The 53,656-nt window shown below is 64.7% G+C and carries 61 protein-coding genes and 3 tRNA genes (2 of these 64 only partly in view); 24 read left to right on the top strand and 40 right to left on the bottom strand.

Annotated elements, in window-relative coordinates:
* The 4 genes in view from AABA84_RS15360 to AABA84_RS15345 are tightly spaced (at most 23 nt apart) and all read right to left on the bottom strand, a layout consistent with a single transcriptional unit that may run on beyond the window.
* Positions 1-12, bottom strand: the start of a protein-coding gene (locus tag AABA84_RS15360) for an amino acid ABC transporter ATP-binding protein (RefSeq protein ID WP_246549972.1). The gene continues 726 nt to the left of window position 1, outside the view; only the first 12 of its 738 coding nucleotides appear in the window; its start codon is at positions 10-12; its stop codon lies off the left edge, out of view.
* Positions 13-23: 11 nt separating this feature from the next.
* Entirely contained in the window at positions 24-1,544 is a 1,521-nt protein-coding gene (locus tag AABA84_RS15355; protein ID WP_338312426.1) for an amino acid ABC transporter permease, read from the bottom strand.
* Positions 1,541-2,746: an amino acid ABC transporter permease gene (locus tag AABA84_RS15350; protein ID WP_028144714.1), complete on the bottom strand. Its 1,206-nt coding sequence runs from the start codon at positions 2,744-2,746 to the stop codon at positions 1,541-1,543. The genes AABA84_RS15355 and AABA84_RS15350 overlap by 4 nt, the downstream gene beginning before the upstream one ends.
* Positions 2,747-2,769: 23 nt before the next feature.
* Positions 2,770-3,786: an amino acid ABC transporter substrate-binding protein gene (locus AABA84_RS15345; protein ID WP_212244158.1), complete on the bottom strand. Its 1,017-nt coding sequence runs from the start codon at positions 3,784-3,786 to the stop codon at positions 2,770-2,772.
* Positions 3,787-4,178: 392 nt separating this feature from the next.
* On the opposite strand from AABA84_RS15345, the gene metC reads away from it, so the two are divergent.
* The gene (gene metC, locus AABA84_RS15340; protein WP_338312425.1) at positions 4,179-5,363 is read left to right on the top strand and encodes a cystathionine beta-lyase; all 1,185 of its coding nucleotides are present in this window, start codon (positions 4,179-4,181) and stop codon (positions 5,361-5,363) included.
* 178 nt (positions 5,364-5,541) lie between these two features.
* A complete protein-coding gene (locus AABA84_RS15335) occupies positions 5,542-7,233 on the top strand; it encodes a Na/Pi cotransporter family protein (RefSeq protein WP_212244166.1) in 1,692 nt (563 codons plus the stop codon).
* 9 nt (positions 7,234-7,242) lie between these two features.
* Here AABA84_RS15335 and AABA84_RS15330 read toward each other — a convergent pair whose 3' ends face one another.
* From AABA84_RS15330 to AABA84_RS15305, 6 genes are all read right to left on the bottom strand, one after another.
* Positions 7,243-7,581 (bottom strand): lipid-A-disaccharide synthase N-terminal domain-containing protein, encoded by a 339-nt coding sequence (locus AABA84_RS15330; RefSeq protein WP_018323154.1) that lies wholly within the window; start codon positions 7,579-7,581, stop codon positions 7,243-7,245.
* A complete protein-coding gene (locus AABA84_RS15325) occupies positions 7,578-8,345 on the bottom strand; it encodes a glycosyltransferase family 2 protein (protein ID WP_212244168.1) in 768 nt (255 codons plus the stop codon). Before AABA84_RS15325 ends, AABA84_RS15330 begins: the two co-directional genes overlap by 4 nt.
* 63 nt (positions 8,346-8,408) lie before the next feature.
* Positions 8,409-9,254 carry a phosphatase PAP2 family protein gene (locus tag AABA84_RS15320; RefSeq protein ID WP_338312424.1) on the bottom strand — a complete coding sequence of 282 codons (846 nt, stop codon included), beginning with the start codon at positions 9,252-9,254 and terminating at the stop codon, positions 8,409-8,411.
* Position 9,255: 1 nt separating this feature from the next.
* Positions 9,256-10,998: an ArnT family glycosyltransferase gene (locus AABA84_RS15315; RefSeq protein ID WP_338309262.1), complete on the bottom strand. Its 1,743-nt coding sequence runs from the start codon at positions 10,996-10,998 to the stop codon at positions 9,256-9,258.
* Between the two features lie 51 nt (positions 10,999-11,049).
* Complete coding sequence (gene pbpC, locus AABA84_RS15310) at positions 11,050-13,260, bottom strand: penicillin-binding protein 1C (RefSeq protein ID WP_338309263.1); 2,211 nt, start codon at positions 13,258-13,260, stop codon at positions 11,050-11,052.
* A 5-nt stretch (positions 13,261-13,265) separates the two neighbouring features.
* Positions 13,266-18,470, bottom strand: coding sequence for an alpha-2-macroglobulin family protein (locus AABA84_RS15305; protein WP_338312423.1), 5,205 nt, complete (start codon positions 18,468-18,470; stop codon positions 13,266-13,268).
* Positions 18,471-18,877: 407 nt separating this feature from the next.
* Here AABA84_RS15305 and AABA84_RS15300 point away from each other — a divergent pair.
* Together AABA84_RS15300 and AABA84_RS15295 are read left to right on the top strand one after the other, a co-directional pair.
* A tRNA-Arg gene (locus AABA84_RS15300) sits at positions 18,878-18,954 on the top strand.
* Between the two features lie 143 nt (positions 18,955-19,097).
* A complete protein-coding gene (locus tag AABA84_RS15295) occupies positions 19,098-19,325 on the top strand; it encodes a hypothetical protein (RefSeq protein ID WP_246549975.1) in 228 nt (75 codons plus the stop codon).
* Between the two features lie 33 nt (positions 19,326-19,358).
* Here AABA84_RS15295 and AABA84_RS15290 read toward each other — a convergent pair whose 3' ends face one another.
* A complete protein-coding gene (locus tag AABA84_RS15290) occupies positions 19,359-20,645 on the bottom strand; it encodes a hypothetical protein (RefSeq protein ID WP_212244180.1) in 1,287 nt (428 codons plus the stop codon).
* Between the two features lie 119 nt (positions 20,646-20,764).
* Here AABA84_RS15290 and AABA84_RS15285 point away from each other — a divergent pair, with 119 nt between their 5' ends.
* Positions 20,765-20,992, top strand: coding sequence for a DUF2171 domain-containing protein (locus AABA84_RS15285; protein ID WP_018323146.1), 228 nt, complete (start codon positions 20,765-20,767; stop codon positions 20,990-20,992).
* A 149-nt stretch (positions 20,993-21,141) separates the two neighbouring features.
* Here the strand turns inward: AABA84_RS15285 and AABA84_RS15280 are convergent, their stop codons facing one another.
* Together AABA84_RS15280 and AABA84_RS15275 are read right to left on the bottom strand one after the other, a co-directional pair.
* Positions 21,142-21,360, bottom strand: coding sequence for a hypothetical protein (locus tag AABA84_RS15280; RefSeq protein ID WP_028144729.1), 219 nt, complete (start codon positions 21,358-21,360; stop codon positions 21,142-21,144).
* A gap of 296 nt (positions 21,361-21,656) precedes the next feature.
* On the bottom strand, positions 21,657-21,806 hold the full coding sequence (locus tag AABA84_RS15275; RefSeq protein ID WP_212244182.1) for a hypothetical protein: 150 nt from the start codon (positions 21,804-21,806) through the stop codon (positions 21,657-21,659).
* 263 nt (positions 21,807-22,069) lie between these two features.
* Here AABA84_RS15275 and AABA84_RS15270 point away from each other — a divergent pair, with 263 nt between their 5' ends.
* On the top strand, positions 22,070-22,228 hold the full coding sequence (locus AABA84_RS15270) for a hypothetical protein (protein ID WP_212244184.1): 159 nt from the start codon (positions 22,070-22,072) through the stop codon (positions 22,226-22,228).
* Between the two features lie 353 nt (positions 22,229-22,581).
* On the opposite strand, the gene AABA84_RS15265 is transcribed toward AABA84_RS15270, so the two are convergent.
* The 3 genes from AABA84_RS15265 to AABA84_RS15255 form a co-directional block, all read right to left on the bottom strand.
* Entirely contained in the window at positions 22,582-23,355 is a 774-nt protein-coding gene (locus tag AABA84_RS15265; RefSeq protein WP_212244186.1) for a hypothetical protein, read from the bottom strand.
* Between the two features lie 187 nt (positions 23,356-23,542).
* The gene (locus AABA84_RS15260) at positions 23,543-23,809 is read right to left on the bottom strand and encodes a DUF2273 domain-containing protein (RefSeq protein ID WP_212244187.1); all 267 of its coding nucleotides are present in this window, start codon (positions 23,807-23,809) and stop codon (positions 23,543-23,545) included.
* An 87-nt stretch (positions 23,810-23,896) separates the two neighbouring features.
* Entirely contained in the window at positions 23,897-24,133 is a 237-nt protein-coding gene (locus AABA84_RS15255) for a hypothetical protein (protein WP_212244188.1), read from the bottom strand.
* A 266-nt stretch (positions 24,134-24,399) separates the two neighbouring features.
* On the opposite strand from AABA84_RS15255, the gene AABA84_RS15250 reads away from it, so the two are divergent.
* The gene (locus tag AABA84_RS15250; RefSeq protein ID WP_212244190.1) at positions 24,400-24,747 is read left to right on the top strand and encodes a DUF6481 family protein; all 348 of its coding nucleotides are present in this window, start codon (positions 24,400-24,402) and stop codon (positions 24,745-24,747) included.
* Positions 24,748-24,857: 110 nt separating this feature from the next.
* Here the strand turns inward: AABA84_RS15250 and AABA84_RS15245 are convergent, their stop codons facing one another.
* Positions 24,858-25,103 carry a pentapeptide MXKDX repeat protein gene (locus AABA84_RS15245; RefSeq protein ID WP_018323138.1) on the bottom strand — a complete coding sequence of 82 codons (246 nt, stop codon included), beginning with the start codon at positions 25,101-25,103 and terminating at the stop codon, positions 24,858-24,860.
* A gap of 333 nt (positions 25,104-25,436) precedes the next feature.
* Here AABA84_RS15245 and AABA84_RS15240 point away from each other — a divergent pair, with 333 nt between their 5' ends.
* The 3 genes from AABA84_RS15240 to AABA84_RS15230 are packed head-to-tail and all read left to right on the top strand — an operon-like array spanning position 25,437 to position 28,365.
* On the top strand, positions 25,437-26,459 hold the full coding sequence (locus AABA84_RS15240; protein ID WP_212244191.1) for a TRAP transporter substrate-binding protein: 1,023 nt from the start codon (positions 25,437-25,439) through the stop codon (positions 26,457-26,459).
* On the top strand, positions 26,456-27,010 hold the full coding sequence (locus AABA84_RS15235) for a TRAP transporter small permease (protein ID WP_212244192.1): 555 nt from the start codon (positions 26,456-26,458) through the stop codon (positions 27,008-27,010). The genes AABA84_RS15240 and AABA84_RS15235 overlap by 4 nt, the downstream gene beginning before the upstream one ends.
* Positions 27,007-28,365: a TRAP transporter large permease gene (locus tag AABA84_RS15230; RefSeq protein WP_212244193.1), complete on the top strand. Its 1,359-nt coding sequence runs from the start codon at positions 27,007-27,009 to the stop codon at positions 28,363-28,365. Before AABA84_RS15235 ends, AABA84_RS15230 begins: the two co-directional genes overlap by 4 nt.
* Positions 28,366-28,392: 27 nt before the next feature.
* Here the strand turns inward: AABA84_RS15230 and AABA84_RS15225 are convergent, their stop codons facing one another.
* Genes AABA84_RS15225 through AABA84_RS15210 form a run of 4 tightly spaced genes read right to left on the bottom strand, consistent with a single transcriptional unit; the run spans position 28,393 to position 34,115 of the window.
* Positions 28,393-29,304, bottom strand: coding sequence for a hydroxymethylglutaryl-CoA lyase (locus AABA84_RS15225; protein ID WP_212244201.1), 912 nt, complete (start codon positions 29,302-29,304; stop codon positions 28,393-28,395).
* Position 29,305: 1 nt separating this feature from the next.
* Positions 29,306-31,309 (bottom strand): acetyl/propionyl/methylcrotonyl-CoA carboxylase subunit alpha, encoded by a 2,004-nt coding sequence (locus AABA84_RS15220; RefSeq protein ID WP_212244203.1) that lies wholly within the window; start codon positions 31,307-31,309, stop codon positions 29,306-29,308.
* A 4-nt stretch (positions 31,310-31,313) separates the two neighbouring features.
* Complete coding sequence (locus AABA84_RS15215) at positions 31,314-32,918, bottom strand: carboxyl transferase domain-containing protein (protein ID WP_212244205.1); 1,605 nt, start codon at positions 32,916-32,918, stop codon at positions 31,314-31,316.
* 24 nt (positions 32,919-32,942) lie between these two features.
* On the bottom strand, positions 32,943-34,115 hold the full coding sequence (locus tag AABA84_RS15210; protein ID WP_338309288.1) for an isovaleryl-CoA dehydrogenase: 1,173 nt from the start codon (positions 34,113-34,115) through the stop codon (positions 32,943-32,945).
* A 123-nt stretch (positions 34,116-34,238) separates the two neighbouring features.
* Between AABA84_RS15210 and AABA84_RS15205 the strand changes: the two genes are divergently transcribed.
* Positions 34,239-35,267: an AraC family transcriptional regulator gene (locus AABA84_RS15205; protein WP_212244209.1), complete on the top strand. Its 1,029-nt coding sequence runs from the start codon at positions 34,239-34,241 to the stop codon at positions 35,265-35,267.
* A gap of 145 nt (positions 35,268-35,412) precedes the next feature.
* Here AABA84_RS15205 and AABA84_RS15200 read toward each other — a convergent pair whose 3' ends face one another.
* The 3 genes from AABA84_RS15200 to AABA84_RS15190 form a co-directional block, all read right to left on the bottom strand.
* A complete protein-coding gene (locus AABA84_RS15200) occupies positions 35,413-35,709 on the bottom strand; it encodes a DUF3551 domain-containing protein (protein ID WP_212244211.1) in 297 nt (98 codons plus the stop codon).
* Positions 35,710-35,958: 249 nt separating this feature from the next.
* A complete protein-coding gene (locus AABA84_RS15195) occupies positions 35,959-36,450 on the bottom strand; it encodes an Lrp/AsnC family transcriptional regulator (protein WP_212244213.1) in 492 nt (163 codons plus the stop codon).
* Positions 36,451-36,724: 274 nt separating this feature from the next.
* Positions 36,725-37,030, bottom strand: coding sequence for an ETC complex I subunit (locus AABA84_RS15190; protein WP_212244215.1), 306 nt, complete (start codon positions 37,028-37,030; stop codon positions 36,725-36,727).
* Positions 37,031-37,283: 253 nt separating this feature from the next.
* Between AABA84_RS15190 and AABA84_RS15185 the strand changes: the two genes are divergently transcribed.
* Both AABA84_RS15185 and AABA84_RS15180 read left to right on the top strand, forming a co-directional pair.
* On the top strand, positions 37,284-38,459 hold the full coding sequence (locus AABA84_RS15185; protein WP_338312422.1) for an OpgC domain-containing protein: 1,176 nt from the start codon (positions 37,284-37,286) through the stop codon (positions 38,457-38,459).
* A gap of 151 nt (positions 38,460-38,610) precedes the next feature.
* A complete protein-coding gene (locus AABA84_RS15180; RefSeq protein WP_338312421.1) occupies positions 38,611-39,009 on the top strand; it encodes a translational machinery protein in 399 nt (132 codons plus the stop codon).
* An 88-nt stretch (positions 39,010-39,097) separates the two neighbouring features.
* Here AABA84_RS15180 and AABA84_RS15175 read toward each other — a convergent pair whose 3' ends face one another.
* From AABA84_RS15175 to AABA84_RS15155, 5 genes are all read right to left on the bottom strand, one after another.
* Positions 39,098-39,292: a hypothetical protein gene (locus AABA84_RS15175; protein WP_338312420.1), complete on the bottom strand. Its 195-nt coding sequence runs from the start codon at positions 39,290-39,292 to the stop codon at positions 39,098-39,100.
* 762 nt (positions 39,293-40,054) lie between these two features.
* Positions 40,055-40,131: transfer RNA gene (locus AABA84_RS15170), tRNA-Pro, on the bottom strand.
* 139 nt (positions 40,132-40,270) lie between these two features.
* Complete coding sequence (locus tag AABA84_RS15165; protein WP_338312419.1) at positions 40,271-40,756, bottom strand: DUF192 domain-containing protein; 486 nt, start codon at positions 40,754-40,756, stop codon at positions 40,271-40,273.
* Between the two features lie 237 nt (positions 40,757-40,993).
* A complete protein-coding gene (locus tag AABA84_RS15160; RefSeq protein ID WP_212244225.1) occupies positions 40,994-41,656 on the bottom strand; it encodes a cold-shock protein in 663 nt (220 codons plus the stop codon).
* Between the two features lie 197 nt (positions 41,657-41,853).
* Positions 41,854-42,615, bottom strand: coding sequence for an SIR2 family NAD-dependent protein deacylase (locus tag AABA84_RS15155; protein ID WP_338312418.1), 762 nt, complete (start codon positions 42,613-42,615; stop codon positions 41,854-41,856).
* A 243-nt stretch (positions 42,616-42,858) separates the two neighbouring features.
* On the opposite strand from AABA84_RS15155, the gene AABA84_RS15150 reads away from it, so the two are divergent.
* On the top strand, positions 42,859-43,023 hold the full coding sequence (locus AABA84_RS15150) for a hypothetical protein (RefSeq protein WP_162832225.1): 165 nt from the start codon (positions 42,859-42,861) through the stop codon (positions 43,021-43,023).
* A 68-nt stretch (positions 43,024-43,091) separates the two neighbouring features.
* On the opposite strand, the gene AABA84_RS15145 is transcribed toward AABA84_RS15150, so the two are convergent.
* On the bottom strand, positions 43,092-43,382 hold the full coding sequence (locus AABA84_RS15145) for a hypothetical protein (RefSeq protein ID WP_212244229.1): 291 nt from the start codon (positions 43,380-43,382) through the stop codon (positions 43,092-43,094).
* A gap of 281 nt (positions 43,383-43,663) precedes the next feature.
* On the opposite strand from AABA84_RS15145, the gene AABA84_RS15140 reads away from it, so the two are divergent.
* Both AABA84_RS15140 and AABA84_RS15135 read left to right on the top strand, forming a co-directional pair.
* A complete protein-coding gene (locus AABA84_RS15140) occupies positions 43,664-43,894 on the top strand; it encodes a hypothetical protein (protein ID WP_028144755.1) in 231 nt (76 codons plus the stop codon).
* Positions 43,895-43,995: 101 nt separating this feature from the next.
* Positions 43,996-44,121 carry a hypothetical protein gene (locus tag AABA84_RS15135; RefSeq protein ID WP_338312417.1) on the top strand — a complete coding sequence of 42 codons (126 nt, stop codon included), beginning with the start codon at positions 43,996-43,998 and terminating at the stop codon, positions 44,119-44,121.
* A 15-nt stretch (positions 44,122-44,136) separates the two neighbouring features.
* Here the strand turns inward: AABA84_RS15135 and AABA84_RS15130 are convergent, their stop codons facing one another.
* From AABA84_RS15130 to AABA84_RS15110, 5 genes are all read right to left on the bottom strand, one after another.
* Positions 44,137-44,334 (bottom strand): hypothetical protein, encoded by a 198-nt coding sequence (locus tag AABA84_RS15130; RefSeq protein ID WP_338309296.1) that lies wholly within the window; start codon positions 44,332-44,334, stop codon positions 44,137-44,139.
* A 337-nt stretch (positions 44,335-44,671) separates the two neighbouring features.
* Positions 44,672-44,818: a hypothetical protein gene (locus AABA84_RS15125; protein ID WP_212244233.1), complete on the bottom strand. Its 147-nt coding sequence runs from the start codon at positions 44,816-44,818 to the stop codon at positions 44,672-44,674.
* A gap of 597 nt (positions 44,819-45,415) precedes the next feature.
* Complete coding sequence (locus AABA84_RS15120; RefSeq protein WP_162832227.1) at positions 45,416-45,553, bottom strand: hypothetical protein; 138 nt, start codon at positions 45,551-45,553, stop codon at positions 45,416-45,418.
* A 429-nt stretch (positions 45,554-45,982) separates the two neighbouring features.
* A complete protein-coding gene (locus tag AABA84_RS15115) occupies positions 45,983-46,171 on the bottom strand; it encodes a hypothetical protein (protein ID WP_338312416.1) in 189 nt (62 codons plus the stop codon).
* Between the two features lie 44 nt (positions 46,172-46,215).
* A complete protein-coding gene (locus AABA84_RS15110) occupies positions 46,216-46,512 on the bottom strand; it encodes an HU family DNA-binding protein (protein WP_007591377.1) in 297 nt (98 codons plus the stop codon).
* A 364-nt stretch (positions 46,513-46,876) separates the two neighbouring features.
* On the opposite strand from AABA84_RS15110, the gene AABA84_RS15105 reads away from it, so the two are divergent.
* Together AABA84_RS15105 and AABA84_RS15100 are read left to right on the top strand one after the other, a co-directional pair.
* The gene (locus AABA84_RS15105) at positions 46,877-47,368 is read left to right on the top strand and encodes a hypothetical protein (protein WP_338312415.1); all 492 of its coding nucleotides are present in this window, start codon (positions 46,877-46,879) and stop codon (positions 47,366-47,368) included.
* A 112-nt stretch (positions 47,369-47,480) separates the two neighbouring features.
* Complete coding sequence (locus tag AABA84_RS15100; RefSeq protein WP_028144758.1) at positions 47,481-47,783, top strand: hypothetical protein; 303 nt, start codon at positions 47,481-47,483, stop codon at positions 47,781-47,783.
* A 108-nt stretch (positions 47,784-47,891) separates the two neighbouring features.
* Here AABA84_RS15100 and AABA84_RS15095 read toward each other — a convergent pair whose 3' ends face one another.
* The gene (locus tag AABA84_RS15095) at positions 47,892-48,272 is read right to left on the bottom strand and encodes a hypothetical protein (protein WP_212244241.1); all 381 of its coding nucleotides are present in this window, start codon (positions 48,270-48,272) and stop codon (positions 47,892-47,894) included.
* A 12-nt stretch (positions 48,273-48,284) separates the two neighbouring features.
* Positions 48,285-48,449, bottom strand: a complete 165-nt coding sequence (locus AABA84_RS15090) for a hypothetical protein (RefSeq protein ID WP_212244243.1) — start codon at positions 48,447-48,449, stop codon at positions 48,285-48,287.
* Between the two features lie 279 nt (positions 48,450-48,728).
* Between AABA84_RS15090 and AABA84_RS15085 the strand changes: the two genes are divergently transcribed.
* On the top strand, positions 48,729-49,181 hold the full coding sequence (locus AABA84_RS15085) for a VOC family protein (RefSeq protein WP_018323103.1): 453 nt from the start codon (positions 48,729-48,731) through the stop codon (positions 49,179-49,181).
* Positions 49,182-49,484: 303 nt separating this feature from the next.
* Entirely contained in the window at positions 49,485-50,123 is a 639-nt protein-coding gene (locus tag AABA84_RS15080) for a glutathione S-transferase family protein (protein ID WP_338312414.1), read from the top strand.
* A gap of 126 nt (positions 50,124-50,249) precedes the next feature.
* Here the strand turns inward: AABA84_RS15080 and AABA84_RS15075 are convergent, their stop codons facing one another.
* From AABA84_RS15075 to AABA84_RS15065, 3 genes are read right to left on the bottom strand one after another with little or no spacing between them, the layout of a single operon-like run.
* The gene (locus AABA84_RS15075) at positions 50,250-50,417 is read right to left on the bottom strand and encodes a hypothetical protein (RefSeq protein ID WP_212244246.1); all 168 of its coding nucleotides are present in this window, start codon (positions 50,415-50,417) and stop codon (positions 50,250-50,252) included.
* Between the two features lie 6 nt (positions 50,418-50,423).
* Entirely contained in the window at positions 50,424-50,669 is a 246-nt protein-coding gene (locus AABA84_RS15070; protein WP_212244250.1) for a hypothetical protein, read from the bottom strand.
* Positions 50,670-50,725: 56 nt separating this feature from the next.
* Positions 50,726-50,980 carry a PilZ domain-containing protein gene (locus tag AABA84_RS15065; protein ID WP_018323099.1) on the bottom strand — a complete coding sequence of 85 codons (255 nt, stop codon included), beginning with the start codon at positions 50,978-50,980 and terminating at the stop codon, positions 50,726-50,728.
* A gap of 225 nt (positions 50,981-51,205) precedes the next feature.
* Here AABA84_RS15065 and AABA84_RS15060 point away from each other — a divergent pair.
* The 4 genes from AABA84_RS15060 to AABA84_RS15045 all read left to right on the top strand — a co-directional run.
* Positions 51,206-51,280 (top strand) — tRNA-Glu (locus tag AABA84_RS15060).
* A gap of 115 nt (positions 51,281-51,395) precedes the next feature.
* Entirely contained in the window at positions 51,396-52,082 is a 687-nt protein-coding gene (locus tag AABA84_RS15055) for a hypothetical protein (RefSeq protein ID WP_338312413.1), read from the top strand.
* A 215-nt stretch (positions 52,083-52,297) separates the two neighbouring features.
* The gene (locus AABA84_RS15050) at positions 52,298-52,924 is read left to right on the top strand and encodes a PilZ domain-containing protein (protein WP_212244252.1); all 627 of its coding nucleotides are present in this window, start codon (positions 52,298-52,300) and stop codon (positions 52,922-52,924) included.
* Between the two features lie 122 nt (positions 52,925-53,046).
* A protein-coding gene (locus tag AABA84_RS15045; protein WP_212244254.1) for an acyl-CoA desaturase crosses the window boundary here: on the top strand, positions 53,047-53,656 show its 5' portion. Its footprint extends 398 nt past the window's final position; 610 of the gene's 1,008 nt are visible here — the first part of the coding sequence; the start codon lies at positions 53,047-53,049; its stop codon lies beyond the right edge, outside the window.

Raw genomic sequence — 53,656 nt, 5'->3', positions numbered from 1 at the left:
GGGGTCGGACATGGTGACCTCGATCAGTTGCGACGGTGGGCGTTGAGGCGGTGCTCGACGAACAGCGAGTAGCGCGACATTCCAAAGCAGAAGATGAAGTAGATGATCCCGGCGAAGGCGAAGCCGGTGAACGCGGTCGAGGGCGTCGACCATTTTGGATCCGAGAACGAGGCCCGCAGCGAGCCCAGCAGGTCGAACAGCGCCACGATCGAGACCAGCGAAGTGTCCTTGAACAGCGAGATGAAGCTGTTGACGAGGTTCGGAATGACGTGACGCAGCGCCTGCGGCAGCACGATCAGCGAGGTCGTCTTCCACCAGGACAGGCCGAGGGCTGCGGCGGCCTCGCCCTGCCCGCGCGGGATCGCGGCAAGCCCGCCGCGGACGTTCTCGGCCTGATAGGCGCCCGTGAACAGCGCGATGCCGATCAGCGCGCGGACGAGGCCGTCGACGGTGAAATTACCCGGCAGGAACAGCGGCAGCATGTAGGTGGCGAAGAACAGCACGGTGATCAGCGGCACGCCGCGCCAGAACTCGATGAAGGCGATCGAGAAGATCCGGATCAACGGAATGGTGGAGCGGCGCCCGAGCGCCAGCGCGATGCCGATCGGCAGCGAGGTGACGATGCCGGTGACGGAGACCACCAGCGTGACCAGAAGGCCGCCCCACAAATTCGTCGTCACGACCGGCAGTCCACCGCGATCGAGCCCCATCAGCTTGATCACGATAGCGATGGCGCCGAAGGCAACGATGCTCGAGGCCAGAGCGCGCGAGCCGGTGCGCAAGCCGCCGCCGAGACCGAAGGCGATCAACGACACGACCGCGGTGGTGACGGCGAAATCGGCCCAGATCGACTGACCCGCGCCCTGGATCTGATCGCGCAGCCAAGTCAGCGGAAGGATCAGCCAGGAGATCGCCGTGCCGACCAGCACGATAAAACTCCCGACCGCCCACAGCAGCGGCGCGACGGCGGATGTCTTGCTGAGACCGAGCACGGCCTGCCCGGCGCCGATGATGCTGTCGTCGAACAATTCCAGCAGGCCGGCGGTCCAGCTGAGGCCAAAGCCCTTGATGCCGCCACCGTGCAGCAGAAAGAATGCGACCACAGGAAATGCGAAGAAGAACAGACTGGCGTTGAGCCCCTTCGCCGGCAGACGCGGCACGAGCAGCGGCACCAGCAGGGCCGCCGCAAGGACGAAGGTGAGGTTGACCCGCCAGCGCTCGGCCTCGGGATAGAAACCGTAGATCAATTGCGGCAGCTTGGCCTGGATGTAGGGCCAGCAGGCGCCGACCGCAAAGCCGGCGTTCTCCGCGAGGCATGCCGTGCGGTCCTTGCCGCTCCAGACCGCATCGACCATCAGGAACCTGACCGAGGGAACGATGGTGAACCACAGCAGCAAGGCGCCCACGATCGTGAGCAGGATGTTGGTCGGCGAGTTGAACAGGCGCGTGCGCACCAGCCCGACAAAGCCCGTGGTCTTCACCGGCGCGGGACGTTCGGTGAGCAGGTCCCGGCGAACGAAGCTGCTCGAGGCGATGTCGCTCATGCGCCCAGACTCCGGCTGACGCGCCAACCGTAGACGCTCATGATCGCGCTGGTGAGCAGCGAGATCAGGAGATAGATCCCCATCGTCATCGCGATGATCTCGATCGCCTGCCCGGTCTGACTCAGCGACGTGCCGGCGAACACCGAGACGAGGTCAGGATAGCCGATCGCGACCGCCAGCGACGAGTTCTTGGTGAGATTGAGGTACTGGTTGGTCAGCGGCGGCACGATGACGCGCATGGCCTGCGGCACGACGACCAGCCGGAGCGTGGTGCCGCGGCTGAGGCCGAGCGAGGCCCCCGCCTCCATCTGCCCCTTGTGGACCGACAGGATTCCGGCGCGCACGATCTCGGCGATGAAGGCGGCGGTATAGGTCGACAGCGCCAGCGTCAGCGCCACGAACTCCGGAATGATCCGCGATCCGCCGGCGAAATTGAAGCCCTTCAGCTGCGGCAGCTCGAAAGTGAAGGGCAGACCGAACACCAATATCGTGGCGAGCGGCAGCCCGAACAGCAGGCCCAGCACGGTGGGCCAGATCCGGATCATCCGCCCTTCCTGAAACAGCGCGCGCCGCGCATAGAAGCGCAAGGCCAGTGACGCGACGATACCGAGCGCCAGCATCGCCAGGAACGGCTCCAGGCCGCTCCCGCCGACCGGGCTTGGAATGACGAGGCCGCGATTGCTGATGAAGGCAACGCCGAGCAGCGAGATGCTCTGCCGCGGATTGGGCAAGGCAGCGAGCACCGCGAGGTACCAGAACAGGATCTGGAACAGCAGCGGCAGGTTGCGGATGAGCTCGACATAGATCTCGCCGACGCGGGACAGCAGCCAATTGGGTGACAGCCGGCACAGCGCGACGATGAAGCCGATCAAGGTGGCGAAGACGATGCCCACCACCGAGACCACGAGTGTGTTCAGGAGCCCGACCACGAACACGCGCAGGAAGGTGTCCGAGCCGGTATAGGAGATCAGGGTCTGGTTGACGTCGAAGCCGGCATTATTCCTGAGGAAGCCGAAGCCGGCGGCGATGTGCTGGTTTTCGAGGTTGGCACGGGCATTGGAGACGATCTCATAGCCGATCCAGCCCAGGATCGCCGCGAAGGCAAACTGGACGGCAACGCCGTTCCAGCCTGCCTTGCCACCCAGAACGCGCCTGATCTTCAGCGCGATCTGGGGTGGCGGTTTTCGGGCCTCGGTGCTCATGCCGCTGCCAGCGGATCAGATGATCAGCGGATCGGCGGCGCGTACTGAAGACCGCCCTTGTTCCAGAGATTGTTGAGACCGCGGTTGATGGCGAGCGGCGAGCCGGCGCCGACATTGCGATCGAACACTTCGCCGTAATTGCCGACTGCCTTCACGACCCGCACCACCCAGTCCTTGGTCAGGCCGAGCTGTTCGCCGAAATTGCCGTCGGTGCCGAGGACGCGCTTCAACTCGGGATTTTCCAGCTTCGCTTTCTCGTCGACGTTCTTCGAGGTCACGCCGAGCTCTTCGGCGGTGACCATCGCGAACAGCGTCCATTTCACGATGTCGAACCACTGATCGTCGCCGTGGCGCACCATCGGGCCGAGCGGCTCCTTCGAGATGATCTCGGGAAGCACCATGTGGTCGTTGGGATTGGCAAGCTTCAGGCGATTGGCGTACAGGCCCGACTGGTCGGTGGTGAAGACGTCGCAGCGTCCCGCCTCATACGCCTTGACCGTTTCGTCGTTGGTGCCGAACGCGATCACCTCGTACTTCATGTTGTTGGCCTTGAAGTAGTCGGCCAGATTCTGCTCGGTGGTGGTGCCGGTCTGCACGCAGACCGAGGCGCTGTTGAGCTCGAGCGCCGAATTCACCTTGAGCGACTTCTTCACCATGAAGCCCTGCCCGTCATAATAGGTCACGCCGGTAAAATTGGCGCCGAGCGAGGTATCACGCGAGATGGTCCAGGTGGTGTTGCGCGAGAGCACGTCGATTTCGCCGGACTGCAGCGCGGTGAAGCGGTCCTTGGCGGACAGTGGCACATACTTGACCTTGGTCGCATCGTTGAAGATCGCCCCGGCGATCGCCTTGCAGACGTCGACGTCGAGGCCAGTCCAGTTGCCCTTGTCGTCGGGCGACGAGAATCCCGGCAGGCCCTGGCTGACGCCGCAGGACAGCATGCCCCGGTCCTTGACCGTCTTGAGCGTTTGCGCATCGGCGGCCTGGGCGGAGAGGCCGGCGGCGATAGCAAGGGTGAGAGCCAGGGTTACGCGTTTCATGGGCTTTGGGCCTTTCAAAGTCGTCTCAAGGAACGTTGTCTCAGGATCATCGCTGCCAGGGCCAGGCGTATCAAGGCCAGCCCCTGCAAGAGTCATGCTGGGAAACCTTGCCGAACACTCGCCGATCCCGGGAGGCCATACCTTAATCCCTGCCGCTCGCGCCCGCCATTTTTTTGGCTGTGGCGCAAGGTCCGGTCGGACGATGGATCGAAGGTCGCGGCTGCCCCTCAACATGCGGCGACTGAATAGCACCTGCGCATCACAGAACGACTGGCCTGCCGGGTCAAGGGGTTGACGGGACTCTTCTGTGTTCTGTTATTAACGACAGCGGCCTTTTGGCCAGCCCATCGGGCGCCAAGCCCGAGCGGAAACGCGGTTTTGAAAGCAGACGCATGGATTCCTCGCACCCCTTCCAGCAGCATGCCGAGACCCGGCTGGTTACCTCCGGCCGCGACACCAAGGCGCAGAAGGGGTTCGTCAATCCGCCGGTCTTTCACGGCTCGACCGTGCTCTACCCGACCGCCGAGGACCTGCACGCCCATCGCGGCGAGTTCACCTACGGCCGCCACGGTTCCCCCACCACCAAGGCGTTCCAGGAGACGCTGATGGCGCTGGAGGGACCGCAATGCGCCGGCATCGGCATCGTGCCGTCGGGGCTGTCGGCGATCTCGACCACCCTGCTCGCGGTGCTCAAGGCCGGCGACCATCTCCTGGTCTGCGACAACGTCTATCGGCCCTCGCGCAATTTCTGCAACGGCATGCTCACCCGCTTTGGCGTCGAGACGACCTATTTCGATCCGCTGATCGGCGCCGGCATCGACAAGCTGTTCAAGCCCAACACCCGCGCAGTGCTGGTGGAGGCGCCGGGCTCGCAGTCGTTCGAGATGCCGGACATTCGCGCCATCGCCGAGGTCGCGCATGGGCGCGGCGCACTCGTCATCGACGACAACACCTGGGCGACGCCGCTGTATCACCGCTCGCTCGACCAGGGCGTCGACATCAGCATGCAGGCCGCCACCAAATATATCGGCGGCCATTCCGACATCATGTTCGGCACCATCTCGGCCAACGCCAAGGCCTGGCCGCAGATTGCGGAAGGCATCCGCCTGCTCGGCGTCTGCGCCGGTCCCGACGACGTCTTCCTCGCATTGCGCGGCCTGCGCACGCTGTCGGTGCGGCTGGCGCAGCATCACCGCTCCGGGCTCGACATGGCGCGCTGGCTCGCGGCTAGACCCGAGGTCGCGCGCGTGCTGCATCCGGGGCTCGAGACCGATCCCGGCCACGCGATCTGGAAGCGTGACTTCACCGGCGCCTCAGGCCTGTTCAGCATCGTGCTGAAGCCAGCACCGCAGAAGGCCGTCGACACCATGCTCAACACGCTCAAGCTGTTCGGCATGGGTTTTTCCTGGGGTGGCTTCGAGAGCCTCGCGATTCCCTTCGATTGCGACGCCTATCGCACCGCGACCAAGTGGGCCCCGGGCGGCCCGACGCTGCGTCTCCACATCGGCCTCGAGAGCGTCGACGACCTCAAGGCCGACCTCGACCGCGGCTTCGCTGCCCTCAAGGCGGCAATGTGAGCCTGTTCACAAGGCATCTCGACTGCGGACGCGCCAACGCGCGCCGCGGCGGACGCGCACCACGCGCCGTGGGAACGTGCAGCTGGCGTAAACGTTAACGACGACGCGCCAACAAAGGGTTTGAACCTCAAGCATTTGGCGCTAGCCTCACCAATCGACTCCAATCCGGACACGGAGCATGGGAACGTTGGTTCTGCTCGATCTGATGGGCGGCGTTGCGCTGTTGCTGTGGGGCCTGCACATGGTCCACAGCGGGATCTTGCGCGCCTTCGGTCCTGACCTCAGGCGGCTGCTGGGCAAGGCGCTGAGCAACCGCGCCAGCGCCTTTGCTGCCGGCCTCGGCCTCACCGCGCTGCTCCAGAGCAGCACCGCGACCGCCTTGATCACGAGCTCGTTCGCGGCCGAAGGGCTCGTCAGCCTCGCCGCTGCGCTCGCCATCATGCTCGGGGCCAATGTCGGCACGACGCTGATCGTGCAGGTGCTGTCATTCAACATCGCAGCCGTCGCACCGGTGCTGTTCGTGCTCGGCCTCGTCGCCTTCCGCTCCGGCCCGCGATCGCGGATCAAGGACATCGGCCGCGTCTGCATCGGCCTCGGCCTGATGCTGCTCTCGCTGCACATCCTGCTCGACACGCTGGCGCCAGCTGAGAACGCACCGGGCGTCCGCATCGTGATGTCGGCCATCACGGGCGATCCAATATTGTGCATCGTCATTGCCGCCCTCGTCACCTGGGCAGTGCATTCGAGCGTCGCCAGCGTGCTGCTGATCATGTCGCTGGCCTATTCGCAGTTCATCACGCCTGACGCGGCGCTGGCGCTGGTGCTCGGGGCCAATCTCGGCAGTGCCGTCAATCCCGTGTTCGAAGGCGCCAGGCGTGACGATCCCGCGAGCTACCGCCTGCCGGTCGGCAATCTCGTCAACCGCGTGATCGGGATTGCCCTCGTGCTGCCCTTCCTGGGCGCGATCGCCGAGCACATGCACGCCTGGCAGCCCGATCTCGCCAGGATGACGGCGGCTTTCCACATCGCCTTCAATGTCGGCACCGCCGTCGTCTTCATCGGCCTGCTCGACGCCATGTCGCGCCTGTTGACACGCCTCCTGCCCGATCGCGTGCAAGAGGCCGATCCGGCCCGCCCGCGCTATCTCGACGAGACCGCGCTGGAGACGCCGTCACTGGCGCTTGCAGACGCCGCGCGCGAGACGTTGCGGATGGGCGATCTCGTCGAGGTCATGCTGCGCAAGGTGATGGCCGCGATGATGACAGGCGACCGTGCGCTGGTCGACCAGGTCTCCAAGATGGACAATTTCGTCGACGGTCTCGACGAGGCCATCAAGCTCTACGTGACCAAGCTGATGCGGGGCAGCCTCGACGAGAGCGAAGGGCGGCGCGCGATGGAGATCATCTCCTTCGCCATCAACCTCGAGCATATCGGCGACATCATCGACAAGAGCCTGAGCGAGCTCGCCACCAAGAAGATCAAGCGCCGCTTCCAGTTCTCGGCCGAGGGGGCCGAGGAGCTCGCCGCCTTCCACAAGCGCACGATGGACTCGCTGCGGATCGCCTTCGGCGTCTTCATGTCCGGCGACGCCAATGAGGCGCGCAAGCTGCTGGTGGAGAAAACTGCACTGCGCAACACGGAGCTTGCCGCAGTCGAGCGCCACCTCGACCGCCTGCGCGAGGGCCGCCCCGAAACCATCGAGACGACCTCGCTGCATCTGGACGTGCTGCGCGACCTCAGGCGTATCCACTCGCACATCTGCTCGGTCGCCTATCCCGTGCTCGACGCAGCCGGCGTGCCTTATCGCAGGACCGAGGCGGAGACAGCGGCTCTGCCAGCCTCAGGCGCGGCATCGGCGTTGCCGCGCTAAAACCTGGGCTCAGCGATCGAGCGTCTTCGAGGCGCGGCCGCGGTTCTTGATGATCAGCATGATGTTGCGGATATAGATGATGGTCGCCAGCGACTGTCCGAGGATGATCACCGGCTCGCGCTTCACGACGCCGTAGACCAGCGTCATCAGGCCGCCGCCCATCGAGCAGAACCAGAACGCCATCGGCACCACGCTGTTGCCGGCGCGCTCGCTGGCGATCCACTGCACCAGGAATCGCGCCGTGAAGAACAGCTGCGCGACGAGGCCGAACGCCAGCCAGAAATCGAACTTGGCGACGAAGACGTCGTAGAGATAGTTGCTCAGCGCCTGACCGTATTGAATGATCATGCGTTCACCTCAGTCACATCTGGTGTCGGCTTCTTGCGGCGGATCAGCCACCACACGCCGGCGAGATCCATGATGCCGATCCACAGCCGATCGAAGAAGCCGTAATTGGACACGCCGGAATGGCGCGGCCGGTCGATCACGTCGACATAGGCGATATCGTAGCCTTCGCGGCGGACCAGCGCCGGCAGGAAGCGATGCAGCCCGTCGAAATAAGGCATCATCAGGAAGACCTCGCGCCGGAATGCCTTCAGCCCGCAGCCGGTATCCCGCGTGCCGTCCTTCAGGATGGAGTTGCGGACACCGTTGGCCACGCGCGACTGGAATTTCTTGAAGCCGGTATCCTTGCGTCCGACACGCTGCCCCGCGGCGAGGCCGACGCGCCCTGCTCCCTTCTCGACCGCCGAGATCAGGTCGGGCAGGAAGGCCGGATTGTTCTGGCCGTCGCCATCGAGCGTCGCCACGATCGCCCCGCGCGCCGCACGCACGCCGCTGCGCACGGCCGCGGATTGGCCGCCTGATCTGGCGTGGCGAAGCTGGCGCAGATTGCTCCGCTGCGCCATGATCGCTGCGAGGCGTTCGCCGGTCGCATCGGTCGAGCCGTCGTTGACGTAGATGATCTCATAGGCCCAGCGGCCATCGAGCGCCGCGCCGATCTCCGCGATCAGCGGCGCGATGTTGTCGGCTTCGTTGCGCACGGGAACGACGATGGAAACCGAGGGCTGGGAAACCCAAGGCTGGGAAACCGAAGGCTGGGACGACGACAAATCGAGGCTCGTGGTTGGAATGGGCCTTCCCGGGGAACCGGCGGCCCCGACAGGCAGCCGCTTTTATGGGGCGGATGCCCCGCGGGCAACCCCTTTGAGATGGCCCGAAACCGCCCCTGCAAGCGGCACAATGGTGCCATCGGCGCAGATGGCGAAGCCCAGCCGCCTGGCCGCGAACCAATAGCGGACCGCCATGGCGCCGACCGTGCCGACCAGGGCGCCGGCCACGACGTCGCTCGGGTGATGCGCGACCAGCACCAGACGCGTCAACAGGATCACGATTGCGTAAGTGAACATGAACACGCGCAGACGCGGCCACAATGCCGACACGGCAAACGCCAGGGCGAACGCTGCCACGGCATGGCCCGACGGCAGACTGGCATAAGCCCCCGTCCCCTCGAACGGCATGAAGTTGAACGGATTGGCCTTGCCGCCGACAAACGGACGTCCGCGGCCGATGATATATTTCAGGATCTCGGCAACGAAGGCCGAGACGGCAATCGACAGAAACACAAACTGCAGCCGTGTGCCGAGACCGAGGAGCAGCGCGCGCCGTCTCCCGTGAAGTCCCGCCGCAACGAGCGCCAGCAGGACCAGCACGCCCCCGAGCACCGAGAGCAGATACTCGTCCTTGCCGAAATCGGTGAGGATGCGGATCGGCCACAGGCTCGGCGTGCCGCGCGCCGGCATCAGCTGGATCTCGGTTCGGTCGAACGCGAGCATCAGCGCAATGACCAGGGCCGCGCCCGCCGCACTGAGCCACAGCGAATGCCGCGCCAGTTTTCGCGCGGCCTCTGCGCGGCGCGAATGCGAGGGCGTGCGAACGAGCTGCGCAAGCGCGCGGCCCGACACGGCGAGCAATTGCGCGGGATAGCCCGGGCGCGGCGCGGGGCTGGTCGAGGCCGGCATCCTATTCGGTGCCTTCCGAGCGGAAGATCGAGATCGAGATCGCGCGTCCTTGCGAGAAATTATAGCCGTCGATGCGGGTGCCGACCTTATAGCGCAGCCCGATCGCCTCGGCACGCTGCACGAAGCTCCGCTCCGAACGCTGCTCGATCAGCGCAAAGCGGCAGCTGCCCTGCCTCAGGAAGTCGGCCGCGCCCGACCCGTCCGTGAGCACGGTCTGCGTGCCCGTCAGGAAGACGAGGCTCGGCTCGTGATAGCCGGCCGCGGCCGCCTTCGGCCCGACGCAGGTGACGTTGCGCAAGGCGCGCGCGACCTCGATGCTCGGAAACAGCGGCGTCAGCGACGGCAGCACGATGCCATACACCACCACCGCCAGCATCAGGGCCGCGACCAGCGCGTTGAGCAGCGAGCGCTCGGCGCGGTTGTTGTCGTAGAGCCACCAGGCGAACAGGCCGAAGATCAGCGATGCCGCGATGAACGGCCAGGCCACAAAAGCCGGCTGCCGCGTCAGCATCACCGCGCCGACCACCGCGATGATCGAGGCGGCCGCGGGGATCGCGAACCACCAGGCCGAACCGCGCATCAGCCAGGAGCGCGACAGCACGCGCCGCTCCACCGCACCGGCGGTGAGAATGGCGATCGCCGGATACAGCGGCAGCACGTAATGCGGCAGCTTGGTCAGCACCGCCTCGAACACGATCCAGGACGGGATCAGCCAGGCCAGCAGAAATTGCGCGCCGGGCTCCCGCCGCGCCCGCCACACCGCGGGCGCCGCCATCGCCGCTAGCGGCGCGCCCGGCCAGAACGTGATCCAGAACAGCGCCAGATACATGCCGGGCGGCGCGCCGTGGGATTCCTGGGCGCCGATCTTGCTCAGCATGTCGCCGCCGACGGAATCGGCGAAGAAGGCATCGCCCGCGCGCCAGAAGATCGCGACGAACCAGGGCAGCACCAGCACCAGCATCCACATCAGGCCCCAGACCGGACGCAGCTTCCACAGCCAGGAGGCATCGCGGTCCTGGATCGCGAGCGCGACGATGGTCAGCCCGGCGAACATCAGGATCAGCGGCCCCTTGATCAGGATGCCCACCGCAAGCGCGGTCCAGAAGATCGCGGGCCAGCTCCAGGGCGGATGCGTCTCGTCCTCGGCGCGCTGCCAGGAGAGGTAAGCCCGCGCCATCGCCCCCATCGCGGCGGTCACGCAGAACAGCAGCATCGCGTCGGTCTTGGCGAGCCGCGCCTCGACGCCGAGCAGCACGGAGGCGCACATCATCAGCGCCGCCAGCACCGCGGCGCGCCGCGTGACGAAGCCGAGCGCGGCCCAATAGGTCATGAGCACGGCGCCGATCGCTCCGAACAGCGACGGCAGCCGGTACACCCAGATCCGCAATTCGGCCTTCGGCAGCTTCAGCGCCGAGGCGGCTTCGACCGCAACCGATTGCAACCAGTAGATGCCGACCGGCTTCTTGTAGCGGACGTCCTCCTGGAAGCGGATGTCGACATAGTCGCCGCTCTCGACCATCTGCTTGGTGGCCTGGGCGAAGCGCGCCTCGTCGCGATCAACAGGCGGAATCGTGAAGAAGCCCGGCAGGAACAACAGCAGCGCGCACAGCAGCAGGAAGGCGACGGCACGGGCTTGGCTGGCCGTGGCGATGTCGAGCATGAGCACGAGCCGGCTGCCCGGATTCACGGGCGATTTCGGCTCGCGGGGCGCTCCAAAACGGGGGCTGGGAAAGGTCTCGGCCATTGGTTCCGCTTACGCTGAAACCGCCATTCCGACAACCGGTTAAGGCCAGGGTCATTGAATTCGAATGACGACTGTGTCCGCGGCGCCCGTGGCGTCGATCACGGTGAGCCGCGCAAAGCCCGGACCGGGCGGATCGATCAGGCGCTGGCGGCGTCCGTCAATCTCGCCGAGCGCCGTACCGTTAACCATGACGGTCATGGGCAGCACCCCGCCGGCGACCTTGACCGGCATCGCGGCGCTGTCCTGCCCCCCGGAGCGATCGACATCGATCCGCGAGCCGTTCAGCGGAAACTGGATGTGCAACGCCTGCTCGCGGCCGGTCCGAACCAGCTCCCCGACTGGACGGAACCGCTTCAGCGGCAACGGCAGCTTGGCATTGCCAGCAACCAGGGTTCCCTTAGGCGGCTTCGGCAATGCGGCCAGCGTCTTGCCGCTGCGGGCGAAGGCGTCGAACAGGATTGGCGCGGCGGCGACGCGCCCGATCAGGCCGGGAACCGGCGCACCGTCGGGCCGGCCGACCCAGACGCCGATGGTCATCCGGCCGTCGAACCCGACCGACCAGGCATCGCGATAGCCGTACGAGGTGCCGGTCTTGAAGGCGATGCGGTTGTGAGCGGCATTCTCCGGCGGCGGCGTTCCCAGCAGCACGTTGCCGACCTGCCAGGCCGCGACGGGGTCCAGCAGCCGGAGCGGCTCGCGGTCGTCCTTGTCAGCCATCACCTCGCGCAGCGGCCTCGTGGTGCCGAGACGGGCGAAGCCGGTGTAGAGTTGGGCGAGATCCTGCAGCGTCACGCCGACGCCGCCGAGCCCCATGGCGAGCCCCGGCGCTTCGTCCTTGGGCAGAACCAGATTGCCGCCGGCCTGCCGCAGTCGCGACGCCAGCCGGCTCGATCCGACGCGATCGAGCAACACGATCGCCGGCACGTTCAGCGAGAGTTGCAGCGCCTTCTTCACGGGCACCGTGCCCTGGAAGGTCATGTCGAAATTTTCCGGCGCGTAGGAGCCGAAGCGGACGGGACGATCGTCGATCAGGCTTTCCGGATGAACGAAGCCGTCCTCGAAGGCGAGCCCGTAGATGAAGGGTTTCAGCGTCGAGCCCGGCGAGCGGATCGCGCGGGTCATGTCGACCTGCCCTGCCCGGCTCTCGTCGAAATAATCGGCCGACCCGACGCGGGCGAGCACGTCCCCGCTCTCATTGTCGACCACGATGATGCCGACCGAGATGTTAGGTCCGAGCGCAATGGCGCGGTCGCGCGCCAGCGGCTCCAGCACCTTCTGCAGATTTGCGTCCAGCGTCAGCTTGATGACCGGCGTATCCTTGACTGTCGACAGCGCGGTGTCGGACGCATGCGGCGCCAGGATCGGCATCGGCTTGCGCAGCTTTGGCACGGGCACGGCCTTGGCCTGCCTTGCGTCGTCGGCGCTGACCACCTGCTCCTCGACCATGCGGTCGAGCACGCGGTCGCGCGCCTTGCGCGCGGCCTCGGGATGGCGATCGAGCCGGCGCGTCTCCGGCGACTGCGGCAGCGCGACCAGCAGCGCGGCTTCGGCCAGCGACAGGCGTCTCGGCTCCTTGCCGAGATAGCCGATGGAGGCGGCGCGGATGCCTTCGAGATTGCCGCCATAAGGCGCGAGCGCAAGATAGAGGTCGAGGATCTGCTCCTTGCTCATGCTGCGCTCGATCTCGATCGCGCGCACCATCTGCCGCAGTTTTGCGTAGAGCGAGCGCTGCCGCCGTGGCTCCATCAGCCGGGCCAGCTGCATGCTGATGGTCGAGCCGCCCGAGACGATGTGGCCGCGCGTTACGAGCTGCAAGGCGGCGCGGCCGAGCGCCAGCGGGTCGAGACCGTTGTGTCCGTAGAAGCGCTGGTCCTCATAGGCGAGCAGCAGCTTGAGATAGGTCGGATCGACATTGGATTTGGCATCGACCGGCAGCCGCCAGCGGCCGTCTGCCATGGCGTAGGCGCGCAGCAGCTTGCCGTTGCGGTCGACGATGGTGGTGGAGACGTGCCGGGCTTCGTCGAGCGGGAGAGGCCCGAGGGAGTAGACCCAACCGACGAAGCCGACGATGGCGATGATGAAAGCGAGTGCGAAGGCTGAGAGGATGCGAAGGGCCCTGCCCCTGGCCCAACGGCCGTCATTCCGGGATGGCCCGAAGGACCAGACCCGGAATCTCGAGATTCTCAGGCGCGCAATTGCGCGCCGTAGTTCGGTGCTGCGCACCGCCCCGGAATGACGAGAGACTTCGTTGGGTTCGCTCATCTCACTCACTTCGCCGCCCGCACCTCGACCGTCCCGGTGCCCGTCCGGCCATAGCGCGAGGGATTGTACATGTCCTCGACATAGGCCTGCGGCAGCACGTATTTGCCGGGCGAAACCACGCGCACGACATAGGCGACGGTGAAGACCGACTTCGAATCCGAGGCCCGGTCGACCGCCGCCGTGAAGCGGTCGTCGCGGAACTCGGTGTTTTCAGGCTCCTCGCCGTCCTCGATCCAGTCCAGCGTGCCGCTGTCGCCCGACGAGACCAGCTTCGGATTGTCGATCTCGAGGCCCGCCGGCAGATAGTCGGACACCATGATGTGGCCGTACTCGGGCTTCGCCTCGGTGATCTTCAGCACCACCGCAAAGCGCTGGTTCTGCTTGACCTTGCTGATGTCGGCCGGCTTGCCGTCGAGCGTGAAGTAGTTGCGCTCGATCTTGAAGCCGTTCGACGCCGCTGGCTCCGGCGTCACCGGCGAGCCCGACACCGAGACCACGGCCTGCACCGGTGCATCGCCGGTGTTGGTGATCTTCAGCGGCTTGCCCTCCAGCGTCGCGGCCTTGTAGCTGCGATAAAGCGCGGTCTTGACCGGTTGGCCGTCCACTTCCATGGACAGGTTCTCCTTGGCCAGCGCGCGCGCCGCCAGCACCAGCCATGCATTCTCCTGCGTGGAGGTGTAGGGCGTCAGCCCGCGCGCGGTCTCGACCCGCGACACTGCCTGCGTCAGCGTCGCCTTCGGCGCGTTGCCTTCGCTGGCCAGCGACACCAAAGCTGCGGCATCGCGAAGCTGCGAGCCGTAGTCGGTACGGCCGAACTCCAGCACGGGCTTTGGCGCGAGGCTGTCGAGCGCGGCGCCATAGACCCGTTCGGCGCGGTTGCGGTCGCCGACGAGAGCGAGCGCCGCCGCGAGCTGCGACTTCGCGATCGGGGTTGCGAGGTTGTTCAGCTTGGTGTCGGCAAGATAGCGCAGATCGCCGATCGGCGCTGCGCCGTTACGTGCGAGCACGTAGAGGCCGTAAGCGAGATCGCGCCCGCCGTCCTTCTCCGGCTCGTTGCCGTTGACGACGGAGTTTCTGACACGGTCGAGCGCGTTCTTGAACAGCACGTCCGGCACCGCAAAACCCTTTTCGCGGGCGCGGGTCAGGAAGTCCGTCACGTAGGCGTCGAGCCAGGCGTCGTCGCCGCCGGCCGACCACAGGCCGAACGAGCCGTTGGAGCCCTGACGCGCCAAGAGCCGCTCGATCGCGTCGCGGATGCGCTGGTCGACCTCGGTGTCCATGGCGAGATGCGCACCGGCCGCGAGATCGTTGACATAGAGCAGCGGCATGGCGCGGCTCGTGATCTGTTCTGAGCAGCCATAGGGATAGCGATCGAGCGCTTTCAGGATCGTCGCCGCGTCGAGCGCGGTCGACAGGCTCGCCGAAACCGAGACGCTGCCGGTGCCCGGCACGAGGTCGGAGAACATGTCCGATGTCAGCGTCAGGCTCTCGCCTTTCGCCAGCGTTCGGATCGAACGCCGTGCCAGCACCTGCGTCGCCGCCTTGACGTCGAACGCGTAATGGCGCGCCAGCGTCAGCCCGTTCGGACCCCTGATGTCGACGTCCAGCGTCGCCTGCCCCGCCGCGGTCGCGTCGAGCGCAAGCGAGAACGAATTGCGCTGCTTGGCGGCGAGCTTGACCGTGGTCGCGGGATTGCCCGTCATCTTCACGGGGCCGCCGGTCTTCACATTGATGACGTAGTCGCCGGCCTGTCCCTCGACATTGTCGATCTCGAGGTTCACCGTGCCGTGGTCGCCATTGAGCAGGAAGCGCGGCAGGGTCGTGGTGAGCACGACGGGGTCGCGGATCACGACATCGGTGTTGGCGCGGCCAAGCTTGGTCGCGGTCCACGCCACCGCCATCACGCGCGCGGTGCCGGCGAACTCCGGAATGTCGAAGCTGACTTCCGCGCTGCCGTCGGGGCCAACCGTGACGATGCCGGAATAGAGCGCCAGCGGCTTTTGCGCGGGCGGCGAGCCCTGAAGCTCGGCAGCTCCAGCGTCACCGCCGGACTTGATCTGGCCGCGCGTGCCGGACATGCCGTCGATGAGCTGCCCATAGAGATCGCGGATCTCGGCGCTCAGGCGGCGCTGGCCGAGATAGTAATCGTCCGGCGCCGGCGGCTTGTAATTGGTGAGGTTAAGGATGCCGACGTCGACTGCGGCGATGACGATCTTGGCGTCCTCGCCCGGATTGAGCCCGTCGAGCTTGACCGGGATCTTCAAGGTCGCGTTCGGCCGGATCAGCGCCGGCGGCGACAGCTTCACCTGCAAGGTGCGGGTCTGCTTGTCGATGCCGAACCATTTCAGGCCGATCGCCCGGCCCGGCATGCGCTGGGCGGCTGCATCGAGCGGACGGCGCAGCGTCGCCACCACGTAAGCGCCGGTGCCCCAGTCCTTGCCGACCGGAAGCTTCACCTGGGCAGTGCCTTCCTTGACGTCGATGGTCTGCGTCGTCAGCAGGCGGTCGCCGAGCACGTTGATGGTGAGCTTGCCGGCGCTGCGGACGTTGACCGACACCGTCATGGTGTCACCGGAGGCGTATTGCGGCTTGTCGATCGAGGTCTCCAACAGGTCCGGCGTGTCGGCGCTGCCGTCGGAATACCAGCCGACGTCGAACTGCACCGAGGTCACGGGGCCATCGGCGTCGTTCGACTTCACATCGAGCCGGTAGCGGCCGGGTTGAGGACTGAGCGAAATCCGCGCCGGCTTGTCGGCGGCAACGGTCACATCACCGTCGGCGACGCGCGAGGTCGATTTGACCGGCTCGTACTCCCAGTAATTGTTCTGGCGATACCACTGGTAGCGCGACTCCATCTTCAGGAGCTCGTAGCGCAGGCCGTCGCGGCGCAGCCTCTCGCCCTCGGGCGAGACGAACAGGACGTCGAACTCGGCCTTGTCCCCCTCGGCGACGTTCTTGTCTGCGAATAGCGGCTTGACGCCGATCTGCGCCGCGGTGGGCGCGACCGGCAGCACGAGCTTGCGCTCAACGGCGCGGCCGCCGGTCTCGACCATGCGGACGAAGATCTGCGCCTCCTGCGGACGGGTCGAGGCTGGCTGCTTGTCCAGCGTGACCGGGAAGGTCGCAACGCCGTTGGCGTCGGCTTCGGGCAGGTTCTCCAGCGGCGTGCGTTCGTTCGAATTGGTCTCCTCGTCGGCAACACCGAACTGGTAGCCGGCAAATCCTGGGCGTTCGCTCGCGGGCGCGACCAGCATGTCGCCTTCGAGCTGCAGGCCGGACGCGGGCGCGCCATAGAGGAAATGGCCGTCCGCCTTAAGCTCCACTGGAGCGTTAGCTTTGATCAGCTTGTCCTTGGCGGACAAGTCGAATTCGATCCGATCAGGGACGTAGTCCTCGACCATGAAGGTGGTCTCGCCGACCGAGGAGCCCTTCGGGTCGGTGAAGGCGCGCGCCCGCCACGTCCCGGTCGGCACGGCCGAGTTGAGCGGCACGGACAGCGTACGGCCGCCGGCGCCCTGGTCGGCGAGCACCGCGCGTCGGTATTCGACGCCATCAGGGCGCTCGATCACGATCGTGAGCGGCCCGCCGCTGACGGCATTGCCCTGCCCGTCCCGGAGCAGCGCGGTGAGATAGACGGTCTCGCTGGAACGATAGACGCCGCGCTCGGCATAGACGAAGGCGTCGGCGCCTGCAGGCACCACGCGGCCTGAGACGCCGCGATCGGACAGATCGAAGGCGGAGGACTTCAGGCTGAGGAAGGCATAATCGGCCTTCTCGCCCGTGACCGTCAGCATCGCCGGCGACAGGCCGCCCTCGCCGCGCGCAAGGCCCGCCTCGAACAGCACATGACCGCTGTCGTCGGTCTTGCGGGTCGCCAGGATCTCGTTGTTGCGGGCAACGAGCCGCACCTCGGCCTTGCCGACCGGATCGGTCGAGGCCAGCGAGTTCACGAAGACGTGGATACCGTCATTGCCGGAATAGGCGGAAACGCCGAGATCGGAGACGATGAACCATTGGGTGGCGAGCTGGTAATCGTCGTCCGAACCCGGGCCCTTGGCGGCCGCCGTCATCACATACACGCCCGGCTGGAGCTCGCCGAGCGCCTGGTCGACCGGAAATGCCGTGGTGACGTCCTGGTTCAGCGTCATCGCGGTCGCGAGCTCGCCGGTCCAGACCTTCACGCCGCGCTCGTCGCCGAGATCGGAGAGCTGGTATTTCGACAGCGTCTTCTGGAAGTCGCTGTCGACCACCGTGTTGATCAGGTTGCGGTCGCCGATCCGGAAGACGTTGATGTTGACCGCGGGCGTGTTGACGCTGACCACGGGAATGCCGCGCTGGCCGGTTCGGGGCAGCACATAGGCCCGGCTGGTGAAGCGCACGAACGGCTTGCGGTCGCGCACATAGACGTTGAACTCGGCCGATTTCGGCAGCCCCTCCTTCACGGTGGACGGCAGGCCGGCGCGCAAATTGATGTTGTAGCGCTCGCCGTGCTTCAGCCCGTCCACGCAGAGCTGCTTGCCTTCGGCCGACAGCGCCGGCTTGTCCTGGCCCGCCAGCGCCAGGAACGGCGCGAAGTCGGTGCGTTTTGCCAATTCCTCGGAGAACTGGAAGCAGGCGCGCGGGCTCGCCGAATCCGAGTCCACGGTATAGTCGAGCAGCCGGAAGCCGTGCTCGTCGCGCATCTTCTCATATTGGCCGCGGACGTCGGCGACCTCGCGCATGTCGAGCGACAGCCGCAGCGAATCCAGGGCCGGCCGCCACAGCTTGCGTTCCGACAGCGACTTGCCGAGCACGGCGAGGGCGTCGGCCTCCTCGCCGGGATTGCCGGCGCGCTGGTAGGCGATGTAGGCCGCGGTCGAGGCGCGCTCCAGCAGGAAGGTCTGCTCGCTCGAGCTCTTCGGCGAGATCTGGAAGATGACCTTGGCGAGCCGCAGCCAGTTGCCGGCGTCCTCTGGCGTGGTCGCCGCGATCTGGCCGAGCACCGACAGGCCGGTGCGATAATCATTGCGCCGGAAGGCGGCGTCCGCGTCGGTGCGCAGCGTCGCGTTGGACTTGGCGACCGGCCCCGCCTCGCTCTTGATCTGGGCGTCCAGCTTGATCGCGGAATCGGCGAGGTCGTCGCGCTTGAACGCCTTGTCCGCGGCATGCGCGGCGGTGAGGCCGAGCGCCAGCGTGGCGCAGAGTGTGACGGCGCGAACAAGACCGATCATGATGGACTCCCGGAAATCGCGGACAGCCGCCCGCAGGCGGCATGAAATGCGCGGAAAGGTGACGGACTCAAGGCGATGGAACCAAAGGTGCAAATCGTCGCATTCGCCATGGAAAGGCAAGCCCAGAGGAGACCGATCAAGATACCGCCGCGCACGCCGTCCTGATGGCGCAGCACTACCTGACCCGTCGACCGGCGGCCACATCCCGGAAGCTGGCCAGCGTTCCCGGCGATGTGATCCATCGTCCAGTCCGCCGCCGCTCAACCCGGCACCCTGACATGCCACCGTCTCGCTTTGTCGCGGCTCTGAGGAAAACGGTTCGGTTCAGACTTGGCGAAAGACGATATTTTTCATATTTGGCATGGTAGATGAACAGCCGGCCTCGAAACGGAGGCTGGCGCAGCGACGGTCCCATAGCTCAACTGGATAGAGTAGCGGATTTCTACTCCGCGGGTTGCAGGTTCGAGTCCTGCTGGGATCGCCAGTCTCATTTCTAAATCCACCGCCCTTCACGAACGCGTGGGTAACCATACGCCGGCCTTTGAACCGTGCCGAACAGCCCTATGTATGCGCCGGGCGAATTGCGCCCGGTTAAGGACTTCGATGCTTCCAGCCGAATGGACGAGAATGGCCATCGCATCTGCGGTGGCAATCGTCGCGATGTCGTATTTGGCCATTGACGCGGGCGTGGTGAACACCAGTGTGGTCACGAGGCCCATCAAGATGGCTCAAGCATCGATCATTGGCGGCGCTATGGGCCAGCGTCACCTTTCCTTCGCCGTTCAGGAGTGGGCGCGTCCCAGCCGCGACAACAACGAAAAGCCGCCCCTGGAGCATTGCCTGGCGATCGACTGATCGAGGCGCTTTCTTCCGCGCAAGCGACCATATTCATCCTCCGCCACCTGTCGACTGACGAACCTGCCACCAGCGCGCAATGGCCGCGGTGAGATCGTCCCACACCTGCGTCGGCAAATCCGAGACCGCCACCCGCACGCTGTACTGGTCCGTGGCGGCGTCGTGAAACCACTCGGTCGCGGCGAAGTCGAAACCGAAGCTGCCGGCATGGCGAATCGGGAGGCCCCCGGCGCGCAGTTCGTTGCTCATGTCCTCAGCGGCCTGCCGCGCGCCCGCCTCGTCGAGAGGGCGCCTGCCCCGCAAGGTGACATAGAGACCATGGGCGAAATGGAGTTCGGCCGATAGTGCCGGGAGCTTCGCAGCAAAATAGCGAGCCATGCTCCGGCCGTTGCGCAAGATCGCCGCGACACGCCGCTTCGTGAGGGCCCAATAGGCCGCGCTGCCCACGAAGGGCGGAAAGTGCGCCGGCAACGCCGCGCCGCCGAGCAATCGCACCGCGTTGCGGGTTTCGGCCGCGAGACGTGTCCATTCAGGCCGCCCTGCCCGCTGCTGGTCATCATTCCCCTGCACGAAAACCGCCGAGCCCAGGCGGCCATATTCCGCCCCGAGCGAATCGAGCTTGTTGTGGCTTCGCACCAGCACCAGTGGAATTCCGTATCGCCGGGCCCAACTCAGGACGCGCCGGATCCGGCCCGAGCTGCCCGCGAAGCATGTCGTATCGAAAATCACGAGATCGAGACCCGAGCCGTCGCTTCGGATCGCCGCCTCAAAAGCGCCGGCGCGGGAGCAGGAATCCAATAAGAGGATTCGCGGTGAATTCGCCGAAGCAAAATTATCGCCGAACGGCGGCTTCAAAGCCACGAGCCGCAGATGAGGAATAAGGCCCCGGATCAGCTCCAGCGTCTCGCCATAGGAGCCGGGAAGCACCAGCAAATCAGCTTTCTCGACGATTTGCGCGGAGGCCAGCAGCACGGCGGAGATCGCAGCCATGCCCGAGGCAGTATAGATCGCCGCGCTCATGCAGCCGCATTCGAACTCATAGAAGGAAGGACCGCGCACCGTAAGATCGGCCCGCTGGTAATCGTAACTGAACTTGAAGGGCCCGCTGACGGGATCAGCGCTGTGCGACCACGCTGTTTCCGTTGCCTTCCACTCGTGCAACTCGTGCTCTGCCCTGAGCGCCGCAGTGATCTGGAATTTGGACCTGACGACCTCGTCGACCGATCGCGGACGCGTCAGATCGAGCCGACATCTCAGGCAGTCGTTCAACAGCCTGAGTTCCCCGTGCTTTCGTTCGAGATAGGCTTCAATGGTCTCCATTGCGCGTCTTGGCAAATCCGATCGGACGTCAAACGCGCGGAAAGCACGTTGGGTCCTATCTGCGTCCGCCTGCAACGAAGGTCGATGTTCGCTGTTGAGACCAGGCAAAGGAGGACAACATGTCTGAGATCAGAGAGCACATGAAAATCATCGGCAAGGACGGCGCACATGTCGGCACCGTCGACCGCGTCGAGGGCAACCGCATCAAGCTGACGCGCAAGGACAGCCCGGAAGGTCACAAGGACCACCATCACTACATCGACACGAAATATGTCGGGGCCGTCGAAGGCGATGTCGTCAAGCTTTCAATGAACGCCGACGCCGTACCGAAGACGGAAGCCGCCTGAACATTGAGCCCCTTCGGGGGCTTTTTGTTTGTTCACGATCCGACTCCGCTTCGTTCCAAAAAGCACGAATCGTAATCGTAAAGTCGGCGCCGCGCATTTCTTAACGTCGCGTTTCGTCGGATCGATCACGTAGCCATTCACGGATCCATTCAGGTATCCATGGGCACGAGCGTCGGCCGCAGCAGGTAGGCGTCGATCGCAGCGTTCGACAGCAGCAGCCTGCGCCGCTCTCCTCGCAGCATCAACCTGTCGATCCTGTTCAGGATGAAGCGGGCGGAGTCCTCGTGCTCGCCTGTGAGCAAGCCGGATCGGTCGAGATATTTCCAGGCAATGTCGAAGGACTGTGCGCGTAACTCGGGGTCGGTCATGGTCGGCCAACGTCCGCGGGGAATGGAGGTTCCTGTTTGAGCGCGAGCGAGGCGGGTCGCCTTGCGCAATGCCAGGCGTATCGAACACGGCACAACAAAATGAGCAGCGGCGTGGAACGAGATCACGACCGGCACGTTGGATGGCTTGAAATCAAGTGGTGCCGACCTGCCAGCCCCGGTCGGCTTTGAAGGGCCCCGTGCTTGTCCCCCGAGCACGGGGCTTTCTCATGCAGATCAAACGACTGACCGAATTCGGCCGCGTCATCGTCTGACGCAAAATTTCCCTGCGAATCCCCTCAGTCCGCCCGCTCGTCGCGCTGGTCGCGGGCCAGCTCGTGCCAGGCCAGCGCCAACTGGATCAGCCGTTGCCGGTCGGCGCCTTCCGATGCCGCGGCCCGCTTCATCGCGGCCTCCGCTTCGTGCTGTGGGTCGTACTTGGTACACATGAGACCGACTCTAGCCGGCCATCTGGACAAGCACATGGCAATTTCGTCCGTATGATTGCGGGGTAACGTCCGCGTCTCCCGGACTGATACAAACGCCCCGGCACGATTGCCTCACTGCATGCATGCGCTGATTGCGAAGCCATTTGGCTGGGCTTCATCCGCGCGATCTGTGAATTGTGTCACAGTCTGCGACCTGCATCTCGGTTAAACCTTGTGTCGACGCTCCCAGCAGCACGCGGAGGGGATCGATGGTAATTCCCGTCATGACACAAGACGCAGCAGCTCCGGCCAACGTCCCGACGCAACGACAAAGGACCGACCTGCTCGGTATCGCCTATCTCGGGACCATCGGCATCGTGATGCTGGCCTGGATCGCCGGCCTGGTCTGGGGCGCGATTGCGTTCTTCAACTGGCTGGTGTGACGCAGGCAATCCGTCGCGTTGGCGAGCAGGCTCGTCGCCGCGATCGTGCGCTAGAACAGGCAGTGCAACATCTGCCCCAGCTTGATCCCGCCGCAAACGATCATGGCCCAAAGCGCCAAGCTGATCTGGATTGCATCCAGCATGTCCCACGTCCTCGCGAATCGCTTTCCCAACGCTTTTTCTTTTGAGAATCGCGTGAAGCGGCACCGGGAGCCAGTGCTATTTTGAGTCAGTTGTTGTGCGCCGCGGAACGCCGCGCCGAGATGCGCATCGAGACAATGGGTTGACGGCACCAGAATAAAAAGAGGCGGGCCTTTCGCCCGCCTCTTTCAGGTCAGGATGCGATCAGTGCCTTAGCGGCACGCCCGCGGATCGGTCGCCACGTACTGCCCGTCCGGATAGCGGTAGTAGCAATTGCCCTGCGCCCAGTAGTAGCCGGGCTGGGATGCGGCGGTGGCACCGGCGATGGCTCCGGTCGCGCCGCCGAGAACCGCGCCCGCGGCAGCCCCCGTTGCGTTGCCCGAGATCAGTCCGCCCAGCACGCCGCCGACGATGGCGCCGCCAAGCGCGCTCGCGCCGGGATCAGCCGGCGGCGGCGGAGGTGGCGGTGCATAGGCGACCGGAGGCGGCGGCGGGGCATAGGCCACCGGCACGTCGTCGTAATATTCCTCGGAGATGTAGCCGGGCGGGCCGGCCATCCGCTGCGGATAATAATACCAGACGCCGCCAACGTCCCACCACCAGCCGGAGCGGCCGTTGTGGACTTCGTGGCGCCAGCGCCCGCCATCCCAGGAGCGATTGCCGCGATAGGCCTGTCCGCCCCAGTCGCGCGTCGGAGCGGGACCGCGGGCGACATAACGTCCCGGCGGCGGGCCGCCGGCGCCGTGCGGACCGGGACCCGCATGGGGCTGGCCACCGGGCCGCGGCGCGGGCCGGGCCGCCTGCTGCGGCGGCGGGCCCCTGCGCATGTTCTGACTGTCCGGAGGTGGTGCGCCCGCGCCCGGGCGGGCCGGAGGCTGGCCGGCGTCCCTCGACGGCCTGGCGTCCTGGGCCTGCGCCGAAAGCGCGAGCAACGACATGGCCGAAACCAAGGAAAAGATGATCTTCATGCGGCTGGACGCACTCATGCGTGCTTGACCCCCTACTTTTCGATTGCTCTCGCAATTGCCGTGGTGCCTGGCGCGATAGACGATTCGGATCGCGCTCGGCTTGATGCCGGCTGACATAGCTGACCTGCTTTGGTCGGCCATGTCGCGTTACAAATGATTAAGATCACGGCAATTTTTCGGCTCGACGGGCCGCACTGGAGCGCTTCTAGCGGGCCGGCTCGATCACGTTGCAATTGCTCCGCCCGGACATCAGGCAGTCCTGCATTTTGCTGGCGGCGGTGAGGTCCCGCGCGAGCCACCAGCCGACACCGAGGATCAGGACCGCGATAATCAAGCCGGCGATCGCGCCGCGGCGGTTATCACCGGATTGAGGCTTCGGCTGGGATTTCGGCTTCGCGCCCGGTTCGGGCCTGGACTCGAGTTTGGACTTGAGCTTGGACTCCAGCTCGGACTCGGGCTTGGAAGTGGACATGGCTACCTACCGCGCGGGCGAGCCGGCTTATCACCTCTGCGACGTCCCGTCACATCCTGATCAGCCTGTTCAGCCCTGCTCGTCAGGTTAGCCTCGGGTCGCCCGGATCGCATCCTTGCGGGAGGTTTCGACCGCCGGGATCGCCTGCTGGAGCCGCGGTGCACAGGTCGTGAGCACGAACGCGGTCTGGGTGCATTCCCAGTCGGCCCCCAGAACGGCGCTCTCGATGGGCTGCGGACGAGCGAGCAGCAGCGCCGCGCCAGCCGCGGCTACCAGGGCCAAGGCGATTACGAGCGCCTTCTGGCGGAAGCGGAAGATCGTCATGCCCGTGCTCCGTCTCGTATCGGGGCGGACGCTAGGCGTCGCCCCTCGTGCTCCCTTATGAGGGACATCACAATTCGGCAGTTTTTCCGGGCTACGAGATCGTCGGGGCGGCGATTTTTCGTCTACCTGATCGGCTGCGATTATGGGTGGCTTCGCGACGCGCGCCGATGTACACGCTTCTGCGTCGCGTGGCGCCCGCTATGCCCAGCCGACGTACCAACACGCAGTGATGTAGGGCTGAAAGTGAGGAAGACAAGGTTCGTTCGATGAGTGGATTTAGGGAACCAGGCTTCTCCGACCGACAAAAGGCGGCACAGGAAGCACGCAAAAATCTTTTGAACAAATTCAAGTCGCAGCCGGGTCATGACGATCCGGCGGTCGCGGCACGACGCGCCGAGCGCGAAGCACTCGCGGCCAAGCGCGCCGAGACAAAGGCAGCGCGCGAGGCCGAAAAGGCCGAGCAGAAGCGTATCGCGGAGGAAGCCGCAGCCGCGGAGGCAGCCCGGATGGCCCGCGAGGCGGAGGAAGCGGTCGCCAAGCAGGCTGAAATGGAGGCCGAGCAGAAGGCCAAGCGTGACGCCCGCTACGCCGCCCGCAAGGCCAAGCGCAAGTAGCATTCACGGTCGCGTTCAACTGAATTTGAACTAACCCGTTCCGGGGCGGTCCACGTGACCGCCCCTGGATTTTCGACGCGGGTCTGCCTGCTGGAGACGACAGTCGAAGATCAGTTCTTCTTCATCATCCCGTCGTCCTTCTTCATCCCGTCCTTCGACATGTGATCCTTCTTCATGCCGTCGTCCTTGGACATGGTGTCCTTCTTCATCATGCCGTCCTTGGACATCGTGTCCTTTTTCATCATGCCGTCATCCTTGCCCATCTTGTCCTGAGCAAAGGCCGCCGGCGCGAGCGCGAGGCCAAGCGAGAGAGCGGCAGCGGAGACGCCGAGCACGATACGGGTGCGAATGGTCATGGATCATCTTCCCTTTGAGATGGTGTTTGTCAGCGACGGACGCCGCTATTCAATCTCGACGGATGCACGCCGCGCATTGTTACCCCGCCGCCGATAAAATTTTTGACGAGCCTGCTGCGATCCGCCGCTCGAAGGAGGCCAGGGCCTGCGGCGGGAATTGGATGTGTGCAGCGCAGCACGGCCACCCCCTTGCCGCGGCATTCGGTCTCGAACTATCAGATGAGAGAACATCGGGTGAAAGACCGGCTAGGATGGGCCTACGTGCCGGTCATATGACCCGCCCAAATCACGCCAACAAGAACCGTTCGAAGAAACGTTCAAGAGGATTACGCCATGCTCACGCGCCGCCATCTGCTCGCGACCGCGGTCGCCGCACCCGCCATTCTCCGCTTCGGCACCGGTACCGCGCAGGCCGCGACCACGCTGAAGATCTCGCACCAATTCCCGGGCGGCACCATCGACAAAGGTGACTTCCGGGACCGGCTCTGCCGCATGTTCGCTGCCGAAGTCAGTAAGCGCAGCAATGGCGACATTGCCGCTGAGATCTATCCGAACTCCTCGCTGATCAAGACCAACGCGCAGTTCTCCGCGATGCGCAAAGGCGCGCTCGACATCAGCCTCTATCCGATGCCTTACGCCGGCGGCGAATTGCCGGAGACCAATATCGGCCTGATGCCTGGCCTCGTCACCACCTACGACCAGGGCATGCGCTGGAAGAAGGAGCCGGTCGGCAAGGCGCTCTCCGACTTCCTCGCCGACAAGGGCATCATCCTGCTCACCTGGGTGTGGCAGGCCGGCGGCCTCGCCAGCCGCTCCAAGCCTATCGTCGCGCCTGAAGACGCCAAAGGCATGAAGGTGCGCGGCGGCTCGCGCGAGATGGACATGGTGCTCCAGACCGCCGGCGCCTCGGTGCTGTCGGTGCCTTCGAACGAAATCTACGCGGCGATGCAGACCGGCGCCTGCGACGCCGCTCTCACCTCCTCCACCAGCCTGATCTCGTTCCGGCTCGAAGAGGTCGCGAAGTCGCTGACCTCGGGCGCGGGCGCTTCCTACTGGTTCATGCTCGAGCCCTTGATGATGTCGAAGGCGATCTTCGACAAGCTGCCGAAGAACCAGCAGGACGTGCTGCTCGCAGTTGGCGCCGAGCTCGAGGCCTTCGGCCGCAAGGGCGCGCAGGACGACGACGTCGAGGTCGCAAAGGTCTACGAGAAGGCCGGCGCCAAGGTCTCGGTGCTGGATGCCGCGACCGTCGGCAAGTGGCGTGACATCGCCCGCGACACCGCCTGGAAGGACTACAGCGCCAAGACCGCGACTGCGGCGAACCTGCTCAAGCTCGCCACCGATGTCGCCGCATGAGCCACGGTCCGCTTCCGGATCGTGACGATCACACCATCGCTGCCGCAAGGACAGGCCTTGCGGCGGCGATCGATCGCGGTCTTGCCATCCTCAACAACATCATCGTCGTGTTCGCCGCGATCGCGCTGGTCGCGGCCTGCGCCATCCTGAGTTACAGCGTGCTCAGCCGCGCCCTGTTCAAGGCCGCCAATTACTGGCAGGACGAGGCCGCCGTGTTCCTGCTGGTCGGCGCCACCTTCATGACCGCAGCCTATGTGCAGCAGAACCGCGGGCATATCGGCATCGAGGCCTTTGTCGGCCTGCTCTCGCCGCTCGCGAACAAGATCCGGCTCTGGCTGGTCGATGCCGCGACGTTTCTGTTCTGCGCGTTCTTCACATGGAAGTCCTGGACACTGGCCCATGAGGCCTATGTCGACGGCCAGGTCTCGAACTCGATGTGGTCGCCGCCGCTCGCCATTCCCTATTCGCTGATGGCGTTCGGCATGAGCCTGCTCTGCATCCAGATTCTCGTGCAGCTTGCGCTGCCTTTCACCGGAGCCAAGCGTTCATGAGCGTCTTCGGTATCGGCCTCGCCTACGGTATTGCGACCCTGCTGGTGATGTTCTCAGGGATGCCCATTGCGTTCGCGCTCGGCGCGGTCGCGGTCGTGTTCATGGGCATCTACATGCCGGCGGCGTCCCTCGATACGGTGACGCAAAACGTCTACGAGGAAATGGCCTCGATCACGCTGTTGTCGATCCCACTCTTCATCCTGAAGGGCGCGGCGATCGGCAAGTCGCGCGCCGGCCAGGATCTCTATTCGGCGCTGCATGCCTGGCTGCATCGCGTGCCCGGCGGGCTCGGCGTCGCCAACGTCTTCGCCTGCGCGCTGTTCGCGGCGATGGCGGGCTCCTCGCCTGCGACCTGCTCGGCGATCGGCTCGGCCGGCATCCCCGAGATGCGCAAGCGCGGCTATTCCGGCGGCTTTGCCGCAGGCATCATCGCTGCCGGCGGCACGCTCGGCATCCTGCTGCCGCCCTCGATCACCATGATCCTGTTCGCGGTCGCAGCCGAAAAATCGCTCGGACGGCTCTTCCTCGCCGGCATCGGCCCCGGCCTGCTCCTGGTCACCCTGTTCGGCGCCTATGCCGTGATCCGCTTCCGCCGGGAATATGCGGCGGCCGAAGCGATCTACAAGAACGGCGGCCCGGAAGCAGCGATCCTCGCCCGCGACGAATACACGCTCGCCGAACGTTTCAGCGTGCTGCCGCGCGTGATCCCGTTCGTGCTGCTGCTCACCGGCGTCATGATCGCGCTCTATGGCGGCTACGCCACGCCGTCGGAGACCGCCGGCCTCGGCGGCCTGCTGGCACTGGCGCTGATCGCGGCGATCTACAGCGTGTGGCGGCCGAGCGACCTCGCCCCGATCATGAAGTCGACGATCCGGGAATCGACCATGCTGATGATGATCATCGGCATGTCGCTGCTCTATTCCTACGTGATGAGCTATCTGCACATCTCGCAATCGGTCGCCGAATCCATCGTCGCGATGCACCTGCCGCGCTGGGAGCTGCTGTTCGCGATCCTCGTCATGGTCGTCGTGCTCGGCTTCTTCCTGCCGCCGGTGTCGATCATCCTCATGACCGCGCCGATCATCCTGCCGCCGCTGCGCGCCGCCAATTTCGACATCATCTGGTTCGGCGTGGTCATGACCATCGTGATGGAGATGGGGCTGATCCATCCGCCCGTCGGCCTCAACATCTTCGTCATCCGCAACGTCGCGCCGGATATTCCCTTGCGCGAGGTGATCTGGGGCACGCTGCCCTTCGTGCTCCTGATGATGCTCGCTGTGTTGCTGCTCTGCTTCTTCCCGGGGATCTCGACCGGGCTGCCGGATCTGGTGATGGGGCCTGACGGGAGCAGGTAACGGCACCTGAAAGCGCCGCAAGCGGCCTTACGTCGGCGCCCGCTTCCTCTTCGCATTCAGCGCGGAGGCCACGCGGCTCACCGGCGGCTTGCCGAGCACGCCGCTCATCGCGTTGGTGGCCGCCAGCAGCTTGTCCATGTCGACGCCGGTCCGGACGCCCATGCCCTCGAGCATGTAGACGACGTCCTCGGTCGCGACGTTGCCGGTCGCGCCCGGCGCATAGGGACAACCGCCGAGGCCGCCGGCGGCGGCGTCGATGACGCGGACGCCCTGCTCCAGGCCGGCATAGAGATTGGCGAGCGCCTGGCCGTAGGTGTCGTGGAAGTGCATTGCGAGCTTGGCGGCGGGAACGTTGGCGGCAACCGCGCGCAGCATCTCCTTGGCTCTATCAGGCGTGCCGACACCGATGGTGTCGCCGAGCGAGATTTCGTAGCAGCCAAGATCCCACAGCGTGCTCGCGAGATCGGCGACGGCCTTCGGCTTGATCTCGCCATCGAACGGGCAGCCGAGCACGCAGGAGATATAACCGCGCACCTTGACGCCGTCGTCCCTCGCGCGCGCCAGCACCGGCTTGAACCGCTCGATGGACTCGGCGACCGTGCAATTGATGTTGGCGCGCGAAAAGCCCTCGGACGCCGCCGCGAACACCGAAACCACTTTCGCGCCCGCGGCGCGCGCGGCGTCATAGCCCTTCTCGTTGGGCACCAGCACGTGGAATTCGGCGCCCTTGATGCGGCTCACGCCGCGCAGCACGGCATCCGAGCTCGCCATTTGCGGGATCGCCTTGGGCGAGACGAAGGCTCCGACTTCGACCGTATCGAGGCCGGCCGCGACCAGCGCCTCCACGAAGGCGATACGGTCTTCGACGCTGACGGGCGTCTTCTCGTTCTGGAGGCCATCGCGCGGCCCCATTTCGATGATGCGGACGGGGTCGGTCATGTCACTCTCCCGCAGGATCGACCACCGCGAGCTCGACGCCTTCCTGCACGATGTCGCCGACCTTGCACTTGATGGACTTCAGCACGCCGGCATAGGGCGCGCGCAGCGTCTGCTCCATCTTCATTACTTCCAGCGTCAGGATCGGCGCCCCCTTCTCGAGCTTGGCCCCCTCCTCGGCCAGCACGGCGACGACGGTGCCCGGCAGCGGCGCTGCGATCTTGTCCTCGCCGGTCTGCTCTTCGGTCTCACCGCCGAACGGATCGACCCAATGCAGGTCGAAGCGGCCGTTGCGCGTGCGCAAGTAAAGCTCATGGCCGCTGACGACCGCAGCAACCGACGATTTGACGCCGTCAAGCGTCAGGTCGAAGCCGCCGTCCTTCGCTACGGTCGCGAACGCCAATTCGCGCTCGCCGATCACCAGCGTCGACGGGCCGCTGCCGTAGTTCAGCACGATCTTCTGCTCGGGCCCGTGCCCGACGCGGAAGGCAAAGCTGCGCTGCCGGCGGCCGACCGGCTGCCAGCCAAAGGTTTGCCAGGGCGAATTCGCCTCCGCTTGGGCAGCCCGCTGCTCGTCGCTGATGATAGCGGCAACCGCGGCGCACAGCTCCAGCTCACCCGGCGCCGGCGCGGCATGTGTCAGCACCGCCAGCTCACGCTCGATGAAGCCGGTGTCGATCGCATTCGTTCGCACCTTCGGATGCGTCATCAGCGCAGACAGGAACGGGATGTTGGTGACGATGCCGCGGACGTCGGACTCTTCGAGCCCGCGGTTCAGCCGTTCGATCGCAACGTCCCGCGTCGGCGCCCACGCGATCATCTTGGCGAGCATGGCGTCGTAATAGGGCGAGACCGTATCACCCTCGCGGTAGCCGGCGTCGATGCGTAGGCCACCGGTCTCGGCGGGCAGCCGCCAGGTCGAGATCCGCCCGACCGACGGCATGAAGTTCTTGGTCGGATTCTCCGCGTAGACGCGCGCCTCGACGGCGTGGCCGTTGAGCTTGATCTCGTCCTGCTTCAGCGGCAGCGCCTCGCCGAAGGCAACGCGCAGCTGCCATTCGACGAGGTCAATGCCCGTGATCAGCTCGGTCACGGGATGCTCGACCTGCAGGCGTGTGTTCATCTCGATGAAGAACACGTCCTTGCCGTCGGAGACGAACTCGATCGTGCCGGCACCGACATAGTTCACAGCTCCCGCCGCTTTTCGCGCGGCGGCACAGACCGCCTCGCGCTGGGCGGGATTGAGCGTCGGCGACGGCGCCTCCTCGATCACCTTCTGGTGCCGGCGCTGCAGCGTGCATTCGCGCTCGAACAGCGACAGCAGATTGCCGTGGCTGTCGCCGATCACCTGCACCTCGATATGCCGGGGATTGTCGACATATTTTTCGATCAGCATGCGGTCGTCGCCGAACGCGGCCTTGGCCTCGCGTTTGGCGCTGACGATCGCAGGCGCAAGCTCGTCGGCCGAGCGCACGATCCGCATGCCGCGGCCGCCGCCGCCGGCGGAGGCCTTCACCAGGATGGGGAAGCCGATCTTGTCGGCCGCCTTCGAAAGCGTCGCCTCGTCCTGGGCCTCGCCGTGATAGCCGGGCACCAGCGGCACGCCGGCCTTCTCCATCAGCTCTTTCGAGCCGGACTTCGAGCCCATCGCATTCATCATCCCGGCGGTCGGCCCGACGAAGACCAGCCCGGCATCGAAGCAGGCCCGCGCGAACTCGGCATTTTCCGACAGGAAGCCGTAGCCGGGGTGCACGGCCTCGGCGCCGGTCTTGCGCGCCGCATCGATCAGCCGCTCGACGTTGAGATAGCTGTCGCGGGCACGCGCGGGCCCGAGCAGCACGGCCTCATCCGCGAGCGCGACATGCATCGCGTCGCGATCGGCCTCGGAATAGACCGCGACCGTGCGCAGCCCCATGGCGCGCGCGGTGCGGATGACGCGGCAGGCGATCTCGCCGCGGTTGGCGATCAGGAGCGTGCGAAAACGACGGTAGAGCTTTGAGTGGTCCATCGCATCACATCCTGAACAGGCCGAATTTCGTCGGCTCGATCGGCGCATTCGACGCCGCCGAGAGGCCAAGGCCGAGCACGAGGCGCGTGTCAGCGGGGTCGATCACGCCGTCGTCCCACAGCCGCGCGGTCGCGTAGTACGGATGTCCCTGGCTCTCGTATTGTGCGCGGATGGGCTCGCGGAACTTGTCTTCCTCTTCCTTCGACCAGCTATCGCCCTTGGCCTCGATATTGTCGCGCCGGACCTGGCTCAGCACCATCGAGGCCTGCTCGCCGCCCATCACCGAGATGCGCGCGTTCGGCCACATCCAGAGGAATCGCGGTGAGTAGGCGCGGCCGCACATGCCGTAATTGCCGGCACCGTAAGAGCCGCCGATCACCACGGTGAATTTCGGCACCGAGGCCGTCGCAACCGCCGTCACCAGTTTTGCGCCGTCGCGCGCGATGCCACCGGCCTCGTATTTCTTGCCGACCATGAAACCGGTGATGTTCTGCAGGAACACCAGGGGAATGCCGCGCTGGCAGCACAGCTCGATGAAGTGCGCGCCCTTCAGCGAGCTTTCACTGAAGAGAATGCCGTTGTTGGCGATGATGCCGACCGGATAGCCCCATATATGGGCGAAGCCGCACACCAGCGTCGTGCCGTAGAGCTTTTTGAACTCGTCGAACTCGGAGCCATCGACGACGCGGGCGATGATGTCGCGCACGTCGAACGGCTTGCGGCCGTCGACCGGCACCACGCCGTAAATCTCTTCCGCTGCGAATAGTGGTTCGCGCGGCTTGTGCATGTTGAGATTCGGCCGCACCGACGGCTTCAGCGTGCCGACGATGCGCCGCGCGATGCCGATCGCGTGGGCATCGTTCTGGGCATAGTGATCCGTAACGCCTGACTGGCGCGAATGCACGTCGGCGCCGCCGAGTTCTTCCGCGCTGACGACCTCGCCGGTCGCGGCCTTCACCAGCGGTGGGCCGCCGAGAAAGATGGTGCCCTGGTTGCGCACGATGATGCTCTCGTCCGACATCGCCGGGACATAGGCACCGCCCGCGGTGCAGGAGCCCATCACGATCGCGATCTGCGGAATGCCCTGCGAGGACATCTGTGCCTGGTTGTAAAAGATGCGGCCGAAATGCCGCTCGTCCGGAAAAATCTCGTCCTGCAGCGGCAGGAAGGCGCCGCCGGAATCGACCATGTAGACGCAGGGAAGGTTGTTCTGCCGCGCCACGTCCTGCGCGCGCAGATGCTTCTTCACCGTCATGGGATAGTAGGTGCCGCCCTTGATGGTGGCGTCGTTGGCGACGATGACGCATTCACGGCCGGCAACCCGCCCCACCCCGGTGACGACGCTCGCCGAATGCACGTCGCCGCCATAGAGGCCGTAGGCCGCGAGCGGCGACAGCTCCAGGAACGAGGTCCCGGGATCGACCAGTAGGTCGACGCGCTGGCGCGCCAGCATCTTGCCGCGCGAGGTATGGCGATTGCGCGAGACCTCGCCGCCGCCGCCAGCGACTTGGGCGAGCTTTTCGCGTAAGTCCGCGACGAGGCCGCGCATGGCCTCGGAATTGCGCGCAAAGTCTGATGAAGACGGATCGATGCTGGAATGGAGCGGCATGTTGATTCCAATGAGGTGAAGGTTTTAAGCCGTCTCGGACATCAGTTCGCGGCCGATCAGCATGCGGCGAACCTCGGACGTCCCCGCGCCGATCTCGTACAGCTTGGCGTCGCGCCACAGACGCCCCACAGGGAATTCGCTGGTGTAGCCGACCCCGCCGAGCGCCTGGATCGCCTCGCCCGCCATCCATGTTGCCTTCTCCGCGGAATAGAGGATCGCGGCGGCGGCGTCCTTGCGCAAGCTGCGCGCGTGGTCGGCGCGGTCGCAGGCGCGGCCCACCGCGTAGACATAGGCGCGCGTGGCCTGCCACGTCGCGTACATGTCGGCGAGCTTGCCCTGCATCAGCTGGAAGTCGCCGATCGGCTGGCCGAACTGCTTGCGCTCGTGCATGTAGGGCACGACCGCGTCCATGCAGGCCGCCATGATCCCGAGCGGGCCGCCCGACAGCACCGTGCGCTCATAGTCGAGGCCGGACATCAGCACCCTGACGCCCTCGCCCACCTTGCCGAGCACGTTCTCCTCCGGCACTTCGCACTCGTCGAAGAACAAGGGATAGGTGTTGGAGCCGCGCATGCCGAGCTTGTCGAGATGCTGGCCGTGGGTAAAACCCTTGAAGCCCTTCTCGATCAGGAAAGCGGTCATGCCGCGCGGGCCGGCCGCCGGATCGGTCTTGGCGTAGACCACCAGCACGTCAGCGTCGCCGCCATTGGTGATCCACATCTTCGAGCCGTTGAGCACGTAGCGGTCGCCGCGCTTGTCGGCGCGCAGCTTCATCGAGACGACGTCGGAGCCGGCACCCGGCTCGGACATCGCGAGCGCGCCGACATAGTCTCCGGAGATCAGCTTCGGCAAATAGCGCTGGCGCTGCGCGTCATTGCCGTTGCGGCGGATCTGGTTGACGCAGAGGTTGGAATGGGCGCCGTAGGACAGGCCTACGGCGGCCGAGCCGCGCGAAACCTCCTCCATGGCGACGATGTGGGCGAGGTAGCCCATGTTCGAGCCGCCATATTGCTCAGGCGCGGTCATGCCGAGCAGGCCGAGGTCGCCGAGGCGCTTCCAGAGGTCCGCCGGGAACAGATTGGCCTTTTCGATCTCGGCGGCCCGCGGCGTGATCTCCGCCTCCACGAAGGCGCGGAGCGTGTCGCGCAGCAGGCTGATGTCTTCGCCCAGATCGAAATCGATGCTCGGGATGTTCAAGGCGATTCCTCCGTATTTTGGGGACCGAACCTAGCGGGGTCAGGGCCCTCTTGCGGTCGAAAAGGTTGCATTTTCCGCCAAACTTGGCGAGGATTTTCCCGAGGGAGTTCCCAAAGGTTCGCAATGCCTTTTCAAGCCGCAACCGCGATCCCGCGCCGCGCCGTCACCCCCGCCGCCTTCGTGCGGGGCGTGGTTGCCGCCTATGCGCGATACGGACGGGATCCGGCCGAGGCGTTGCAGCGGGGTCAGGTAGCGCCGGACCTTGTCAATTCTCCGGATGGGCGGGTCACGGCCGCCCAGTTCGAGGCCCTGGCGGGCCATGCCATGCGCGAGCTCGACGACGAGGCGCTCGGCTGGTTCTCGCGCCGTCTGCCCTTCGGCACCTACGGCATGCTGTGCCGCGCCTCGATCACGGCGCCGACGCTGGAAGTGGCGCTCAAGCGCTGGTGTCGGCATCACAGCCTTATCACCGAGGACGTGTTGCTCGATCTCGCGGTCGGCGAGGAGACCGCGGTGGTGTCGATCCGGGAGCAGCGCGATCTCGGGCCGCTGCGTGAGTTCTGTCTGGTCACCCTGCTCCGCTACGTGCTCGGCTTCTCCTGCTGGGCGGTCGATTCCAGGATCGCGCTCCGCGCAGCCGAATTTCCGTATCCCGAGCCGCACCACGTCTCGGTCTATCCGACCATCTTTTGTCGCAACGTCCGCTTCGGAGCGGGCGGCGCGGCCATCGTCTTCGACAAGCACTACCTGTCGCTGCCGCTCACCCGCAGCGCGGCCGATCTCGACAACATGCTCAAGGGCGCGTTGCGGCTGACCGTGCTGCCCTATCGGCGCGACCGGCTGCTGGTCGAGCGTGTCCGCCGCGTGCTGCGCAATGCGCGCGGACGCAGTCTCGGCGCCGAGGACGTCGCAAGCGAGCTCGCGCTTTCAACGCGCACCATGCATCGGCGCCTGCGCGAGGAGGCCACCTCGCTGCGCGATCTCAAGGAAGAGGCAAAGTTCGAGCTCGCCAAGCAGGAGCTGATGCGCGGCCGCGCGCCGATCAAGCGGATCGCGGAGATCGCCGGCTTCCGCAACGAGAAGAGTTTTTCGCGCGCCTTCCGCAGCTGGACCGGCGCCAGTCCCCGCGAGTTTCGAGGGCGGTATCGCTAAGACATCATCCGGAAAAGCACGTCGCGGTCTTCCGTGCGATGCCGAGAGGGCGAGCACTCTGAGGCACCGTACTCCTCAGACGTTTACGGCCCCCGGGATCACTCCCGAAGGCCGTAAAGGTCGAAACCACTAGTCCTAACTCTGATCAATTCGAGTTGGTCTGCCCGCCGTGGCGAAGCTTGCTGCGCGACTGCGAGTGCTTCGGCTGATAGGCGAGAGAGTCGGTCGCGCTCTTCCCACCGCCCTGCGCGCACGTTCCACCGATACCGCCGGCAGCGGCGCGGCAGGCTTCCATCGTCGGATAGCCGCAGCCGTGAGCGGCCTGGGCGCCGTTCGTAATGCAATAATCTTCCGCTTTCGCAGTCGGTGCCGTCAGCACCAGAAACGCAGACGCAAACAGCGTCGCGGCGGAAACTGCGAACGTCTTCGAAACCGAGGTCATGATGTCTTTTCCTGCTTAAGAAGTCCCACATGCGAGCCCTCGACTCGCAACGCGCGCTGAGGCTCACACCTCGCATGTAGGCCAACCACGGGAACCATCAATCACGGCTCAGCGCATTGCTGGGATGTGATAATCACATTTCTCAATTAGGTGAGTTGATCAGCATTATAGTGCCGCCGGGGCGATCGCCTCCACTCTTTCGCAATTGATTCAAATGCAGTGCAGGCTGCCCTCGGGCGTGGCCTGCCGCTAGCCCGCAGACGCCGCCGCGACGTTCTGCAACGGCAGTGGCACATCCTTCGCGACACCCAGCACCGGGAAGCTGCGGACGTTCTTCACATCGGGCATCGCGGCGAAATGCAGCAGCTGCTGGCGCATGCTCTCGACGCTCGGCGCGACGCATTTCAAGAGATAATCGGTGTCGCCGGAAATGCGCCAGCACTGCTGGATGCGCGGGATCGCAGCGACCGAGCTCTCGAACGCCTCCAGCACCGGCTGAGCCTGGCTGCCGAGCTGGATCGAGACGAACGACACGACCTCATAGCCGAGCAGCCGCTCGTCGATGACGGCGCGCACCGCGCGGATCACGCCGCGGCTGAACAGCGATTTCAGCCGCCGCAGGCAGTTGGGCGCGGATACGCCGACGCGCAGCGCCAGCTCGTTGTTGCGGATACGCCCGTCCTGCTGCAGCTCGGATAGTATCTTCAGATCGACGCCGTCGAGCTGGTCACGCCCGGCCATACCCTACCCTCGTCATGCTCGTGTCATGCGGGGCAGCGAAGCACGCGGCGGAATTGGTGCCAAGGGTCCGAACCCGGAGCGCGACGCCATCGCGTTCGGGAGGAATGCCTCCCCCCACGTCATGGCCGGCCTGTCCCGCCCACTGTTCGTTCACGCGCCCAAAACGTTGATGCCCGGGCCTTCGCCTCGCCGAAGCGGCTTCGGCCGCGCAGGCGGGACGAGCCCCGGGCATGACGAGTACATCACGTCGATTAAGGTCGGAGCAGCCGCCCGCTCAATGCGTCCAGGGCTCGCCGCGCCGGAACGAGAAATTGTCGGCATAGGCCGCCGGGCGACGGATCGAATCCTGCGGCTCGATGACCTGGTAGGCGATGCCCTTGCGCTCGCAATAGGCGACCGCCTCTTCCTTCGAATGGAAGCGCAGCGTGATTTGCTGCTTCATGTCGCCGGACGAGGTCCAGCCCATCAGCGGCTCGACCGAACGCGGCTGCTCGGGCTCGTAGTCGAGCTGCCATTCCCGGGTCTTGGACCGGCCGGATTGCATCGCGTTCTTGGCGGGCTTGAAAATGCGTGCGGTCATTGGCGGTCTGGCCTCTTCGTCTTTTCGTTCGATTTCGATGCGTCACGGTAGCAGTTGGTGGAAACCGCGGGCATAGTATACAGACACCGATTGGGAACTGATCGGTGATTCCGGCCCCGGGCAACCTTCTCCGACGGTATAGTCATTATGCTGCACCGTGACAATTGCGTACCCGCCTTTCGCGCTGGGGTCCCGCCCGGCGGCACTGCTTCGCCGACATCAGTGTAACCGCCCCTCCGAGAGCTTCCGTCGCATGGCCTTCCTGAACATCAACGCCACGCTCCCTGAAAAAGGCCGTGACCTCAGGCTCGACCTGTTTCGCGGGGTCGCGAACTGGGCGATCTTCCTCGACCACATCCCCGACAACGTCGTGAACTGGGTCACGACGCGCAATTACGGCTTTTCCGACGCCGCCGACCTGTTCGTGTTCATCTCCGGCTATACCGCCTCGTTCGTCTATGCGCGGATGATGCTGGAGCGTGGCTTCCTCGTCGGCGCCACCAGGCTGACCAAGCGGGTCTGGCAGCTCTACGTCGCCCACATCATCCTGTTCGTGATCTATATCGCCTCGATCAGCTATCTGGCGCTGCGCTTCGGCGATTCCGAAATGATCAACGAGTTCAACGTCGCCGGCCTCGTCGACAACGCCACCGAGACGCTGCGCCAGGGCCTGTTCCTGCGCTTCAAGCCGCTCAATCTCGACGTGCTGCCGCTCTACATCGTGCTGATGGGCCTGTTCCCGCCGGTGCTGTGGTTCATGCTGCGCAAGCCCGATTTGACGATGGTGCTGGCGATCGTGCTGTGGCTGACGGCGCGTCACTTCGGCTGGAATCTGAACGCCTATCCGGCTGGCCAGTGGTACTTCAACCCGTATTGCTGGCAGGTGCTGTTCGTGTTCGGCGCCTGGTGCGCGATGGGCGGCGCGCGGCGCTCCATGACGCTGATCAACGCGCCGGTCACGCTTTATCTCTGTCTCGGCTATCTCCTGTTCGCGCTGCTCATGACCATGGCCGGCCGCTTCCCCGCGTTCGGCGGCATGTTTCCGGAGTGGCTGTTCTCGGCCTTCAACCCGAACGACAAGACCAACCTTGCGCCCTACCGCTTCATCCACTTCGTCGTGATCGTGATCCTGGTGATCCGCTTCGTGCCGAAGGAATGGCCGGGGCTCGAATGGAAGGTGTTCGATCCCCTGATCGTTTGCGGCCAGCAGTCGCTCGCCGTGTTCTGCGTCGGCGTGTTCCTGTCCTTCGTCGGCCATTTCGAGCTGTCGATGAGCTCGGGCTCGCTGCTCGCGCAGATCTTCGTCAGCGTTGCCGGCATCGCGATCATGACGACGGTGGCCTATTACATCTCGTGGTCGAAGAAGCAGGACAAGCCGCTGAAGCCACCGCCGCCCAAGCCGGCGGCAGCCGCGGCGAAGGCGGCCTGAGCGCGGCCTTCAACCGCCCTGGGCCGAGATCGATCGATAAAGATCGGTTGACTTGAGTCAACCAGAGGCGGCGGCGGCCGGCATAGTGTCCTCACGACACGCGCCGCCGCACCGATGTCGGCGGCCTCCCCTCGGACAAGGCTAAAAGCACATGCCCTCTCATTTTCACGCCGTGGTATGGATCGACCATTCGCAGGCCAGGATCTTCCATCTCGGCCTGAGCGGCTCCGACGAAATCACGTTGCATCCGCAACTGGCGACGCGTCATCTTCATCACAAGGCCAACGCGGTCGGCAGCGGCCATGCGGCCCCTGACCAGGCGTTCTTCGCCGAGGTGACCAAAGCCCTGGCCGATGCCGGCGAGATTCTCATCATCGGTCCGGCGAGCGCGAAGACCGAGCTTGCCAGCCACATTCGCGCGGGCGCACCCGATATCGCCAAGCGGATTGCCGCGGTGGAAGCCGCCGATCATCCCTCGGACGCCGAAATCATCGCCTATGCGAAACGTCACTTCAAGCTGCCGCTGCCGCGCGTGCAGGCACCGGGATAGGCCGCGGGCAGACGGACTGAGGTCGAGGCCGACCGGCCTTAGCAACAGCTCTGGGCGCGATGATGATTCTCACCCAGCTCATCGTGCTTCAGGCGGCTTCTTCGCCGTCGAACTCGGTGAATTTCTTGTAGATCCAGTCGCGGCCGTCATGGCGGCGCCAGACCTTGCCGACCACGAGCTGCCCGTTGATCGAGCGGCGGGGCACGAACACGGTCCAGAGGTGCCAGATCTCGCTCCAGCTCGATTGCGGACCGGTAGTTTTGAAGTTGCGATCGAAAGACATGACGCAGAACTCACAGGATACGCGCGCTGCGACGAACCGTGACCTTGTGTGAGCACGAATTGCAGGCAGCCCATCGCGAGCCGGAATCGATCTGATAACGATCGCCGAAACGGCCGCAACAACCGCTCATCCTTAACCTAACCGGTCAACCTTACTTCTCCCGGCTTGGAGCCGAGATCGGTTGAAAGCCGCAGCCGAACTATCTAGACTACGCGCACGATTTGAGAACGGCCGCGCCGTCTTGGGCGCGTGGCTATTTGATTGAGCTGACGTCCAATTTTGTAAGTTGAAATTTCGAGACGACTCGTCAGGGCGACCACAATGAATTTGCAATGTGAACGTCTGCGCCTGGCGCTGCGATCGACGCTTCCTGCGCCAATCGCAAGGACGCCGGCGCAAGAGCCGACGAAAGCCGCCAACGACAACCACGTGATATGGCCGCTGCTGCCGTTTCCGCTCGGCTGGTACGCCTCGAGCTGATTGGCCGGATCCGAAAAAACGGCAGCCGAAAAGCGCAACGCCGCGCAAGCGGAATATCATCGCTTGGCGGCGTCCGTTTAGACATTGGGCGCTGAAATCCCCAATACACATATGTCTACGGCGACAGCGAAAGGTTCGATGCGGCGTCGGCAATTCTGGCCCGGTCAGCAGGGACGCAATGGCTTGAAACATCGCGCAGAAATCGCGGGAACGCCCCAAGCGCTGCCTGTCAGATCACGTCGGAGGTCGCAGGAAAAAGTCTAGGAGATTCAACCCCGGGACTGGTCGGGGCAGCTGGATTCGAACCAACGACCTGCAGTACCCAAAACTGCCGCGCTACCAGGCTGCGCTATACCCCGAATGTCCTGCGAGCCCCGTCGATACACGCTTCCCAGGGCGCCAGCAAGGCTCGACGGCGCCAGCAAGGCTCCAAGGCGCCAGCAAGGCTTCCAAAGCGTCGGCTAGCTTCCGGGCGCCCCGAGGCGCTTTCTGCCTGCCCTATTTGCTGCCGAACAGCGGATGGCCGACGCGGTCGCCGGGCCGGATGCCGTATTTCTGCGCCGTTCCCGCCACCACCTCCAGCACGGCCCGGGCGGGCCCCCGGGACGAGATGATCTTGGTCGACATCGGCTCGGTGTTCTCGGCGATGCGAAGGATGCGGCCGTCGGCGCGGATGAAGATCATGTCGAGCGAGACATAGGTGTTCTTCATCCACATCGACACCTCCTGCTCGGGATTGAAGTCGAACAGCATGCCTTTGCCGTCCGCCAGCTCCTTGCGGTACATCAGGCCGGTCTGCTTCTCCCCCTCGGTCGTCGCCACTTCCACCGAGAACACCTGCACGCCGTTCTTGGTGACGATCTCGAGCGGTTGGAAGCTGGCTGCGCCGGCGGGCGCGCCGGCAACAGCACAGCCGGCGATGACGAGGATGGCGGCAAGCCAGCCCTTCAGGGCGGACCAGGCAGCCTTTCGATCAGGATTCATGCGGGCACTCGAGGCGTGGGACTGGACCAGTCCTTACGCGGCGGTCGCCGGAAAAGCCAGAGGCGCACCGGCCTGCCAGCACGCCTCTGCTCACGATTGCGGGAAATGGAAGCTTGGGGGATTTGGAAGCTTGCAGGACTTGAAGATTTGCAGGACTTGAAGATTTGCAGGACTTGAAGATTTGCAGGACTTGAAGATTTGCAGGACTTGGACGCTAGAGCGCGAGTCTCCTCGCGCTTAGTGCGACTGCAATCCCGGCGATCCGGTCTCGGGATGGATCTCGGCCGCCATCATGCCCTTGGAGCCGGGCCCGAAGCGGACCAGGACATACTGGCCGGGCCTGAGCTCGGTCATGCCGAAGCGGCGCAGCGTCTCCATGTGCACGAAGATGTCGGGCGTGCCCTCGCCGCAGGTCAGGAAGCCGAAGCCGCGGAGCCGGTTGAACCATTTGACCTGGGCCCGTTCCAGCCCGCTGGTCGCGGTGACCGTGACATGGGTGCGCGGCGGCAGCATCTGCGCCGGATGGATCGCGGTCGACTCGTCCATCGAGACCACGCGGAACGCCTGGTAACCCTTGGCGCGCTGGATGCACTCGACGACGATGCGGGCGCCCTCATAGGCGGTCTGGAAGCCGTCTCGCCTAAGCACGGTTACGTGCAGCAGCACGTCCGGCCAGCCGTTGTCCGGGACGATGAAGCCGTAGCCTTTGGAGGCGTCGAACCATTTGATCACGCCATGGACTTCGACGAGATTGGCGCTGGTCTCACCCAACCCGCTGAACGGACTGAGCGCGCTCTCGCGACCGGCACTGCCGTGTTCGCCCGGCGTGATCCGCCCGGGCGACACCCCCTGCCCGGGAACCCCGAGCTTCTTGGACTCAAATCCGTCCGACGACCCCATAACCCCGGACCCCACACTGTCATGCGACCCGCCTCAGCAGCGGTATCGAATCACGCGTCTTTCGAGAACCTTCTCAACCGGACGCGACGCGAATCTTTCGACTCAAAAGATAACACTCCCGGTTGCGAGGCATAGATAAAAAAGAGATTCGCCGGAACCTATGAACAGCTTGCACAGCCGCGAATCAAATTGATGCCTCAATTGCCGACAAAGGGCCCGAGCGCTTCGCCGATGTCGTGGTGGATGACGAGGTCGGCAATGTCGTCCTGCTCGGTCGGCTCGCGGTTGATGATCACCAGACGTGCACCGGCGTTCTTCGCCATCATCGGAAAGCCCGCCGCGGGCCACACCACGAGCGAGGAACCGATCGCGATGAAGAGGTCGCAGGCCTGCGACAATGCGGTCGCGCGCTGCATTTCATCATCGGGCATCATCTGGCCGAAGGAGATCGTGGCGGTTTTCACGGGCTCACTGCACGCGGTGCAGTTTGGCGCGAGGCCGTCGCCGTCGAAGCGACGCTTCACCCAGTCGAGCGGATAGGCCTGCCCGCATCCGATGCAGCGCGCATAAGTGGTGTTGCCGTGAAGTTCAATCACGTGCTCGCCGGCGAAGCCGGAGGCCTGGTGCAGATTGTCGATGTTCTGGGTGATGACGGCGGGAACCTTGCCGGCGCGGTAGAGCGAGGCCAGCGCCCGATGGCCGCGCCCGGGCTTGGCCGCCGCGAAGACCTCCTCCATCGCAAAACGGCGCCGCCAGGATTCGTCCCGCGCTGACTGGCTCGCGACGAATTCGTCGAACGGGATCGGACGATTGCGCGTCCAAATTCCGCCCGGCGAGCGGAAATCGGGAATGCCGCATTCGGTCGAGATGCCGGCGCCGGTGAACGGCACGATGACCCTCGCCTCGGCGATCATGTCGCCGAGCCGCTCAACGCCGCTCTGAAGATCCGATGCAATCAATCGCGGGCTCCCGATTCGTTTTGCCTGACAGCATCATGCACAAGCGGCAAGATTGTTGACGCTCTTATCAAGCGCTAACGCGAGGCGCTCGGCAATTTTTTCCGGGCCTTCGCATATCACAATCCTGCAATGCCTCCTCCCCATTGACGCCCCATTCAGGAGCCCCAATGGATGTGTCAATGCGACTCAGGATGATGCGGCGGCAGTGCTTGAGTTGAGTCAAGTAAACCCGAGGGGATGGTCATGACCGAAGACGAAGAACGCAAAGCTCGTGAGCGCGACGAAATCGCCGCCCGTGTCGCCGCCTTCCGTGCCACGCAGGAAAAGTTCAAGCGCGAGCGCGAAGAGTATTTCGTGTCGACCCTGGAGAACGCCCGCAAAGTCGAACGGCCCTCGCTCTGGCCGTAATTCACGTCCCGATCAATGCACGTGAAAAAAGCCCGGAGCATCGCTCCGGGCTTTTCGCTTGAAAGAGACTACCAGTGACGCCAGTGGTGATGGTGCCGGTAGTACGGTCCGCCGCCGTAATAGGCGTAGGGGCCGGGCTCGTAGTAGGCGGGTCCGCCATAGTAGCCATAGCGCGGGCCATAGCCGTAACCGTAGGGCTGCGACGCTGCGACGGCGCCCGCGGTGATCGCGCCGGCGGCGAGGCCGAATGCGAGGCCCGGGCCGATGCCGCGCCCGCGCGCCTCGGCAGGCGCAGGGGCCGCAACCGCGGTCACGCCGACGGCTGCGACGGTGGCCAGAACTGCCAGTGTTTTCTTCATGCTCTCCTCCTTCGCGTCTTGCGGAGATAACGACGAGCGCCTGCGATGGTTGCGCAACGGGTGGGGAACCGGGCCCGGCAAAAAAAGTCGATGCAGCCGGAACGAAATCGCCGGCCGCGGATTATCTCCTCAAGTGCGGGAGCCTCCGCCATCCGGGTAGGGGCAACGGCACGAAGCCCCGTCAGCATCTCCGCGATGCTGGCGGGGTTTTCAGTTTCACGGGAGCAGATGGCAGCAGACGAGGATTGCTGCCAACGGGGCGAACGACCGAGGAGAAGAGTTTGCCGTTATCCGCTTTGCTGGCCCGTATCCGCAGGCTGGTTCCCAGATCCGACGATCAGCACTACGACGAGATCGTTCGCAGCTTCGGTGTCGGCACGCTGCACCCGCCACCGACGCCGATGAGCGACGGCGAGCTGGCGCGGGCGATCGCCGAGTTCCTGAAGGAGCAGCCGTCGAGCGAATCCGTCGCGACCCTCGGCCGCCGGCTCGACCCCTCCTCACCCCTTTGAGTTTCCTTCGAATTTCTTCCGCATTACTTGGCGAGAGCACGGAACCAGAATTGCGCGCGGACGTTGAATCCCCCTTCACGCAGAGAGCGGAAGAGGCCAACATGCCCGCGTGGCTCGAAGTTTTGCTCAATTTGTCCGGCTATGCCGGTTTCGTGGCGCTCGCCTCGCGCGGCGCCGCGAGCCCGCAGGCATCGGGCGACGATCGCATCTCTCACGACGAGCGCTAGTTGGCGTGCGCCGCTTTAATTGGCGTGCGCCGGCTGGCCCGCCGTGCGCACCAGCCGGTCGGCCTTGACCGCAACGCGCGTGTCCTCGAGCTGCGGCCGCAGCGAAAAGCTGATCACCACGAAAGCGAGACAGAACAGCGTGCCGACGATAGCGACGCGCCGGTAGGTCTGTCGGTCGCCTTGATAAAAGAACGGCTCTGAAAACGGTGTCATGACAAAATTGCTTCTGGCAAAGGTCGTTTCTTGCTTGTCGTTGCCAGACACCTACCGCAACGAGCGCCAAGCGCAATGCGACTGGGCTTTTAACCTAACCGAATAGGATTATCGGCTTCCGCGCAAAGGATCGTTAGGAATTTGCCGAGCGCCTGCGATCGCAGCGCGCCGCTTTCTGAGTCGCGCTACAGCGCGAAGTCGAGGCTGCGGCGGCTCGCGGTCGCCGACCGGCTTTGTTCCAGCTTCGACACCATTTCGTTCTCAAAGAACGAATCGGAATCGAAGAAATCGGCGCGGAGCAACTCTTAACAAACCGTGCGCGTGCGCCACGGTCCGATCACGTCGCATCGGAAGACGGGGGCTCGGGAGATTTCGATCCCGGTGGCGGCACTTGCGGCACCGACGGCTTGCCCTTGCGCAAGCGCGGGTGCCGATCGTACCAGAACACTTTCGCGATCTCGGCGAGAAACCAGCACGCATTCATGTCGCTCTCCCTCGCCTCACTCCTTACGGAGGAGGCGCGGACGCGACTGTGCGAAGCATCACGCTGTCTCGTTCTGATACGCGTGGCCGCATCCCCGGCGGCAGGCGCAACATGTTCTGCATCCGACTCCATTTCGTTCTCGCAGAACGAATCGGAGTCGGAAAATTCGGCGCGAAGCGATTCCTAACGATCGATGAAAGCGCACGACGCAACCTCTTCAGCGACGTGGCTCGCCGTCGGTACGATCTTCGCCCGCAGGAATTCCGAGACGACCGCGAACACGATGACGATCTCGCGGCAAGGTTCGCATCGAAAGCTGTTGACGGAGGTCGCCATCATCGGCTTGGCGCATCGGGGGCATGTCATGCAGGCCGAACGCTGACGGCACATGTTCGTTCCTGAAGCATCAGCGGCGAATACTCGCGGCCGCAACGACCCCCGCCAGGACCGGAGTCCAAGACCGGAGTCCAAGACCAGCGTGCAAGACCAACTTCAAATTGGTCCGCCTCGTCGTCCCCGCGACAGCCGCTCGATCAAGCGCGGCGTCAGATCGAGACCGCGCTTGCCGGATGCCGGATATCGACGGCGTCGCGGAGATCAAGCCGCCCGCTTCACTTTTTCCTTTTCCGAGAAGCACTCCAGGATCTGGATACGGAGCTCCTCCGCGGCCGGGCCCTCGAGCTTCCTGAGCTCGTTCCAGAGCCTGATCACTTCGCGCTGTTTTTCGACGGTCATGAGTCACCTCCCAAGCGGTCCCTAAGGTGGCTCAATAGAACAAAATGAGAACAAAAAGTCCAGTCCCCGCGCGCGATTTCCCGGTATGTCGCGTTGAACCTTTTCAACGCCGCGTGGACCCAAGGAAGCTGGGGATTTCAGCGCCCAGTCATATGGCAGCGCCGCCGTGAACGAACATATTCCGTCATCGCGGCGCTGTTGCTTTTTGGATTTTCAACTTTAAGTTAGGAATACGGCTGGCGGCCAGGCGCTGAAATCCCAACGCCGTCGGCCAGAAGAGCCCCGTGCGAAGGCGCGGGGTTTTTCTTTTTAAGGCCGCGGATTTCAGCCAAGCGCAGCGGGTCGTGGCTACAGGAACGAATCTTCCAACGTTCGCATTGCCCGGCCGATGAGTGTCGCGCGTTACCGTGTCCGGGCCCGCGCCCTCCATCATCGAGGCACCGATGAATCTGCGAGTTCTGTGAAACCGAGATCCCGATCGGACTTTCGGTCTGCCCCCATTGCGGGAAACCACAGAGCGCGTCCGGACAGATCGACCGGCGCTCCCTGTGGTTCGTCCTGATCATCGTGGTGATGTTCGGCATCGCCGTCGCCGAGCACCATCTTGTCTTCAGCCATTGATCGTTGCGGCATCGCCCCGCCGCAACGACATCGCCGGCGCCTTAGACGGAGTCCTTGGCCACCTTCAGCGGCGAAGCCTTCACCGATTTGCTCGCCGGCTTGGCCGCAAACTGCATCGGCTCCTTGGTGAAGGGATTGACGCCCATGCGGGCTTCGGTCGCCGGCTTGTTCACGACCGACATCTTCACGAAGCCGGGAATGACGAACTCGCCGGACTCGTTGAGCTCCTTGTAGCCGACCGTCGCCATGTACTCGATCACGGACTTCACGTCGTTCTTCGAAAGCTGCGTGCCCTCGGCAATTGCATCAATCAATTGGGTCTTCGTCATCTTCGCCATGTCTGAATTCCTTTGAAGGGTGCGCGCGAATAACTCTGCTGTGACGCGGCCGGACCGCGGAGGCGCGCTTCTGATTCATGCCAGAGGTCATGAATTGACCGGGCTTAGAGCCTATCGAGGCTCAAAACGCAAGCAGGGGTTCTGCGGGGTTCCCGACTTCCTGTGCAAGATGCTGCAGGACCTTCCGCTTTCCGTTTGAACCAATTTGCGGCTGGCGCGTCATATCATTGAAGTCCCCAAAGAAATCCCCAAGCTTCACCCCACCAGAAAGCCCCGCTTCCCCCGAGCGGGGCTTTCGCTTTTGGGGGCATGGTAGAACGGCCCGGCTGCCTGTAATGGTCTAAAGGTTTCTCGTGGGGTGCTCATGAAGGTCGCTATCGTCATCGCAGGTTTGATCGTTGTCGTTGTCGCCGCCCTCGTCGCGATCCAGCCGAGCTTCCTGAAGCCTGCCTCCCTCGCCCTCGTGAAGAAATCCGACATCTTCGGCTTCTCGCCCGGGATGACATTCGACGAGACCAGCAAGCTCATCAGTCAACGCCGCTATCTCTGCCGCCGGAGCCGCGACTCCTACACTTTCGAATGCGACGTCAACGGCGCCAAGGTTTCGGTCGACAGCGACGAGGCCGACGTCAGGCACCCGATCTGGCGCGTCAAGGCGGAGTTGAACAATCCGGGGGCGCAGGACGCTGCCGTCAAATCGATCTCCGACCAGTTCAACGCGCAAGCCCTCAAGGACCGCGAGGGATGGACATGGATCGTCGGCCGCGGGCTCAAGCTGAGTTATGACGGCCTCGCCTTGAACCTCGTGGACGAGGCCGCGGAGGCCCGGCTTCGCAACGACGAAGCAAAGCGCTAGAGCGTGAAGTCACCTCGTCGTGAAACTTGTGGCTCGGCACGCCTTGTTGACACTTCAGTAACCCAACGCCGCCAAGCTCCATTCAGTCTCGTTGCGTTGGAGTAACCCCACAGTGCTGGATTTTGACGAGCTGCGTGAACTCGCGGCTGATGTTCGTGTTTTTGTCGACGTCGCCGAGGACAAGGCCGAAGCACTCAGGGCCGTCATCGCGGCCTATGACGTGGTGCTGGCAATCTTCCCCACTGACGAGGGCATGGGCCTTCACGTCATCAAGGGCAAAGAGATCCTGGACAGGATTGCAACATCACGCAGCCATGCGATCTACAGCCACACGGCGATCGCGGTCCCCGACCTGCAACACGCCCAGGCGCTCAAGCTGCTGACGGCCCCGGTCGAACAACGGATTGCGGCCTGATCGAAGGCGGCGGCTCCAGCGGCCATTGCCGGGCGATGCTCTGCATCGCCCGGCGGACCCTGCGGGCCGAGCAGTTCGGCCGCCTCGCCGACGGCCCCCATTCTTCGGCTAATCGCGAAGCCGGTTGACGATCTGGAGCGGGATCCATGATCCCAGCACGATGACGATCGCAACGAGTGTGACCACGACATACTTCACCGGATTTTGCGAGGACGCGAGCGAACCTTCGAGCTGAAGGTACGGCAGCATCGCGTCCATGCCCATTCCGATGAGCGCAACCGCAAGCAGGCCGCCAAAGGCTGCGGCGACGATGTTGACGACCCAGCCGATTGCGCCGCGTCCGTTCGACCAGGCCTCGTAAATCGCGACAGCCAGCACGACGAGGGCAAGCACCAGCATGAAGCTCATCGAGCCGCCGACGCTCGACGTCGGGCCGAAGACCTCCAGCAGCAGCACGGCCGCCACCGCAACCAGTGTGATCGTCTTCACGACGCTCCCTCGTTAGTGCCCAAGCAACAAGACCACAGAGCCGATCGCGATGCAGACAAGACCGAAGACGGCCGTCGCGATCTCGACGGCGTTTTCCAGGCCGAAGAACCTGACGACCGCGCTCCATGCGGCAGACAGGAGAATATCCACGATCGCGCTGAGCAGGGCTTGAAGCATAGTAATTGGTCGCGCCGCCGGCGTTGGGGTTCGGTGACGGCGGATCAAAATTCATACGCCGTCGCCCCTCAGCATGAGCAAGACTACGGTGACAGTGCATTAAAAATGGCCTGCTCACCCGCAGGCTCTGCGGATTCGGTCCACGCTTGGCTGGTCTGTTTCCACCAGCCGCTTCCCCTCGCGCGCCCGCCCCCTGCCCCTCCTGCCCGTTTCCTGCTATCTCCTGTCCCCGCCGTCTTGGCCCAAACCAAAACACCTCCGTTCCAGGGAGCAACAACCATGCGATACCTCCACACCATGCTGCGCGTGCGCAATCTCGATGTCGCGCTAAAATTCTACGTCGATGCTTTCGGGCTGAAGGAGGTGCGGCGGATCGAGAACGACAAGGGGCGCTTCACGCTGGTGTTCCTGTGCTCGGCGGACGATCTCGAGGCGCTGAAGAAGCAGCCGCAGACGCGCGGCGCGCCGCTGGTCGAGCTGACCTGGAATTGGGATGAGGAGAAGTATGGCGAGGATCGCTTCTTCGGCCATCTCGCCTATGAGGTCGACGACATCTACGCCACCTGCGCGCAACTGATGAAGGCCGGCGTCACCATCAACCGTCCGCCGCGCGACGGCAACATGGCGTTCGTGCGCTCGCCGGACCTGCACTCGATCGAGCTCTTGCAGAAGGGCGAGCCGAAGCCGCCGCAGGAGCCCTGGGCGTCGATGCCCAACACCGGCCATTGGTAGGTTCGAGACGCTGGAACAAGCCCTCGCCGCCTGCGTTCACTCTCCGACAATGCGATTGGAGGAGAAAATCATGGGACGCGGAATTCTGTTGTGGCTGCTGGGCGTGCCGATCCCGGTGATCATTCTGTTGTGGCTGTTCTTCGGCCGCTGAGCGGCGGGTTCAACTGGCCGGGTTGTTTTGCAATGAAAGCTCCGCCTCGGGCGGAGCTTTTTGCATGAGAGGCGCGCCGCAATCGCGCATCGCTCCGAACGGCGAATTCCGCTATCACCCGCGGCAAGCGACAACGCCGCGGGAGACGCTTCATGCCTGACACCAAGCTGACGATCTGGGGCCGCGCCAATTCGGTCAACGTGCAGAAGGTGCTGTGGTGCCTCGCCGAGCTCGCTTTGCCCTATGAGCGCATCGACGCCGGCATGAGCTACGGCAGGACCCGCGAGGCCGACTATCTCGCGATGAACCCCAATGCGCGGATCCCGACGTTGGTCGAGGGCGACTTCGTGCTGTGGGAGTCCAACTCGATCATGCGCTATCTCTGCCTCGCGCATGGAAGCGGCACACCGATCTACCCGGAGGCGCCGAAGAGCCGCGCATCCGTCGACCGCTGGCTCGACTGGACGCTGTCGACCGTGCAGCCGGTCGACCGCCCGGTGTTCTGGGGCATCGTGCGCACGGCGCCCGCCGAGCGCGACATGATCCAGGTGCAGCGCGATGCCGATGCCGCCGCGGAGGTCTGGGCGATCGCCGACCGCCTGCTCTCCTCGCGCCGCTTCATCGAGGGCGATGCGTTCACGCTCGCCGACATCGCGCTCGGCTCCTACGCGCGGCGCTGGCTCGGCGTCGAGGGCATCACCCGGCCGGCGCAGCCGCACCTGACGCGCTGGCTCGCCGAACTCGGCAAACGGACCGGATTTGCACAGCATGTCGCACCGCCGATGTCGTGAGCCGGCAGAACTGCATAAGCTGCGGTGAGAGCGCGATGAATCCGCGCTTCGGCGCAATCCTCCGGCGTCAACTCAGCACTTGACGCTACTGTGCATGGGGTTGTTTTCGCGTTTTTTGTTTTTGGCCTAGCGCCAGCCGCGCTCGACCAGCAGCACGCAGACGATCAGCACCAAGGTCACCACCGCGGTCGCCAGCCGTGCCGTCCAGCTCAGACCGCGACCGACCCACCACAACAGCGCGCAGTACATCAGGACGGGAACGACGAGGTCGAGGCGCAGCAGATCCGCCGGCATGGGCCTCTAGCGCCTCACGGTGGTGTCGATGCTGATCGACCCGCCGATCTTCACGCAGGTCCCGGTACCCTCGACCATGACGAAGCGCGGGCCGTAAGTGGCGCAGGAGCCAGCTCGTGCCTTGCCGGCCGCACCCTTCAGCGGCACGGTCGTGCCTGCCTTCGGCTGCTCGGCAGGCGGCAGACGCAGGGCCTCCGCCGCGGCGGCGGACGTGGCGAAGAACGGGATCAGGATGAGGAGCGACACGCGCATGGCGGCGTTCTAGCCCGGACGGGCGCCGCGCGCCATCGGAGCGGCCGCAGCCGCGATCAGATGAACTTGATGCCGGCTGATTTGCCGCGGCGCCAGACCACCTGGCAGCTCCGCCCGGTGCGTGCATCGCGCGCGAAGGCGAGCCGGATCACGCCCGGGAGCTGGCTCGCGTCCTCGTCCAGCGTGATCTTGGCGCCGGAATCCGAGATGTCCTGGACCAGGCAATGCCGCGCGGCGAAGCCACCGTCGAGGGTGATCCAGGCGTGCTGCGACAGCAGCTTGCGGGCTGCGCGCTTTTTCGGCGGTGGCATTGGCAAAGATCTCCCCCTCCAGCGCTACTCAGGGAACCCTAAGAAACCGTTGAAATCGCCTCCGGATCACCCCGGGGCCGGCGCTGTCCACCGGGGACAAAAGACCGGTCCCGGACGGCTTGCCGGGAGCCAGAAAGGCCACTATACGTTCGCCCGCTGCAAGCCGCCGGGCTCGACTCGGCCGGCCAGCGGCCGTGCCGGGAATAACGGCAGGGCCCTGCGTTTGCTCCCTTCGTCTATCGGTTAGGACGCCACCCTTTCACGGTGGAGAGAGCGGTTCGATTCCGCTAGGGAGCGCCAGTGCACGCGACGGCGCCGCAATGAGCCGCCACGACAGCCCGGCCGCAATTTCCGCCGCTCCCGCATGAACCTCCCCGCTGCCCGCCACCGACCAATGTCAGTTGGAACCGGTCCCATGGCACAGCGTATTCCCGAGATTGAAGGTTCGTCCGGCGCGTCCGCAATGACGCCGCGCCTTCCGCCGTGGCTGGGCCATCCCCGCCAGCATCCGTCGGACCGGCGCGCCAAAATGCTGGAGCACATGGCGCGCGCCAGATCGCTTTCGCAGCGTCAGGCGGATTCTGCGCCGGCCGCGCTCGCGCCGTCAGGCAGCAGCGCCAAGAACGTGATCGGCGACTTTCTCGGGGATGTCATCGGCCACGTTGTCCTGTTCGGTGTCATCGCCCTGCTCTTCCAGTCGCGCATTCCGCTCTATCTCGGCGCGTTCGTCATCCTGACCGACGGCGAGCGCATCGAAAGCGCGCTGGCAACGATCGGTATCAGCCTCCAGCCCGAAACGATCGGCCCCGACATCGTCAAGCGCTCCGCATTCTGGTTCGGCTGGTTCGCGTTGCTTGCCGCCTTGAAGGGCTCCGTGCCCGCCTGGCTCGCGCCATGGATGCCTCCAGCCGAGTCATGGTCTTTCATCGCCGGCATCGCCCTCCTGCTCGCCATCGTCGAAGCACTCACGGCGCTGGCGATGCGGCGCGCATTGCCGCCGTTGGGATTGCAGATCAGCCCGAACGGCCTGACATGGACGACGATCCAGTTCGCGATGGCCGTCGGCGCGCTGGCTTTGCTGGTGCTGTTCGGATCGCTCTAGGCGCCGCGGCGCGTCATTGCTTCACCGCGCCCTCGATGACGATGTTGTGAGGCGGCCTGCAGCCTAACGGGTCCATATGCCGCGCTTTCCGCGGCGCGACCGAGGCGAGCGTTAACCGGAAATTTACCCCTGCTCCCGAGCCCTGGTATCATTTGCTTAGAATTTGACCGCTACCGTGGAATTACGGAAGCAATCCCGAACATCATTGGCACCTCATGTCCGTCGCAGAGTTCCTCAGGCAGCGTGCAGTGGACGTCACGGTCAGTGGCAGCTACTCGCTGCCCCGCTGGTATGATTGCGAGGGCAAGCTGCGCAGCTTCGCCTGCCGCACCAAGCGCGTCTCGCCGTTCCGCATGATCGTGGACGTGCCCGTCGTCGGCAAGGTCGGCGAGCGCCTCACCTCCTACTTCCAGGATTTCGGCGAATTCCAGTGCACGATCAGCGCGACGCTGAAGTCGGGTTTCCTGATGGAGCTCGACATGACGCGGGCGCGGCGCGCCTGGATGTCGGAAAAGCTGACCTGGCTCGAGAAGAAGCAGAAGGACGCCAGCGTCCAGGAGTTGCGGAACGACGCGCGTTTCGTACCGCAGGTCTCGCACACCTTCCTGACGCTCGCCGACGGCAGCAGCCATCCGTGCTTCATCATCGACGTCTCCACGGCTGGCGTCGCGATCTCCTGCGAATACGATCCGCCGGTCGGAACCCCGCTTGCGGTCGGGGCCTGTGTCGGGCGCGTAATCCGCAAATTCGACAACGGCTTTGCAGTCAAATTCGCGGAAAAGCAGTCGCGAGACGACCTCGCCCGCCTGATCGTTCGCACGCCCTTGCTGCAATCGGCCTGAAGCCGGCCCGATCAATCTTAACTCTTTTTTAACTAAATACTGGAGATGGCGCCCCCTGCGCGGTAGGGTGTGACCCGGTCCGTCCGCAATCACTGCGGGCCTTGAGTATTGGAAGTCCCGGAATGTCCATCGCCGACGCCGAGTTCGCCCCGGCAGAGATCGCGCCGAACCCGCCCGTCGCGCCCAAGCCGCAGCTTCCACCCGGCGTCGTCACCGAGGGACCGCTGGTCCAGGCCAAGCTGCGCGAAAGCTATCTCCTGCTCGGCATCCTCTATGTCGGCGCGGTCGCCGGCATCATCTGGGCCGTGACGCAAGGCGTCGGCAAGGTCGAGCTGTTCACATTCGCCTGGATGTTCGCGCTGACGACGTTCGGCATCGGCGCCGGCATGCACCGCCTGTTCGTCCATCGCAGCTTCCGTACCGGCCCGATCATGCGGGTCTTCTTCTGCGCCATCGCCCAGATGGCGGTACAGGGCTCGATCGCCAAATGGGTCGCCAACCACCGCCGCCACCACCTCTACGCCGATGACGTCGGCGATCCCCACAGCCCGCAATTCGACGGCTTCGGCAATCGCTATGTCAGCGCGTTCAAGGGCTTCCTGCACGCCCAGGGCAGCTGGGTGTTCGACCAGGCGACCACCGACAACGAATACTATGCCAAGGACATCCTCGCCGATCCCATCGCGATGTTCTTCGTGCGCACGCGCTGGGTCTGGTACGGGATGTCGGCAG

This window comes from Bradyrhizobium sp. TM239, assembly GCF_036247985.1.
Classification (GTDB): Bacteria; Pseudomonadota; Alphaproteobacteria; order Rhizobiales; family Xanthobacteraceae; genus Bradyrhizobium; species Bradyrhizobium ottawaense.
Note: the sequence above shows the minus strand (reverse complement) of the source record. Positions and strands in the feature narration are given on the sequence as shown.

Excerpts from the sequence above, each read along its gene's own strand:
- AABA84_RS15085 (WP_018323103.1), top strand. The coding sequence starts at position 48,729 with ATGCGATACCTCCACACCATGCTGCGCGTGCGCAATCTCGATGTCGCG.
- AABA84_RS15080 (WP_338312414.1), top strand. The coding sequence starts at position 49,485 with ATGCCTGACACCAAGCTGACGATCTGGGGCCGCGCCAATTCGGTCAAC.
- AABA84_RS15055 (WP_338312413.1), top strand. The coding sequence starts at position 51,396 with ATGGCACAGCGTATTCCCGAGATTGAAGGTTCGTCCGGCGCGTCCGCA.
- AABA84_RS15090 (WP_212244243.1), bottom strand. The coding sequence starts at position 48,449 with ATGCTTCAAGCCCTGCTCAGCGCGATCGTGGATATTCTCCTGTCTGCC.
- AABA84_RS15215 (WP_212244205.1), bottom strand. The coding sequence starts at position 32,918 with ATGCCGCTCCATTCCAGCATCGATCCGTCTTCATCAGACTTTGCGCGC.
- AABA84_RS15235 (WP_212244192.1), top strand. The coding sequence starts at position 26,456 with ATGAGCCACGGTCCGCTTCCGGATCGTGACGATCACACCATCGCTGCC.
- AABA84_RS15125 (WP_212244233.1), bottom strand. The coding sequence starts at position 44,818 with ATGAATGCGTGCTGGTTTCTCGCCGAGATCGCGAAAGTGTTCTGGTAC.
- AABA84_RS15105 (WP_338312415.1), top strand. The coding sequence starts at position 46,877 with ATGAAGGTCGCTATCGTCATCGCAGGTTTGATCGTTGTCGTTGTCGCC.
- AABA84_RS15285 (WP_018323146.1), top strand. The coding sequence starts at position 20,765 with ATGTCTGAGATCAGAGAGCACATGAAAATCATCGGCAAGGACGGCGCA.
- AABA84_RS15295 (WP_246549975.1), top strand. The coding sequence starts at position 19,098 with ATGGCCATCGCATCTGCGGTGGCAATCGTCGCGATGTCGTATTTGGCC.
- AABA84_RS15350 (WP_028144714.1), bottom strand. The coding sequence starts at position 2,746 with ATGAGCACCGAGGCCCGAAAACCGCCACCCCAGATCGCGCTGAAGATC.
- AABA84_RS15150 (WP_162832225.1), top strand. The coding sequence starts at position 42,859 with ATGACCGAAGACGAAGAACGCAAAGCTCGTGAGCGCGACGAAATCGCC.
- AABA84_RS15320 (WP_338312424.1), bottom strand. The coding sequence starts at position 9,254 with ATGCCGGCCTCGACCAGCCCCGCGCCGCGCCCGGGCTATCCCGCGCAA.
- AABA84_RS15260 (WP_212244187.1), bottom strand. The coding sequence starts at position 23,809 with ATGTCCACTTCCAAGCCCGAGTCCGAGCTGGAGTCCAAGCTCAAGTCC.
- AABA84_RS15200 (WP_212244211.1), bottom strand. The coding sequence starts at position 35,709 with ATGACCTCGGTTTCGAAGACGTTCGCAGTTTCCGCCGCGACGCTGTTT.
- AABA84_RS15145 (WP_212244229.1), bottom strand. The coding sequence starts at position 43,382 with ATGAAGAAAACACTGGCAGTTCTGGCCACCGTCGCAGCCGTCGGCGTG.
- AABA84_RS15130 (WP_338309296.1), bottom strand. The coding sequence starts at position 44,334 with ATGACACCGTTTTCAGAGCCGTTCTTTTATCAAGGCGACCGACAGACC.
- AABA84_RS15255 (WP_212244188.1), bottom strand. The coding sequence starts at position 24,133 with ATGACGATCTTCCGCTTCCGCCAGAAGGCGCTCGTAATCGCCTTGGCC.
- AABA84_RS15205 (WP_212244209.1), top strand. The coding sequence starts at position 34,239 with ATGCCTTTTCAAGCCGCAACCGCGATCCCGCGCCGCGCCGTCACCCCC.
- AABA84_RS15280 (WP_028144729.1), bottom strand. The coding sequence starts at position 21,360 with ATGACCGACCCCGAGTTACGCGCACAGTCCTTCGACATTGCCTGGAAA.
- AABA84_RS15265 (WP_212244186.1), bottom strand. The coding sequence starts at position 23,355 with ATGAGTGCGTCCAGCCGCATGAAGATCATCTTTTCCTTGGTTTCGGCC.
- AABA84_RS15240 (WP_212244191.1), top strand. The coding sequence starts at position 25,437 with ATGCTCACGCGCCGCCATCTGCTCGCGACCGCGGTCGCCGCACCCGCC.
- AABA84_RS15345 (WP_212244158.1), bottom strand. The coding sequence starts at position 3,786 with ATGAAACGCGTAACCCTGGCTCTCACCCTTGCTATCGCCGCCGGCCTC.
- AABA84_RS15165 (WP_338312419.1), bottom strand. The coding sequence starts at position 40,756 with ATGAATCCTGATCGAAAGGCTGCCTGGTCCGCCCTGAAGGGCTGGCTT.
- AABA84_RS15110 (WP_007591377.1), bottom strand. The coding sequence starts at position 46,512 with ATGGCGAAGATGACGAAGACCCAATTGATTGATGCAATTGCCGAGGGC.
- AABA84_RS15120 (WP_162832227.1), bottom strand. The coding sequence starts at position 45,553 with ATGACCGTCGAAAAACAGCGCGAAGTGATCAGGCTCTGGAACGAGCTC.
- AABA84_RS15315 (WP_338309262.1), bottom strand. The coding sequence starts at position 10,998 with ATGGCCGAGACCTTTCCCAGCCCCCGTTTTGGAGCGCCCCGCGAGCCG.
- AABA84_RS15225 (WP_212244201.1), bottom strand. The coding sequence starts at position 29,304 with ATGACCGACCCCGTCCGCATCATCGAAATGGGGCCGCGCGATGGCCTC.
- AABA84_RS15270 (WP_212244184.1), top strand. The coding sequence starts at position 22,070 with ATGACACAAGACGCAGCAGCTCCGGCCAACGTCCCGACGCAACGACAA.
- AABA84_RS15195 (WP_212244213.1), bottom strand. The coding sequence starts at position 36,450 with ATGGCCGGGCGTGACCAGCTCGACGGCGTCGATCTGAAGATACTATCC.
- AABA84_RS15355 (WP_338312426.1), bottom strand. The coding sequence starts at position 1,544 with ATGAGCGACATCGCCTCGAGCAGCTTCGTTCGCCGGGACCTGCTCACC.
- AABA84_RS15075 (WP_212244246.1), bottom strand. The coding sequence starts at position 50,417 with ATGCCGGCGGATCTGCTGCGCCTCGACCTCGTCGTTCCCGTCCTGATG.
- AABA84_RS15050 (WP_212244252.1), top strand. The coding sequence starts at position 52,298 with ATGTCCGTCGCAGAGTTCCTCAGGCAGCGTGCAGTGGACGTCACGGTC.
- AABA84_RS15070 (WP_212244250.1), bottom strand. The coding sequence starts at position 50,669 with ATGCGCGTGTCGCTCCTCATCCTGATCCCGTTCTTCGCCACGTCCGCC.
- AABA84_RS15335 (WP_212244166.1), top strand. The coding sequence starts at position 5,542 with ATGGGAACGTTGGTTCTGCTCGATCTGATGGGCGGCGTTGCGCTGTTG.
- AABA84_RS15230 (WP_212244193.1), top strand. The coding sequence starts at position 27,007 with ATGAGCGTCTTCGGTATCGGCCTCGCCTACGGTATTGCGACCCTGCTG.
- AABA84_RS15190 (WP_212244215.1), bottom strand. The coding sequence starts at position 37,030 with ATGACCGCACGCATTTTCAAGCCCGCCAAGAACGCGATGCAATCCGGC.
- AABA84_RS15160 (WP_212244225.1), bottom strand. The coding sequence starts at position 41,656 with ATGGGGTCGTCGGACGGATTTGAGTCCAAGAAGCTCGGGGTTCCCGGG.
- AABA84_RS15185 (WP_338312422.1), top strand. The coding sequence starts at position 37,284 with ATGGCCTTCCTGAACATCAACGCCACGCTCCCTGAAAAAGGCCGTGAC.
- pbpC (WP_338309263.1), bottom strand. The coding sequence starts at position 13,260 with ATGAGCGAACCCAACGAAGTCTCTCGTCATTCCGGGGCGGTGCGCAGC.
- AABA84_RS15330 (WP_018323154.1), bottom strand. The coding sequence starts at position 7,581 with ATGATCATTCAATACGGTCAGGCGCTGAGCAACTATCTCTACGACGTC.
- AABA84_RS15305 (WP_338312423.1), bottom strand. The coding sequence starts at position 18,470 with ATGATCGGTCTTGTTCGCGCCGTCACACTCTGCGCCACGCTGGCGCTC.
- AABA84_RS15275 (WP_212244182.1), bottom strand. The coding sequence starts at position 21,806 with ATGTGTACCAAGTACGACCCACAGCACGAAGCGGAGGCCGCGATGAAG.
- metC (WP_338312425.1), top strand. The coding sequence starts at position 4,179 with ATGGATTCCTCGCACCCCTTCCAGCAGCATGCCGAGACCCGGCTGGTT.
- AABA84_RS15290 (WP_212244180.1), bottom strand. The coding sequence starts at position 20,645 with ATGGAGACCATTGAAGCCTATCTCGAACGAAAGCACGGGGAACTCAGG.
- AABA84_RS15180 (WP_338312421.1), top strand. The coding sequence starts at position 38,611 with ATGCCCTCTCATTTTCACGCCGTGGTATGGATCGACCATTCGCAGGCC.
- AABA84_RS15175 (WP_338312420.1), bottom strand. The coding sequence starts at position 39,292 with ATGTCTTTCGATCGCAACTTCAAAACTACCGGTCCGCAATCGAGCTGG.
- AABA84_RS15135 (WP_338312417.1), top strand. The coding sequence starts at position 43,996 with ATGCCCGCGTGGCTCGAAGTTTTGCTCAATTTGTCCGGCTATGCCGGT.
- AABA84_RS15115 (WP_338312416.1), bottom strand. The coding sequence starts at position 46,171 with ATGGCTGAAGACAAGATGGTGCTCGGCGACGGCGATGCCGAACATCAC.
- AABA84_RS15065 (WP_018323099.1), bottom strand. The coding sequence starts at position 50,980 with ATGCCACCGCCGAAAAAGCGCGCAGCCCGCAAGCTGCTGTCGCAGCAC.
- AABA84_RS15245 (WP_018323138.1), bottom strand. The coding sequence starts at position 25,103 with ATGACCATTCGCACCCGTATCGTGCTCGGCGTCTCCGCTGCCGCTCTC.
- AABA84_RS15250 (WP_212244190.1), top strand. The coding sequence starts at position 24,400 with ATGAGTGGATTTAGGGAACCAGGCTTCTCCGACCGACAAAAGGCGGCA.
- AABA84_RS15220 (WP_212244203.1), bottom strand. The coding sequence starts at position 31,309 with ATGGACCACTCAAAGCTCTACCGTCGTTTTCGCACGCTCCTGATCGCC.